43 protein-coding genes, 4 tRNA genes and 1 pseudogene are annotated in these 45,592 nt (G+C 49.4%); 32 read left to right on the forward strand and 16 right to left on the reverse strand.

The features are described from left to right. Positions 1–142 precede the first annotated feature (142 nt). From ACJMM9_RS02725 to ACJMM9_RS02735, 3 genes are all read right to left on the reverse strand, one after another. The gene (locus ACJMM9_RS02725; protein ID WP_405323650.1) at positions 143–862 is read right to left on the reverse strand and encodes a hypothetical protein; all 720 of its coding nucleotides are present in this window, start codon (positions 860–862) and stop codon (positions 143–145) included. A gap of 86 nt (positions 863–948) precedes the next feature. After that, positions 949–1,938 (reverse strand): hypothetical protein, encoded by a 990-nt coding sequence (locus tag ACJMM9_RS02730; protein ID WP_405323652.1) that lies wholly within the window; start codon positions 1,936–1,938, stop codon positions 949–951. Between the two features lie 150 nt (positions 1,939–2,088). Next, positions 2,089–4,491, reverse strand: coding sequence for a DEAD/DEAH box helicase (locus tag ACJMM9_RS02735; RefSeq protein ID WP_405323654.1), 2,403 nt, complete (start codon positions 4,489–4,491; stop codon positions 2,089–2,091). A gap of 274 nt (positions 4,492–4,765) precedes the next feature. Between ACJMM9_RS02735 and ACJMM9_RS02740 the strand changes: the two genes are divergently transcribed. Continuing rightward, positions 4,766–4,850 (forward strand) — tRNA-Ser (locus ACJMM9_RS02740). Between the two features lie 696 nt (positions 4,851–5,546). On the opposite strand, the gene ACJMM9_RS02745 is transcribed toward ACJMM9_RS02740, so the two are convergent. After that, a tRNA-Glu gene (locus ACJMM9_RS02745) sits at positions 5,547–5,619 on the reverse strand. A gap of 136 nt (positions 5,620–5,755) precedes the next feature. Here ACJMM9_RS02745 and ACJMM9_RS02750 point away from each other — a divergent pair. The 5 genes from ACJMM9_RS02750 (at position 5,756) to rpmB (ending at position 10,273) form a co-directional block, all read left to right on the forward strand. Beyond that, complete coding sequence (locus ACJMM9_RS02750) at positions 5,756–7,261, forward strand: ATP-binding cassette domain-containing protein (protein WP_405323657.1); 1,506 nt, start codon at positions 5,756–5,758, stop codon at positions 7,259–7,261. Beyond that, positions 7,254–7,868, forward strand: a complete 615-nt coding sequence (locus ACJMM9_RS02755) for a methyltransferase family protein (RefSeq protein WP_405323659.1) — start codon at positions 7,254–7,256, stop codon at positions 7,866–7,868. The genes ACJMM9_RS02750 and ACJMM9_RS02755 overlap by 8 nt, the downstream gene beginning before the upstream one ends. Next, positions 7,861–9,039 (forward strand): glycosyltransferase N-terminal domain-containing protein, encoded by a 1,179-nt coding sequence (locus tag ACJMM9_RS02760; RefSeq protein WP_405323661.1) that lies wholly within the window; start codon positions 7,861–7,863, stop codon positions 9,037–9,039. Before ACJMM9_RS02755 ends, ACJMM9_RS02760 begins: the two co-directional genes overlap by 8 nt. A 12-nt stretch (positions 9,040–9,051) precedes the next feature. Beyond that, complete coding sequence (gene ispH / locus ACJMM9_RS02765) at positions 9,052–9,984, forward strand: 4-hydroxy-3-methylbut-2-enyl diphosphate reductase (RefSeq protein ID WP_405323663.1); 933 nt, start codon at positions 9,052–9,054, stop codon at positions 9,982–9,984. A gap of 67 nt (positions 9,985–10,051) precedes the next feature. After that, on the forward strand, positions 10,052–10,273 hold the full coding sequence (gene rpmB, locus ACJMM9_RS02770; protein ID WP_014546602.1) for a 50S ribosomal protein L28: 222 nt from the start codon (positions 10,052–10,054) through the stop codon (positions 10,271–10,273). 205 nt (positions 10,274–10,478) lie between these two features. Here the strand turns inward: rpmB and ACJMM9_RS02775 are convergent, their stop codons facing one another. Together ACJMM9_RS02775 and ACJMM9_RS02780 are read right to left on the reverse strand one after the other, a co-directional pair. After that, entirely contained in the window at positions 10,479–11,126 is a 648-nt protein-coding gene (locus ACJMM9_RS02775; RefSeq protein WP_088630805.1) for a PolC-type DNA polymerase III, read from the reverse strand. Beyond that, the gene (locus ACJMM9_RS02780) at positions 11,123–11,653 is read right to left on the reverse strand and encodes a lysophospholipid acyltransferase family protein (protein WP_405323668.1); all 531 of its coding nucleotides are present in this window, start codon (positions 11,651–11,653) and stop codon (positions 11,123–11,125) included. The genes ACJMM9_RS02775 and ACJMM9_RS02780 overlap by 4 nt, the downstream gene beginning before the upstream one ends. A 99-nt stretch (positions 11,654–11,752) precedes the next feature. On the opposite strand from ACJMM9_RS02780, the gene ACJMM9_RS02785 reads away from it, so the two are divergent. Then, positions 11,753–11,825 (forward strand) — tRNA-Cys (locus tag ACJMM9_RS02785). Positions 11,826–12,063: 238 nt separating this feature from the next. Here ACJMM9_RS02785 and ACJMM9_RS02790 read toward each other — a convergent pair. Next, complete coding sequence (locus tag ACJMM9_RS02790) at positions 12,064–12,708, reverse strand: hypothetical protein (RefSeq protein WP_405323671.1); 645 nt, start codon at positions 12,706–12,708, stop codon at positions 12,064–12,066. Positions 12,709–12,857: 149 nt separating this feature from the next. Here ACJMM9_RS02790 and ACJMM9_RS02795 point away from each other — a divergent pair, with 149 nt between their 5' ends. Further along, a complete protein-coding gene (locus ACJMM9_RS02795) occupies positions 12,858–13,520 on the forward strand; it encodes a DNA alkylation repair protein (RefSeq protein ID WP_072830045.1) in 663 nt (220 codons plus the stop codon). Positions 13,521–13,848: 328 nt separating this feature from the next. Here the strand turns inward: ACJMM9_RS02795 and ACJMM9_RS02800 are convergent, their stop codons facing one another. Continuing rightward, on the reverse strand, positions 13,849–14,883 hold the full coding sequence (locus ACJMM9_RS02800) for a radical SAM protein (RefSeq protein ID WP_405323674.1): 1,035 nt from the start codon (positions 14,881–14,883) through the stop codon (positions 13,849–13,851). 247 nt (positions 14,884–15,130) lie between these two features. Here ACJMM9_RS02800 and ACJMM9_RS02805 point away from each other — a divergent pair, with 247 nt between their 5' ends. The 13 genes from ACJMM9_RS02805 (at position 15,131) to ACJMM9_RS02865 (ending at position 26,958) form a co-directional block, all read left to right on the forward strand. Further along, positions 15,131–16,591, forward strand: a complete 1,461-nt coding sequence (locus tag ACJMM9_RS02805) for an esterase (RefSeq protein WP_405323676.1) — start codon at positions 15,131–15,133, stop codon at positions 16,589–16,591. A gap of 68 nt (positions 16,592–16,659) precedes the next feature. Continuing rightward, on the forward strand, positions 16,660–18,144 hold the full coding sequence (locus ACJMM9_RS02810) for an ATP-binding cassette domain-containing protein (protein ID WP_405323678.1): 1,485 nt from the start codon (positions 16,660–16,662) through the stop codon (positions 18,142–18,144). A 22-nt stretch (positions 18,145–18,166) separates the two neighbouring features. Beyond that, on the forward strand, positions 18,167–18,535 hold the full coding sequence (gene crcB / locus ACJMM9_RS02815; RefSeq protein WP_405323680.1) for a fluoride efflux transporter CrcB: 369 nt from the start codon (positions 18,167–18,169) through the stop codon (positions 18,533–18,535). Between the two features lie 154 nt (positions 18,536–18,689). Further along, positions 18,690–19,277 (forward strand): DJ-1/PfpI family protein, encoded by a 588-nt coding sequence (locus ACJMM9_RS02820; RefSeq protein ID WP_405323683.1) that lies wholly within the window; start codon positions 18,690–18,692, stop codon positions 19,275–19,277. A 264-nt stretch (positions 19,278–19,541) separates the two neighbouring features. Continuing rightward, positions 19,542–20,669 carry an Mrp/NBP35 family ATP-binding protein gene (locus tag ACJMM9_RS02825; protein WP_405323685.1) on the forward strand — a complete coding sequence of 376 codons (1,128 nt, stop codon included), beginning with the start codon at positions 19,542–19,544 and terminating at the stop codon, positions 20,667–20,669. Further along, positions 20,666–20,962 carry a DUF971 domain-containing protein gene (locus ACJMM9_RS02830; protein WP_405323688.1) on the forward strand — a complete coding sequence of 99 codons (297 nt, stop codon included), beginning with the start codon at positions 20,666–20,668 and terminating at the stop codon, positions 20,960–20,962. The genes ACJMM9_RS02825 and ACJMM9_RS02830 overlap by 4 nt, the downstream gene beginning before the upstream one ends. A gap of 56 nt (positions 20,963–21,018) precedes the next feature. Next, positions 21,019–21,867 carry an RNA polymerase sigma factor RpoD/SigA gene (locus ACJMM9_RS02835; RefSeq protein WP_072830344.1) on the forward strand — a complete coding sequence of 283 codons (849 nt, stop codon included), beginning with the start codon at positions 21,019–21,021 and terminating at the stop codon, positions 21,865–21,867. 11 nt (positions 21,868–21,878) lie between these two features. Next, a complete protein-coding gene (locus ACJMM9_RS02840; RefSeq protein ID WP_405323691.1) occupies positions 21,879–23,600 on the forward strand; it encodes a tetratricopeptide repeat protein in 1,722 nt (573 codons plus the stop codon). Between the two features lie 107 nt (positions 23,601–23,707). Further along, positions 23,708–25,543 carry a tetratricopeptide repeat protein gene (locus ACJMM9_RS02845; RefSeq protein ID WP_405323693.1) on the forward strand — a complete coding sequence of 612 codons (1,836 nt, stop codon included), beginning with the start codon at positions 23,708–23,710 and terminating at the stop codon, positions 25,541–25,543. 4 nt (positions 25,544–25,547) lie between these two features. After that, a complete protein-coding gene (locus ACJMM9_RS02850) occupies positions 25,548–25,973 on the forward strand; it encodes a septal ring lytic transglycosylase RlpA family protein (protein ID WP_405323695.1) in 426 nt (141 codons plus the stop codon). 100 nt (positions 25,974–26,073) lie between these two features. After that, positions 26,074–26,295 (forward strand): hypothetical protein, encoded by a 222-nt coding sequence (locus ACJMM9_RS02855; protein ID WP_405323697.1) that lies wholly within the window; start codon positions 26,074–26,076, stop codon positions 26,293–26,295. Positions 26,296–26,501: 206 nt separating this feature from the next. Next, positions 26,502–26,789, forward strand: a complete 288-nt coding sequence (locus ACJMM9_RS02860; protein ID WP_405323699.1) for a GIY-YIG nuclease family protein — start codon at positions 26,502–26,504, stop codon at positions 26,787–26,789. Positions 26,790–26,823: 34 nt separating this feature from the next. Beyond that, the gene (locus ACJMM9_RS02865) at positions 26,824–26,958 is read left to right on the forward strand and encodes a hypothetical protein (protein ID WP_405323701.1); all 135 of its coding nucleotides are present in this window, start codon (positions 26,824–26,826) and stop codon (positions 26,956–26,958) included. Positions 26,959–26,974: 16 nt separating this feature from the next. On the opposite strand, the gene ACJMM9_RS02870 is transcribed toward ACJMM9_RS02865, so the two are convergent. The 4 genes from ACJMM9_RS02870 to ACJMM9_RS02885 all read right to left on the reverse strand — a co-directional run bounded on the left by ACJMM9_RS02870 (position 26,975) and on the right by ACJMM9_RS02885 (position 30,844). Next, on the reverse strand, positions 26,975–27,997 hold the full coding sequence (locus tag ACJMM9_RS02870) for a N5-glutamine methyltransferase family protein (RefSeq protein ID WP_405323702.1): 1,023 nt from the start codon (positions 27,995–27,997) through the stop codon (positions 26,975–26,977). A gap of 23 nt (positions 27,998–28,020) precedes the next feature. Further along, positions 28,021–29,088: a peptide chain release factor 1 gene (prfA, locus tag ACJMM9_RS02875; RefSeq protein WP_088640838.1), complete on the reverse strand. Its 1,068-nt coding sequence runs from the start codon at positions 29,086–29,088 to the stop codon at positions 28,021–28,023. Between the two features lie 75 nt (positions 29,089–29,163). Further along, the gene (locus tag ACJMM9_RS02880; RefSeq protein WP_405323704.1) at positions 29,164–30,021 is read right to left on the reverse strand and encodes a hypothetical protein; all 858 of its coding nucleotides are present in this window, start codon (positions 30,019–30,021) and stop codon (positions 29,164–29,166) included. Beyond that, entirely contained in the window at positions 30,014–30,844 is an 831-nt protein-coding gene (locus tag ACJMM9_RS02885; protein WP_405323706.1) for a TIGR02147 family protein, read from the reverse strand. Before ACJMM9_RS02885 ends, ACJMM9_RS02880 begins: the two co-directional genes overlap by 8 nt. 204 nt (positions 30,845–31,048) lie before the next feature. On the opposite strand from ACJMM9_RS02885, the gene ACJMM9_RS02890 reads away from it, so the two are divergent. After that, positions 31,049–32,182: a GGDEF domain-containing protein gene (locus ACJMM9_RS02890; RefSeq protein WP_405323708.1), complete on the forward strand. Its 1,134-nt coding sequence runs from the start codon at positions 31,049–31,051 to the stop codon at positions 32,180–32,182. 12 nt (positions 32,183–32,194) lie between these two features. Here ACJMM9_RS02890 and ACJMM9_RS02895 read toward each other — a convergent pair whose 3' ends face one another. Further along, positions 32,195–33,385: an MFS transporter gene (locus ACJMM9_RS02895; RefSeq protein WP_405323710.1), complete on the reverse strand. Its 1,191-nt coding sequence runs from the start codon at positions 33,383–33,385 to the stop codon at positions 32,195–32,197. Positions 33,386–33,417: 32 nt separating this feature from the next. Between ACJMM9_RS02895 and ACJMM9_RS02900 the strand changes: the two genes are divergently transcribed. Then, on the forward strand, positions 33,418–36,207 hold the full coding sequence (locus tag ACJMM9_RS02900; protein WP_405323713.1) for a TIGR02171 family lipoprotein: 2,790 nt from the start codon (positions 33,418–33,420) through the stop codon (positions 36,205–36,207). Between the two features lie 11 nt (positions 36,208–36,218). On the opposite strand, the gene ACJMM9_RS02905 is transcribed toward ACJMM9_RS02900, so the two are convergent. After that, a complete protein-coding gene (locus ACJMM9_RS02905) occupies positions 36,219–37,379 on the reverse strand; it encodes a class I SAM-dependent RNA methyltransferase (protein WP_088640842.1) in 1,161 nt (386 codons plus the stop codon). A gap of 115 nt (positions 37,380–37,494) precedes the next feature. On the opposite strand from ACJMM9_RS02905, the gene ACJMM9_RS02910 reads away from it, so the two are divergent. The 5 genes from ACJMM9_RS02910 to ACJMM9_RS02930 all read left to right on the forward strand — a co-directional run bounded on the left by ACJMM9_RS02910 (position 37,495) and on the right by ACJMM9_RS02930 (position 40,066). After that, positions 37,495–38,043 (forward strand): TonB family protein, encoded by a 549-nt coding sequence (locus ACJMM9_RS02910; RefSeq protein WP_014545558.1) that lies wholly within the window; start codon positions 37,495–37,497, stop codon positions 38,041–38,043. A gap of 14 nt (positions 38,044–38,057) precedes the next feature. After that, the gene (locus ACJMM9_RS02915) at positions 38,058–38,465 is read left to right on the forward strand and encodes a hypothetical protein (protein WP_405323716.1); all 408 of its coding nucleotides are present in this window, start codon (positions 38,058–38,060) and stop codon (positions 38,463–38,465) included. Positions 38,466–38,506: 41 nt separating this feature from the next. Beyond that, positions 38,507–39,274 (forward strand): hypothetical protein, encoded by a 768-nt coding sequence (locus tag ACJMM9_RS02920; protein ID WP_405323718.1) that lies wholly within the window; start codon positions 38,507–38,509, stop codon positions 39,272–39,274. A 265-nt stretch (positions 39,275–39,539) separates the two neighbouring features. Next, positions 39,540–39,854 carry a BrnT family toxin gene (locus tag ACJMM9_RS02925; RefSeq protein ID WP_015731825.1) on the forward strand — a complete coding sequence of 105 codons (315 nt, stop codon included), beginning with the start codon at positions 39,540–39,542 and terminating at the stop codon, positions 39,852–39,854. Further along, positions 39,851–40,066, forward strand: a complete 216-nt coding sequence (locus ACJMM9_RS02930) for a CopG family antitoxin (RefSeq protein ID WP_015731824.1) — start codon at positions 39,851–39,853, stop codon at positions 40,064–40,066. The genes ACJMM9_RS02925 and ACJMM9_RS02930 overlap by 4 nt, the downstream gene beginning before the upstream one ends. Before the next feature lie 68 nt (positions 40,067–40,134). Here the strand turns inward: ACJMM9_RS02930 and ACJMM9_RS02935 are convergent. Continuing rightward, positions 40,135–40,206, reverse strand: a tRNA-Gly gene (locus ACJMM9_RS02935). Between the two features lie 155 nt (positions 40,207–40,361). Between ACJMM9_RS02935 and infC the strand changes: the two genes are divergently transcribed. Genes infC through rplT form a run of 3 tightly spaced genes read left to right on the forward strand, consistent with a single transcriptional unit; the run spans position 40,362 to position 41,527 of the window. Continuing rightward, entirely contained in the window at positions 40,362–40,946 is a 585-nt protein-coding gene (infC, locus tag ACJMM9_RS02940; protein ID WP_073443414.1) for a translation initiation factor IF-3, read from the forward strand. A 21-nt stretch (positions 40,947–40,967) separates the two neighbouring features. After that, positions 40,968–41,165 carry a 50S ribosomal protein L35 gene (gene rpmI, locus ACJMM9_RS02945; protein WP_014545553.1) on the forward strand — a complete coding sequence of 66 codons (198 nt, stop codon included), beginning with the start codon at positions 40,968–40,970 and terminating at the stop codon, positions 41,163–41,165. 11 nt (positions 41,166–41,176) lie between these two features. After that, complete coding sequence (rplT, locus tag ACJMM9_RS02950; RefSeq protein ID WP_014545552.1) at positions 41,177–41,527, forward strand: 50S ribosomal protein L20; 351 nt, start codon at positions 41,177–41,179, stop codon at positions 41,525–41,527. Positions 41,528–42,007: 480 nt separating this feature from the next. Here rplT and ACJMM9_RS02955 read toward each other — a convergent pair whose 3' ends face one another. Beyond that, positions 42,008–43,279 (reverse strand): M16 family metallopeptidase, encoded by a 1,272-nt coding sequence (locus ACJMM9_RS02955; protein ID WP_405323722.1) that lies wholly within the window; start codon positions 43,277–43,279, stop codon positions 42,008–42,010. Positions 43,280–43,446: 167 nt separating this feature from the next. Here ACJMM9_RS02955 and ACJMM9_RS02960 point away from each other — a divergent pair. Further along, a pseudogene (locus ACJMM9_RS02960) lies at positions 43,447–45,592 on the forward strand (NADP-dependent malic enzyme); the annotation flags it as partial.

A 45,592-nucleotide genomic window follows, 5' to 3' on the forward strand; every position in this document is an offset into this window, starting at 1 on the left:
GGCTCGGTCCCATCGTCGAGACGGTGTGGGGCGTTCTGCTCCTCGCACTGAGCGGCGTCCTGATTTTTATCGGTGCCTAGCTTCCCGTAAAAAGAAAGTCCGTCTGTGTTGGAGACGGACTTCTTTTTTTATCAATTTGGGTTTAATGTTTTATTTCGCTCCAGGCGCATTCGCTTGCAGGCGGAATATATCGGTTGTCGTAGTAAGCTGCGCAACCCGTGGGATTTGGTGCCTTTTCGCATGTTGTATCGCGAATTTCAACAAGCTTGTCATAGACGTCCCTATTTTTAACGGATCTGAATAGCAGTGAGTTCTGAAGGCATTCAAAACAGCATAATCTGTCATAGACATGCATTGTCTTTTCGATTTTCTCAATAATCTTCGTATCTCCAGTAGCAGAGAAATAGGCCCAGTGTGCATCGATATCTTCACCTTCGCATGTGACTGAGTCCATGAAAAATTCATTACTTTGAATAAACTTGCTTATGCTTTGTTTTGCAGGAAATCCTGTTGGGAAGACTCGCTGAAAATCTTTCTGATCTTTTTCATCGAGGTGAGACATAATCCAGTTCTCATCAAGGTAATTGCGGTTCTTTAAACTTATCAGGTTAATTAGAGTAGGGTAGTAAACTTTTGCGTTTTCCACATTGAGCGTATTAGCTCTAATTATGGCTACGATAAGTTCGTTTGTGTATTCGGGTTTCATCCTGTAGGCTTCACCGGTGAACAGATCTACTGAATCGGCTAGGGCTGGGCTTAAATCATCCCGCTTGAAATTTTCATTTATTTTGGGCTTGAAAAATGCACAGCTTGATAGGACTAGAATGGTTAGAATAAATGATATAAATAGTTTCTTTGTCATAAATAATCTCTAGTTTGGTTACAATATACATAAAAGTCCGTCTGTGTTGGAGACGGACTTCTTTTTTTAGGATACTTTATTGTTCGTTATTTTTTTGCCTTCTTTACAAGCTTTGTTTTAACCGGGGTGATTTTAATGCCTTCGGGAATAAGCTTTGCGATTGCTTTTGCAACTTGCTGTTGGCCTTTATCGATTGCTGTAAGGTATTTGACAATCGCCTTGGAAATGTTATTGCAGAATTTTTCAGGAATATTTTCTTGAAGCTTTTCAAGTGTATTGGCTTTTGCGTTTTTGAAATTGCCTGGAATTTGTGCATTGAAACCGGCTATCTCGACAGCTTGTTGTATTGTGAATCGGTTTTCTTGGACGGCTAATGCATAATTTCCTGCATAGAGGCTTGCTGCGGAAGCGACTTCATGGATGTTGCTGAACCAAGGCCCAATAGGTCCATTAGGGCCAATTGGATGTCTCCTCCAGGGAGTTCCGCATGGCCATGGTTCAAAATCGTCATAGTATCCGCTTGGTATATAACTAGTTATTATGCCATGTCCTATTGCTTGTCTGACAATATTGGTGGCTTCGAAGTCTTTATTCGGAGTGAGTTCAATACCATCGGGAATAAGCTTTTGGGCTTCCTTGATAATTTCATTCTGCCCTTTTTCGATTGCCTCTAAGTAACTGATTATAGCCTTGGCAACGTTGTTGCTAATTTTTGCAGGAATGTTTTCTCTTAGTTTTGCAATAGGATTTATTTTTGAAATCCTGAAGTTGGCAGCAATGCTTGCTTCCAGGCCTGCATTGTGGATAATATCCAGTATTACATCGCCATTTTGCAAAAAGACTTTTGGGAGTCTTACTGAATAATCTTTTACCTCAGCGATGAGTTCACTGACGTGATGGGGCCATGGTATTGGAAATCGCCACCAGGGTGTTCCACAAGGCCATGGTTCGTATGTGTCTTTTTTTGTTGAATAACAAGCAGCTATAGCTGTTACTGCTATTTTATTGAATAATATGTGGATTTCAGATTCTTGAATTGTTGCTGTAGAATCTTTTTCATTTGTTTTGTTAGCCATTTTTTTTTCTCCTTAGGGAATATATATAAGTGTATATATTAAGAAGATGAAAAAGGATTAACGTAAAGTATTTTATACAAATTTGAATTTTTAGTACAAAAAAAACGGAATTCGTTCTGAATTCCGTTCATTTATTTATTTTAATTTGGTTTAAACTCTTCCGAAGCGGCGTGTCTTGCGGAATGGCTTGTCGCCAAAACTGCGTTCGTCTCGGTCTTTGTGGAAGGGCTTGTCTTCGAACTTGCCGGGTTTGCGGTCGGCGAATTGGCGCTCACGGCGGGCCTTGCGGTTCTCGAACGGCTTGTCACCAAAGCTGCGTTCACCACGGTCTTTGCGGAATCCACCACGGCGTTCATCGTCTCGGAAGCCTCCCTTGCGGTCGCGATGGAAACTGCGGCGTTCTTCGCGGCTGGCATGCGGTCTCGTTCCCGGTGCAGGACCCTCGGGCGGTTCGTCGGTCATTACGCGGAAGCGGGCGTCGTTGCCGCGGATGGTCATTTCAGAGAGAATGTCGAGAACGTCTTGCGGGAGCGTGTTCGGAAGTTCAACGGTGCTGAACTTGTCAAAGAGCTTGATGCGGCCGATGTTGCTGCTGTTGATGTTTGCTTCGCCGGCAATTGCACCTACGATGTCGCGCGGAGTGACGTGGTCAATGCGGCCAACGCCGAGGTAGTAGCGCAAGAAACCTTCTTCGACGCCGTTCAGGCCTTCCTTGCGTTCTTTGCGCATACGCTTTTGTTCTTCGCTGTTGAGGCCGAAATCTTCGCCATTGCCGAGGAAGTCTCTGCCGCTGCGGACCTTTTCGCGACGTTCCTTCGGCGCTTCGAGCGGCGGAAGGTTCGGGAAGAGCGGCTGCTTTTTCTGGTACATCTTGATGACTGCGGCAGCGATGTCTTCGGCGGTCATTTCGTTGACGGTACCGTCTTCGAGGGCTACGCCGTCCTTCATGTTGCAGCCTTCTGCGGCGAGTGCGTGGACGAGTTCCTTGAACTGGTCGAGTTCACCGTAGCTTACGACGCTCTTGACTTTAGCCTTGAAAGTTTCGACGCGTTTTTTGCTGATCTGTTCGGAAGTCGGCATTTCCATCACATCAATCGGCTGGCGCGTTGCCTTTTCGATGGTCTTGAGCATGCGCTTTTCGCGCGGCGTGATGAACAAGATGGCGTTACCGCTGCGGCCTGCACGACCTGTACGGCCAATGCGGTGCACGTAGGATTCCGTGTCGTACGGAATGTCGTAGTTCACAACGAGCGAAATGCGGTCTACGTCAATGCCTCTTGCGGCGACATCTGTTGCGACGACGATATCGAGCTTGCCCATCTTGAGACGGTTGATGGTGCGTTCGCGCATGGACTGGGCGAGGTCGCCGTTGAGCGGTGCCACATTGAATCCGCGGCTTTCGAGTTTTTCGGCCACTTCGGTGGTGTTCTGCTTGGTGCGTACGAAAATAAGCACTCCGTCAAATTCTTCACCTTCGAGGACGCGGGCGAGCGCTTCGATCTTGTGTTCGTTTTTCACGAGCAAGTAGCGCTGGCAAATGTTTTCGACCGTGGTCGTCTTGCCTTCGATGCGGGCTTCTTCGTATTCGCCCAGGTGCTGGTCGATAATCTTTTTCACGCTGTCCGGCATGGTGGCGCTAAAGAGGGCGCGCTGGGCATCGGCGGGGATTTCCTTGAGGATGGTCTCCACGTCTTCCATAAAGCCCATGTCGAGCATTTCATCTGCTTCGTCCAGGACAATGGCCTTGACAGCTCCAAGCGAAATAGAACCGCGCTTGATATGGTCAATCAAACGGCCCGGGGTAGCGACAACAACGCTTGCCTTGCGCTTGAGGGCGCGCAACTGGATAGCGATGTCCTGACCGCCATAGACCGGAACAACGGTCACGTTCTGCATCTTGACGGCGTATTGCTGGATGGCATCCGAAACCTGGATGGCGAGTTCGCGTGTCGGCGTGAGCACGAGCATGGACGTTTCGCGTCCGTTGAAGTTGATGCGCGAAAGGAGCGGAAGCGAGAATGCTGCTGTCTTGCCGGTACCGGTCTGTGCTGTACCGAGAAGGTTTGCTCCTTGCAAAAGGGCCGGGATGGCCTTAGCCTGGATAGGCGAAGGCGTTTCGTAACCGGCGAGTTTGACTGCTTCGAGAACTTCCGGAGAGAGGCCGAGATCGTCGAATGTCACCAAAGATTCGTCGCCGACATCTTCTGCGTCTGTGGAGTCTTCATTTAAGGTTGCTGGGGTAGTTGCGGCGACTGTTGCGCCTTCTGCCTCAGCGGGCTTTTCCTGTTCGCTTGTCTCTTCATCATCGTCGATAAATTCGACTTTTTCGCCTTTCTTGATCTTGGAGTTTGCGCCGGATTCCAGAACTTCGCCGTTATCATCAACGACGATGCCGTCTGGATTTGTTGCAAAGAATGCGGCTTCATCAGCCTGGTCTTCGTCTGCTCCGCCTGCGATGGCGTTCAAGAACGCGTCCGCTTCGAGCTGCAATTTGGAGTTGTCGTTATTTTCCGGAACGTCGATTTCCGGGCCGCAAGAAAGATCTTCTGCCATAAGTCACCTTCGGGATCCGTAAACTTCATCTGCAGCACATGCCGCGTCATCACTTTGCTCAAAATGAGCATTCAATAAGCCCCGAAGTGCACTCGCACTTATAAACCTGAAGTCTGTTGGGTCCCCTTAATTTTGCGCCAAATGTAGAAAATAAAGGCTTGAAATCAAAGGTTTTTGAAAACGCTGGTGATGAAGTAATAAAAAAGAATGTTGCGGCTGTGCCGGAAATTTTCATAGACAGTTTAAATGAATTATACTATATTATGCAAACCTCGGAGAGATGCCAGAGTGGTCGAATGGGCCGGTCTCGAAATCCGGAGTCTGTCACAGGACCGAGGGTTCGAATCCCTCTCTCTCCTTTGAAACGAAAAGCGAAGCCGAAAGGCTTCGCTTTTTGTTTCAAGTGAAAAAATGGTGGATGAGAACCCTCGCAGAGGGTTCGATTGACCGCGCGAGAGCGAAGCGAACACAGCGCGGTCAAGGATTACGGCCTCCGGCCGTAACCCGGAGGGCGGCGAACGAAACGAAGTGAGTTCGGCGTCCAATCCCTCTCTCTCCTAGAGAGAGGGTGAAAGGGCTAGCGAAATGAAAAGAGCTAGTTGTCCCATCCCTCTCTCTCCTCCCTCAAATTGGTAATAATTTCCCTAAAATGGTAGTTTTTAGCATTTTTCTGGTCTAAAAATGAATTTTTGTAATAAAAATGTATTCTTTTGCGAAAATTATATTATATTTATTTACGTGAACGTATCAGAGGGGAGCTTTGATTTGTTTGCAATGGGTGCAAACGCTATTTAGCTTTTAAAAGAAATAAACAGCATAATAAGGAACCGTGAATACGGTTTTGGTGTATTTGGAGTTTATTCAAAAGTCTCTCATTCCAACTCGTAAAATACTGTCGCCCTCCAATCGAGGGCGACTTCCCGTTTTGCAAGTTTGGAACTAGTGCTTTGGCGTATGAGAAAGGATCGGCTTGATTGCCGGTCCTTTTTTATACCCTGTGATGCGGTTGGCTTGTGGGTACAAAAAAAGAACCAGCTTTTCAGCTGGTTCCTTTATACCCCCAAGCGGTTTCGAACCGCTGTTGCGGGAATGAAAATCCCGAGTCCTGGGCCACTAGACGATAGGGGCGTTTTGTGTGCGCCAAATATAGATGTTTATAGGAAATTGTCAAGGGTTTTTGTTTGAATTTTTTATTTTTTCTTCCGTGATTCTGAAAAAACGGCTAAAAAAGATACTTTGGCGAGGCATTTTTCGCTTTTTGCCTGTGGCTTTGCTTGCGAGTGCTGCCGATGCGGCCTTGCTTTGGGGTGTCCGCTCTTTCATGGAAATTCTCCAGGGCGAGGCGATTTTCTCACTTGTGCAGTGGCTTGTGCTGATGGTTGTTCTCACAGCGCTTCGCTTTGCCTTTTTTGCCTGGAAAATGAATATTTCCGAAAAATGGCTTTTCGGCGCTGGCTCTCTTGTGATGGCGTGGTTCCTGCATGCGCTCCGTTCTCTTTCGCCGCGGGTGTTCCATACGCCGGAAGGCGAAATGAAAGTCGAGGCTGCATACGAATCTGCTGTTGTTCTGCAATCGAATGGTGGCGTGTTTTTTCAGGCGGTCCAGGCGGTTCTTCAGCTGTTGGTCTTTTTGCCGGTGCTGTTTTACATATCCTGGCCGCTTACGTTGTTCCTCTTTGTTGTCGTTGTTCCGCTTGTGAGCTGGATGCAGCGCAGTCTGCATAAGATGGGGCCTGCCGAAGAAAACATTTTGACGGAGCGGTCGAGTTTTCGCAATTCGCTTTATCTTGCGCGAAAACTTTTTCGTCGCTGGAGTTCTGGCTTTGAACGTAGCGACGTCTCGAACGATTTGGTGTCTCAAGTGCGCGTGCTCCGTGATGACGGGGTGGCGGTATCCCTTCGCAAAGGCGTCCTTTCGCTTGTCGCGGAATCGGTCTCGGTCCTGGCGATGGTCTTTGTGCTTGCCTTTTGTGCGCTCCTGATTTCGAAGGGGTGGATGGACGGCACGGGGCTTGTGCTTTACTGCTCGGCGGTTCTCCTTTGTTATAAACCCGTGAAGGAGTGTGCCCGCGTGATGCCGCAGGCAAGGTCTGCGATGAGTGCGCTTCGCGTTTTGGAAAAGTTCGAAGCATTGCCTTCGAAAAAATCGGACTCCAGTTCGGTAGAAAAACTGTTCTCTACGGACTTGGATTGCTTACAGATTAAGCATGGCGATTTTTCTTACGAGGGTGCTTTTGCTACGCTTTTCAGCAATTTTTCGCTATGCTGGTGTACGAAAAAGCCGGTGCTTGTACGCGGACGCAATGGTGTTGGCAAATCGACTTTGTTACGCTTGATTGCAGGGCTTGAAGAATGGGATTACGGGAAAATTTCATGTTCCATTCCTTTGAAAAATAATGTGTTCTTTGTAGCCCAGGATTTGGAATTGCCTCCACTTCATTTGTTGAAAAAACTTTTAGCACAAGCGAAATTTGAGGCTGTTGCCGAATTTGCCCGCGCGGCCCGAGTGAATCAGATCATTGCTAAAGAGGGAATGTCGGGAGGTGAACGTGCGCGCGTGGCTTTGGCGTGGGCGCTTGCTTCGGATTGCTCGGTGGTCTTGCTGGATGAACCGTTTGCATCTGTGGCACTTGCTGACCGCGAATTGCTTTTGAGTGCATTCCTCGACACGGCGGAACTGCTCCATAAATGGGTTGTCCTCGTCAGCCATGATGTTCTTTCCCGCGAACAGGAACAAAGGTTTAATGTTGTGGAGATGGGAGATGCCTGATACAGAAAATAAATTTTCTGCGTTTCTGTATCGCTTTCGCGGATACATCCTGGGGGTGATCGCTGTAATTCTTGTATGTGCGCCTCCGGGCAATGAACCCACCGCCCCCCTAATTGCTGTTCTTCTATACATTTTGAGTGCTTTTTTACGAGTGCAGACTCGCCGGTTTATCGGCGAACATACTCGCGGCTACGAACATCAGGCGGACGCGCTTGTGACTTGCGGTCCGTACTCTCGCGTGAGGCATCCGCTTTACATTTCCAATACTGGTTTTGCTCTTGGAATTGCAATTTTTCATTTGGGTTTTTCTCTTTGGATTTTGCCGCTTATGCTTGTCGTGATTGCTTTCGAGATGGCGCTTTCGCGAATCGAGGATCGTTTCCTGGAACGGAAATTTGGCGATGTATGGCGCTTATGGGCGAGCGAAACTCCTGCGTTCTTTCCGCGTTTGAAAGCTTCGCATGGCGACTGTGCTGAAAAATTGCGGATGCTTCCTTTGCAAAGGACCTTCTGGCAGGCTTTTTTTGCGGATTCTTCCACTTGGCTGTGGCTCTTGTTTTGTAATTTATTACTGGTCGTAAGAAAAGTGGTGGTTTTCTATGTTTAAGGTTTTTGACATTGCGCGAGAGGCTTTAGGATCTGTAGCCAAAGTTGCTGCAAAAGTACCTGTTATAGAAAATAAGTACCATGTGAAATCGCGCCTGCGTGGTCCGTGGCCCAAGGGGCCGTTTCTTTGGATGCATGGCGCAAGTCTTGGCGAATGTAAGATGCTTTTGAATTTGGCGAAATTCCTCCAGGAGGATTTGCCGAATTGCCCGCGTCTTTTGGTGACGACGCAGAAAGTTGAAGTGGTTTCGTTTATCAAAGAATCGGGAGTGGATGTGACTGCGCACATTGCGCCTGTCGATGCTCCTGCAACGATGATGTCCTTTGTTTCGTCGGTCAAGCCGCTTGGGCTTATTCTTGCCGAAAATGAACTGTGGCCGGGGTATCTCTCCTCGATGCTGCGAATTTCGACTCGGCCGCCTGTGGCTGTTGTTTCGGGACGTTTCCATCATGCTGTTCCTGGAATGGACTATGCGGCGATTGGCTTTGTCAGCATGCAGACCGGGTCGGACTTGTCGCGCTTCTTCAGCGTTTCTGCGCGCTCGAACAGCTCGCGGATGATGATTGGCGGCGACTGGAAGCTTTTGCCTTGGGTCCGTTCGGGCAAGGTCGTTTTGCCTCCTGAAAATCCGACGGTCGATACGGTCTTTGTCTCGATGCACATCCAGGAAATGCCGAGTCTTGGTCGCATGATTTTGTCTTCGATCAAGCGCGGTGAATCCGTGGTGCTTATGCCGCGTCGCTTGTCGGAAGTGGATGAATTCCGTAAGGCGCTTTGCGGACTTGGGGTATCGGTTGTTGACTGGCCCTTGGTGCAGAGTGGCTCAGTCTCGATGGTTCTCGAGTTTGGCAAGACGAAAGATGTGTTTGCTGTTTCTAGATCGGCGGTTGTTGGCGGGTCGTTTGCACGTGGGCTTGGTGTTCATGATTTTTGGGAGCCGCTTCAAAGCGGTCTTGCGACTTGTGTAGGGCCTTATGCCGCAGGGCAGGAAGAGACTGTGATGACGCTTGTTCGTGAAGGCGTCCTTGCGCAGTTACGCTCGGCTGAGGACTTTTCTCAGCGCAATAAGCCGGAATCCCGTTTGGTGCAAACATTTCTTGCTCATGAAAGTGCTAAAATTAGTGACTCGTATCAGCAGTTGCTGGAATTTTTGAAAAACTTGTTAAAGTAGATTAGGTGAATTATGAAAAAAATCGTTCTGGCTACGCCCCGTGGATTCTGTGCTGGTGTTGACCGTGCAATCCATGTTGTCGAAAAGGCTATCGAAAAATTTGGTACGCCGATTTATGTGCGCCATGAAATTGTTCATAACAAGTTTGTTGTTGAAACGCTTAAGGACAAGGGCGTTGTCTTTGTCGATGAGCTGGATCAAGTGCCGGAAGGATCCGTGGTGATTTTCTCGGCACATGGCGTTGCAGAGCGTATTTATGAAGAGGCTAAAGCCCGTAATTTGCAGGTGCTTGATGCGAGCTGCCCGCTGGTGCTCAAGGTCCATTTCAGCGCTAAGCGGCATTACAACGCCGGCCGCCATATCATCTTGATTGGGCATGCCGGGCATGCCGAGGTCGAAGGTACGCTTGGACAGCTTCCGGAAGGCGCGATTACGCTTATCAGGAACGAGAAAGATGCGGAAACGGTTGATGTGCCTGCCGACAAGGAACTGGCCTACATCACGCAGACGACGCTTTCTGTGGCGGAAACGCGAAAGATTATCGAAGCGCTCAAGCGCCGCTTCCCGAATATCATCGGGCCGGATGCGGGTGATCTTTGCTATGCGACGGGGAACCGCCAGGCGGCAGTTCTCGAGCTGTGCTCCGAGGTGGACATGCTTTTGGTTGTCGGCGCCAAGAATTCCTCGAATTCGTCCCGCTTGATGGAGCTTGGGCTTGAACAGGGCCTCCCGAGCCACTTGATTGCGGACGTCAACGACCTTGATCCGGCGTGGTTTGATGGCATTGACACGGTTGGGCTGTCTAGCGGTGCGAGCGCACCGGAGGTGCTGGTCCAGGGCGTTGTCGATTGGCTGAAAGAAAAATTTGGCCCGATAGAAGTTGAAAATCTTGTAAAATTAGTGGAAAATACGAAGTTTAACTTGCCAAAAGCATTGCAAGATTAACTTTAGCCTTGACAGTTTTGAAATTTTTAGCTAAAATTGGTGCCTGTAAAAACAACGGAGTTTTAATATGAGCCGCATTTGTGAAGTCACCGGCAAAGCCGGTCTCGTGGGCAACATGGTTTCCCACTCTAACCGTAAGAAGTTGATGAAGCAGCTTCCGAACCTCCAGAAGAAGCGCTTCTACATTCCTGAAGAAGATCGCTGGGTGACGCTCCGCGTTAGCGCTGCTGGTCTCCGCACGATCAACAAGCTTGGCATCCAGGCTGTTGCTCAGGAACTCGGAATCTAATTTCTTAGATTGAAAGTTTGACGAAAGCCGCTATGCTCTGCATGGCGGTCTTTTGTGTATTTTGTTGAAACAAAAAGCTCGCCTACTAGCGAGCTTTTTAGTTCCGAGTTCTGAGTTACTAGTTACTGAGGCTGCTTCGCAGCAGTTATCAGTTCAAATCGCTAGTAACTACTAACTATTAACTAGTAACTGCGCCGAAGGCGCTCTACTTCCTGATGAACTGCGGGATGCCTTTGTATTTGGCCATGGCCTGCATGATGCTGCCCATTTCCCATTCCTTTTCCTTGAGGCGGCGGCGGAGCAGTGCTACGAACACTTCCATGAGCATTTCGCAGTCGTACACGGAACGGTGCATCTTTTCTTCGTCGATGGTCATCGAGATTTCACCGCGCTTCATGAACATGTTTGCCATGAAGCCGAGCTTGTGGTTTGCAAGTTCCGGCATGATGGTCTTGGAAATGGCGAGGCTATCGACGACGGGGTTACCCGGCGTGAACTGCGGGTTCTGTTCGTAGGCGGTGCGCAAGAAGCTGGCGTCGAAGTTTGCGTTGTGGGCAAGCAGGATGGATCCCGGGCCGCAGAATGCGGTGAACTGCTTGAGCGCTTCGCCGACTGGCGGTGCATTCTCGACCATCTTGTCGGTGATGTGGTTCACGTTCGTTGCTTCGGCGGGGATGAGCATGTTGGGCTTTACGAGCGTGTCAAATTCCGAGATGAGCTTTGGCACGACGCGTCCGTTTTTCACCTCTACAGTGAACTTTACGGCGCCAATTTCAATGATTTCGTCTTTGCGGTTGACAAGACCAGTCGTTTCTAAGTCGAATGCGACAAATTTTGGAGGTAATGCGATCACGGCTGTGTTTCCTTATTTTGAATATTTTCGGGCAAAAGATACTTAATTTCGATGTCAATAGCTGTCAAAGGGAGCGGAATAATGAAATTATCCCATCCGTTTAGGCGAAAATGCTTGCCATACTTGATGCAAAAAAGCCAAAGGGGGCGGCCGCTTGCCTTGGAAAGCCATAGAGATCCCGGTTTTACCTGAAGGGCGGGGCCGTGCGGACCATCGAGCGCCATGCCGACAAAACGGTCGTTTTTAAGCGATTTTAGCAGATGGCGGACGTTTGTGGCCCCGTGCGTGTCGGAACCGCGGGTGACTTCGTAATGGAGCTGCTTGGCCGCCTGGGCGAAAAATTCGCCGTCGCTTGATTCTGAGACGAGGATGTGGACGTTCTTGTCCTTGAAGGCGGCGGTGCTTGCGAGCAGGTCCTTGTGCCAGAGTCCAAGGATCCCCGGGCGGAAGTCGTCGGGAACGCGCAGGCGGATGCGGAGGCTCCTCATCCAGAGGGCGCCGAGCGTGGCGAGCAATTTTGTCTTCAATTGGGTGAAATTCACGGCTAAAAATTAAAAAATTTCACTTTTTTTGCGCGGACCCCTTGTAAGGGCGTCTTAAAATACTTATATTGCGTCTGCAATTATGGCGACGTACCCAAGTTGGTAAGGGGCGAGTCTGCAAAACTCTTATTCGGCGGTTCGAGTCCGCCCGTTGCCTCTCAAAAGACCTTTCGTGAAAGCGGAAGGTCTTTTTGTTTTCTCGAGGATTGCGGGAGGCGAGAATCGCGCAATCCATAAAAAAGCCCGCGCACTTGTTGTGGCGGGTTAATCTCTCGTCTGTAGCCGCGTAGCGGCGTTCTTTCGTCTTTGGACATTCGCTTCGCTTTTGTCCCAACCATTCGGCTCGAACATGCCCAACTTTGTTGGTCGCGTCACTCGCCTTGTGTGGTTGTCGTCTATTCTGCTGGCGGAAGCGGATTCTTGCGGGGACGGCCACGGGGGCGCTTGACCGGCATTTCTGCTGCGGCTTCCGGGTGAAGTGCCTTGTTCTTTGCCATGAGCGCTTCGCGGATTTTCTTTGCGCGTTCTTCGATGCGCTGGCGGGCGAGGTCGGCTGCAGACACGATGACGGTCTTCGGCTTGTCGCCTGGCTTTGCGCCGAACGAGCCTTTGAGGACGCGGCCTGAGGGCGGTTTGGGCGGTTCCGAGATGACGCTCGTGAGCACTCGCTTGGGCGCTGATGCGGGAACTGTCTTTTCGATAATCTTCTTGACTTCGGCGTCTTCGGCCTTCGGTGCGGCGTTCTTTGCGATTTTCTTCAGGATGCTGTTGATTTCGGCGTCGTTTTCTGCTTCACGCTGCTTTGCGCTTTCGGGCTTGATGTACTTGGCCACGAGCGAATTGAACTTGGCGTTTTCGCTTTGCTCTTTGTGCTTTTGGCGCTCGCGCTTGGACGGGCGCTTGGCCCCGTTGTGCTTTTTACCGATAAATTTTTTCTTTTTGCTTTCCGAGTTGCGAATGATTTCTTCGTCGGAAAGACCACGCAGTTCGGGCGGAACTTCAGTGACTTGAAGAGCCTCTTTTCTAGTGGAATCAGTCATGATTTCTGGGTCTTTAAGCGGTTTTTAGCTTTGTCAAGTTTTTTTTTGCACTTTTTTTGCAAAAAATCTGAGAAAAATTTAAAAAAATTTGAAAAAAATGCTTGTCAAGGTCTAGAAAAAAAATTCTTTATGGACTATTTTTGGTGTACATGCTTCGGTTTACACAAGAAATATCTCTCGCTCTGCGCTCTATCGCTAATGAAGAAGAGTCGCATGAAATGTCTAAGAAGGCTAGGGAGCAATTTGAATTTCTCGGAATCAGATTGGTTCCCCGTCGTGAAGTCACGTACCCGATTTTCGACAAGTACCCGCCAAAGGACGGGGACGAACTCGTATCGAGGGTTGAGGACATGTGGGCGCAGCCGTATAGGGAATTCCAGTACGCGGCTTGTGACTACCTGTTCCGCCATCGCGTTCTTCTCGGTGGCCAGCACCTGAATTTTTTGAAAAAGCTCATTAAGACCAGAGCTTGGCGTGACACTGTCGATACCCTCGCTTCTTGCGTTTTGGGTGATTTGGCGCTACGTCTTCCGGCTCTGCGCACAAAGATTGCTTCCTGGATCCGCGACCCGAACATCTGGGTCCGTCGCAGTGCGATTATCTTCCAGGTGCAGTACAAGGACCGCACCGACTGGCCGCTTTTGCGTCAGTTCTGCCTCACTTGTGCCAAGGACGACGACTACTACATTCGCAACGGCATTGGTCGCGCGCTTTCTGAATATGCACGCATCAATCCGACTGAAGTCCGCCGCTTTGTCCAGGACAATGCGTTTGCGGAACAGACTGCCCAGGAAATCCTGCGCCTCATCTAGTTCGGTTGTGGATCGCGCGAAGCCTCGGCTTTTAAAGACTCTCGAAAGGGGGTCTTTTTTATTTGCCTTTCTTTTCGGCTTTTGACTTTTCCTTTAGCGGAAAGCTGAAACGGCCCTGAAGGACGCAGCCTTTTGCCCCTGGGTCGCATTCCTGTTTGCGTTTCTCGCAAAATGTCTCGTTGAGGTATTTGCATTCCCAACTCATAAGAATCTCCTTCTTGAAAGAGGTGGTTGTGCTTGCGGCACTTTTATTAATCTAAACAAAAAGAGGGCAAATAAGCCTATAATTTTGAGCTGAAAATAGTCCAGGATGGCTGCGCTTCTCGCCTTAATCAAAGTTTAATGAACGGCGGTAGGGCGTGAAGCCTGCGTTTTTGATGAATGTTTCGGCCTGCTCGATGGTCGTGAGGCCGTGGTTTTTAAGCACGTTCTCTTCAATGACGATGCTGTTGATGTCATCGGCGCCGGCATGCAGCCCGAGTTCACCGAGCGAAAGTCCCATGCCGAGGAGCGAAACTTCGATGTGCGGGACGTTGTCGAGGTACAGGCGGCTGAGTCCGAGCAATTTGAGGTATTCGTCGCCGCGCACATGGCGGATCGGGAACTTGTCTGTCTGCGGCTGGAACGTCCACACGACAAAGCTCTTGAAACCGCCTGCGATGTCCTGCGTTTTACGGACGTATTCGAGGTGTTCGATGACTTCTTCGGCGGTTTCGGCACTGCCGATGACGATGTTTGCGCTGCCGGGGAGGCCCTTCTTGTGGCAGGCGGCAAGCGTATCGCACCATTGCTGTGCCGGGAGTTTTTTCGGGCTTAAGATTTGACGCATGCGGTCGGAGAGAATCTCGGCGCCTGCGCCCGGGACGGAACTGAGGCCTGCATCCTTGAAAATGTCGAGCAATTCGTCAAGCGTTATGTTGTTGAATTCCGCAATGCGGACAAGTTCAACTGGCGAGAACCCGCGCACCTTGACGCCCAATTCCTGCGTGAGCATCTTGAGAACGTCGGTGTAGTAAGAAAGTGGGATTTCCTTGTTGACGCCACCTTGCAGAAAGATCTGGTCGGCGCCCTTGGCTTTTGCCTCAAGCGTTTTTTGGCGGATTTCGTCCAAACTCAAGACGTACGCTTCGGGGTGTCTTGCTGCTCGGCAAAAACTGCAAAAGCTGCAAGTCACTTCGCACACGTTCGTGTAATTCACGATGCGGAATGCGGTATAGCCCACGCGGTTTCCGGGGAGCTTCGCTTGGCGTACGGTATCGGCCGCCTCGACGACTTCTGTCCAGGGAATGTTCTTCAAGATTTCGAGACCTTCCGCCGGCGTGAGGCGTTCTTGGGCAATTGCTTTATTTAACAAGGAATTCATCGCTGAAAAAATAGCAAAGTTGTTTATGGATTAATTGTCCACGAAACAACTATTGCGGCTTGTGATTTGGCTTACTGACGAGGATATATTACAGATGGGTTTAGTTAGGTAGAACACTGGTGTGTTCATGCTTGGTTTTGTGGAACCACGCAGTTGCGTGGCATATCTCCTTGCGTGTATCAAATCAGTTTGGAGGACTTGTCCTTTCGGGATGAAGAGTTAGGAATGATACAACAGGAGAACAGGTATGAAACACCTCAGTTTAAAGTGTGCAGCAATGGCGCTTGCTTTTGCTGCATCTGCACAGGCTTTTACCGTTACGGGTAAGGTCAACGATGAAAGCGGCAAGGCTATCGAAAAAGCTTCCGTAGAACTTCTTAAAAACGCACTCAAGACAACGACTGATTCCAAGGGCGAATTCAAGCTTTTCAAGGAAGAGGCCAATCCCGGTGATTCCTTGATTGGCATCCATTCCGTTCGTCCGAGACTCGGCTACGTGAGCGTGATGAACGGCGTTCTGTCTTATTCCCAGAGCACCAATGAACCGGTGCGCATCCAGGTTTTTGACGCTGTGGGTTCCCGCGTCTTGAACGAGACTGTTTATGGCACGGGTACTCTTGACATGCAGTCTGTCGTGAAATCTCAGGGTTCATATTTTGCCCGCGTGAGCGTCGGTAGCGCAAAGAGCAATTTCCGCTTTGCATCCAATGGCAATTACGGGGTTTCGTTTGGCGAAGCTGTAGCTCGTGGTCTCAAGAAAGAAGAAGCCGGCGATAGCCTCCGCGTGATTGCAACGGATTATGACACGCTTACGGTTGCGCTCAGTAACTTGGATACAAACGTTACGCTCAAGCTCAAAAAGACGGTCAAACAGCCGGAATACGCTTACGGTTGGGGCCTCAAGAACGATCCGGTGCCGACGCGTGGTTGCGGCAAGGATACAAAGCTCGACTACAAGTATCGTGGTGACAAGCCGTATATCGAATTCAAGTGGAGCAAGGGAACGCGTACCGTGCGTATTGACATCCCGAAGAACTACGACAAGAACAAACCGTACAAACTCATTTTCGGTATGCAGTGCATGGGCGGCTGGGCCGGTGGTGTGCAGGATGAAGGCTATTATGGCCTGAAACCGCTTGATACGGAAAATACGGCAATCTTTGTTGCTCCGGAAGGCAATGGAAATCAGGCCCCGTGGGATCAGAACGACTACATTCTCTTCGATGAACTTTTGGCTATGCTCGAAGGTAACTTCTGCATTGACTCTTCTCGCGTATTCTCGACAGGCTTCAGCTACGGCTCTATGTTCTCTAACGGTCTTTCCTGGAACCACCAGGACGTGCTCCGTGCTGTTGCCGTGTACGAAACAGCTGAACGCAACATTTGGCTCCCGCAGCGCAAGCAGATGGGCATTGGCTGGATGGGGGTGCTCGGCTTGCAGGACAACCTCTGCACTCCGGTCATGGGCCGCGCTGCTCGCGATATCATCTTGGAACTCAACTCCGAAGGTGGCAAGGCCAAGAATGAAAAGGCTCAGGAATACGGTGGCAACGGTCCGCACGTGTGCTATGACTACACGACTGTCGAAGAACGCTTCCCGGTTCGCTGGTGCACACAGAATGGCGGCCATATCTGGGACCACAAGGATCCGGGTTCGAACCAGTCCTGGGTACCGAAGACCACTTGGGATTTCTTCAATAAGTTCTAGTATTTAAGATTCTTTCCTCCTCACAAAGCTCCCGGTTTCGGCCGGGAGTTTTTGCGTAGGAGAAAAATTTGCCGTCTCGTTTGGCTTTTTCTATCTTTGGGCGCATGGAATTCAAGCGCTTTGAAGCTCTGATCGAGATGTTTCCGCAGGTGCAAATTTTCAGCACCGAGGGCGAAGATCTTGACCGAGTCATTACTCATTTTTTAAATCAACGTGAAAATGTCTCCACGATGTCGGAGGCTATGCAACGTAAAATCCAGCAGGCGTTGGCCCCGTTCTTCCAGCAGCGTTTTATCAGCTTGCATGATGCGGAAGCACCGTTGGTGCGAAACCTGCTTTTGGACAAGAAGTTCTTTTTGCAGACGGACCGCTACATTGATGATATGGCGTGGCCGTTGACCGACCCGGATAAGCTTGGCGAGGCGTTGAACATTGCAGACCTTGCCGAAGGGATTCTCGACCGCAAGCTGTTGAGCCTCTCGAACGGCGAACTGCGCCGAGTGCTCTTGGCTCGTATGTGGATGGAAAAACCGGAATGGGTTTATTTCAATGACTTGTTTGGCGGGCTCGATCCGGAGTACCGTGCTCATTTGGCGGGCTGCGTGGCTGACCTCGCGAAACGTCCGGGCTTGAAAGTCGTGGTGCGCCTCGCTCGTGAAGATGAACTGCTTCCGGAAATTCCGGCATTCGTTTATGCAGACAAGACGTTCACGCAGTACGCTGGCGAACTCCCGAAAGCCGCCGCAACCCCGAAGTTCAAAAAAGCCGAACTCAAGGATTACGAGATTGTTGATCTTAGACGAGAGACGAAAGACGAGAGACGAGAGGGCGCGAAGGGCAATAACAGTGTCATCCTGAGCGGAGCGAAGGATCCAGTCAATTCTAGTGCAGAGATTCTTTTTGACTTGAAGCATGTTAACGTTCGCTTTGGTGATACGGATGTGCTGAAGAATTTGAACTGGACGGTTCGCAAGGGTGAACATTGGGCGGTGATGGGCGAGAATGGTGCTGGCAAGAGCACTCTCCTCGGCATGCTTACCGCTGACCATCCGCAGATTTACAACAACGACATTACGCTTCTCGGGGAACGCCCGGGGCATGGCCTCAACATCTGGGATCACAAGGCAAAACTCGGGTTCTTCTCGCCGGAAATGGCGCTTCAGTACCGCGAAGACTTGAGCCTCTTGGATGTCCTTTGCACTGGATTCACGCCGAACCTCTGCCGCGCCGAGAACATCACGTGGGAAGAAAAGGCGAAGGCCCGCGAATGGCTTACGTACTTGGGCTTTGAAGATACGTCAATTTCTATCCGCAAGGTTTCGCCGATTGACAAGCGCTTGGTGCTGATGGCCCGTGCCGCCATTCGCCCGCCGAAAGTGCTGTTGCTCGACGAACCGACGCAAGGTCTCAAGGGCGAGTATCGCGAAAAGCTATTCCACCTGTTGCAACTGCTTTCAACGGAGACAACGCTCATCTTGGTCAGCCATTACGAAGAAGAATGGCCGCCTTGCATGACGCACCTCCTTAGAATGCCGAAATTCTCGCTGAACTAGACGAACTCTAAAAGGTCCCGAAATGAATTTCTTATTCGTTGCTCTCGGCGGTGCTCTCGGTAGCGTACTTCGCTACTTCCTTTCGCTTGTGATTCCGAAGGTCGCCGGATTTCCGTGGCCGACCTTTGTCGCAAACGTCCTGGGCTGCCTATGCATCGGAATTTTTTCGGGACTCTTCCTCAAGTGCGATGGCCTCTCGCCAAACCTCAAGCTCTTTTTGGTGACGGGCTTTTGCGGAGGCTTTACGACGTTCAGCACTTTCGCCAATGAAAACCTGGCGCTTTTGCAAAGCGGAAAATTCGGAATGTTCATAGCCTACGCACTCGCCAGTTTTGTACTTGGTGTTGCCGCCTGTTTTGCCGGACTTTACCTCATGGGTTACAATCGGTGAAACTAATGACTATTGACTAATAACCAATAGTCAATCACTTTGTTAAAAAAAGTAAATGTGCATACGCTCCGATAACTTTTGATGTATTTTCTTTTAACACTGACTTATGTTGGTTGTAAAAAAGAAAACAAGTTATATCTATCAGGAGTTAATAATGGCAAAAACTGCAAAAAAAGTTTTGCTTCTGTGTGGCGATTTTACCGAAGATTACGAAACGATGGTCCCGTTCCAGTCGATGTCCATGTTGGGTTACCAGGTGGATGCTGTGTGCCCTGACAAGAAGGCGGGCGAAACGGTTGCTACTGCAATCCATGATTTCTTGGGCGAGCAGACTTACGCTGAATCCCGTGGGCACAACTTTACCCTCACGGCAGACTTTGATGCTGTGCAGGTAAAGGATTACGAAGGCTTGTTCATTACGGGTGGCCGCGCTCCGGAATATATTCGCTTGAATGAACGCGTACTCAAAATCGTGAAGGAATTTTTCAAGGCTAAAAAGCCGGTGGCCGCCATTTGCCATGGTCCGCAGGTCCTTGCTGCAGCCGGCGTCTTGAAAGGCTATAAGGCTACGGCTTACCCTGCCGTTGGCCCGGATATCACTCTTGCTGGTGGTAAGTATGTGGCTGTGAACGTAGACGAAGCTGTGGTGGACCGCAACTTGGTTACGGCTCCGGCATGGCCTGGCGATACGGCTATTGTCCGTGAGTTCGTAAAGCTCATGGGTGCAAAAATCAAGATTTAATATTTGCACAATTTTGCATTTTTAAGTCTCTTAAAAAACTAGCTCTCTTCAAAAAGACATATACTTCGGTATCTGTCTTTTTTCTTTCTGGGTCCTTTAATGGGTGAAAAATCTAGCTGTAAAAAGTCCTGGATCTTTTGCGTTGCCCAGGATTGATGGACTGCGATTTGTTAAATTAAAACAAAAACTTTTTTTACCCCATACCTCAAAGCGAGCTTGCTAGCGACCCCATAGTCCAAAGGCTCGTAGAGCCGAGCTGTAAAAATGCAATTGAATGAGCAAAATATTTTAAGTGCCTTGCGCGCGGTCCAGGATCCGGACTTGCACAAGAATATTGTAGAACTAAACTTTGTTCAGAACCTGAAAATTGAAGGCACGAAGGTTTCCTTTGATTTGCGCCTCACGACTCCGGCATGCCCGATTCGCGACCGCTTCAAGGACCAGTGCATCACCATCGTGAAAAGCCTTGGTGCAACTGAAGTCGAAGTGACGCTCACTTCTTCGCAGGGCCGCGTGGGCGAAGACAATTCTGCTGCAAAGGCTCCGCAGAACTCGCACATTGGCGAGGTGGCGCATGTGGTTGCTGTGGCAAGTGGCAAGGGCGGTGTTGGCAAATCGACTGTGACGGCGAACCTTGCTATGGCGCTCAGCCTTTCTGGTGCTCGCGTGGGTATTCTCGATGCTGACATTTACGGCCCCTCTATGGGCCTCATGTTCGGGATCGATAAGGCGCCTGAAGTTTTCGAAGACAATACGATTGCGCCTGTCGAGGCGAAAGGTGGCATCAGCATCGTCTCGATGTGCATGTTTGCGGACTCCGACAAGGCGACCATCTGGCGTGGACCGATGGTCTCGCAGATGATCCAGCACTTCATCCATCATGTGCGCTGGGGCAAACTCGACTACCTCCTCGTGGACTTTCCTCCAGGAACGGGCGACATCCAGCTTACGCTCACGCAGAATTGCCCGATGGCAGGTGCGGTCGTCGTGACGACTCCGCAGCAGGTGGCTCTCGCTGACTGCCAGAAGGGAATTGCCATGTTCGATAACGTGGGCGTCCCGGTGATTGGTATTGTCGAGAACATGAGCTACTTCATTTGCGATGAGTGCGGCAAGCACCACAACATTTTCCCTGCCGGTGGCGGTCAGAAGATTGCCGAAAAGTGGGGTGTGCCGCTTATCGGTAAGGTCCCGATGGAACCTGCTGTTGCAGATTGCGGTGACTGTGGCACTCCGGCCGTGCTCCGCTACCCGAACTCCGAATCGGCGAAGGTCTTTATGGATGCCGCCGAAAAGATGGTCCGTACGCTTTCCGTGTTTGAATCCGAAGGCGATGGAGTCCTCAAAAACTTTAATTACGATTTCGAACAGCTGCCCGTGGAGGAAGTATGATCCAGCCAAAGAAAGTATTCAGGACAAAAGAGGGCAAGCTCGGTTTTGAATGGAATGATGGCAGTCGAGGCGCCTGCGATGCCCGTACGCTCCGCTTAGCTTGTCCGTGCGCACTTTGTGTGGACGAACATACAGGCGAAAAACTCCTCGATGAATCGACTGTTCCCTTGGATGTAACGCTTGAACACATCCAGTCGATTGGTCGTTATGCCGTGGGGCTATCTTTTAGCGATGGTCATCGTTCGGGAATTTACCCATACGATAAACTTAAGGAATTGACGAAATCCGCATAATAAACCATATTTGAAAGAGTCTAAGACAGTTTGTCCAAGGCAAAAGGTGTTGTTTTATGAGTGATTTTAACGAAGCTCTTTATTTTCGTGACTTGAATAGGTATCCTACGCTGACTCCGCAGGAGGAATCGGCGCTGTTGAAAATTATCAAGAACGGTGAAACCGAAGAAATTCGAAAGTCTGCCTTGCAGCGCCTTATCCGTGGCAACTTGCGATTTGTGGTGAGTGTCGCCCGCAAGTACCAGGGTCGCGGTCTTTCGCTTTTGGACCTCATCAATGAAGGTAACCTCGGTCTTTTCAAGGCGGCTAAGCGCTTTGACATGGACAAGGACGTGAAGTTCATCAGCTACGCCGTGTGGTGGATCCGTCAGTCTATCCAGAAGGCTTTGTTCGAACAGGTGGGCGCAGTCCGCATTCCGCCTAACAAGCTTGCCTTGGTGAACCGTTTCAAGCGCGCCTTGATGCAGAACGGCGGTGACTACGACAAGACCATCTCGATGGAAGAATTTGCCCCGTACGAACGCGATATCGTCGAAGTCATGGAAAAGATTGTCGATATCTCGCTCGACGCTCCGATTGGCGATGATGCCGGTGTCTCGAGCGCTGATTCCGTGAGTACGCTTATGGACGTGCTCGGCAGCGATGGCAACCAGGACGAGGACATGGAACGCGAAGAGCGCAAGAAGCTCATCCAGGAAACGCTTTCTTCACTCCCGCAGCGCGAAGAAGAAATCCTTCGCATGTTCTACGGCCTCGATACGGTCGAAGATACGACGCTCAAGGACATCGGCGAAGACCTCAAACTCAGCCGTGAACGCGTCCGCCAGATCAAGAACAAGACTTTGCGTCGCTTGCAGAAGAGCAAGGAACATAAAGAAAAATTGGCCGACTTCCTGGAAATCTAATTGGAACTCTAATGTCGAATCCTTCATCTGCGCCTCGTACTGCCGCGTACCTCTTTCTGATTTTTTTCTTTGGGGCGCTGCTTGCGTATGGCGGATTCAAGCTTTACAATAAGTACGGACCGTCGAAGACGGTCGTAGGGGAAATCCCGTTTGGGCTTGAGGCGGGCACTTCTGTGTTGAATGGCGATGCCCCGAATTTCAAGGCCGATGTCGAAAGTCTCCCGGTGCAGGCTCAGGCCGAATTCCGCCGTGCAGGCGAACTCTCGCGCAGCGGGGCGACCAAGGCTGCTTACGAAATTTACGATGCGCTTGTGCTCCTTTACCCGAATGTAGATGCTGCGGTCTGGGGCGAAGTCAATACTTTATTCCATATGGACTCCGTGTCGGAGTCGATGCGTGACCGCGCTGAACTCTTGATTGGGCGCCTCATGGCGCGTTACCCGAATACGGGCATCAGCTTTTACCTGGACAGCCGCAAGTCGCTCCTTGCGGGGAATTTGACGGTTGCCGTTGAACTTGCGAAGATGGCTAGCTCACGTGCTCCGTCCATTTATGAAATCAGACTTTGGTACGCAGAACTCCTGCACAAAAATTCCAATTTGCGGGACGCCGCAAATGAATGCCGGGCGGCAATTAGCCTTTCTGCGGGTGACTCGCAGCGCGCGTTTGAACTTTTGGCGAAAGTCTACCATGACGACGGAATTCTGGACAGTGCTGCGCTCGTCGTCGATTACGCCTTGACGCAGTTCCCGCTTTCTTCGGAACTGATGCTTTTGCGTGGTTACTTGGCCGAATACAATGGCAAGTTTGATGTTGCCGAAAAGACGTACCAGCGCATTCTCGCGTTCCGCCCGGATTTCGAAAAGGCTCGTCGCGCGATGGCGACGATTGGCGAAAAGACGGCGCCTGGCAAGAACGGCCATTATGCAGGCTCCTCCCGAGACCGTGCCCAGGTGGCATGCGACATCCTTGCACCGCTGGTCGAACGTTATCCTGAAAACTTGCCGCTCCGTGAAGCCATGGGCATTGCCTATACCAAGGCCCACATGTTTGACATGGCCCGCCGTGAGTTCAACTACATCCTCAAGAACGACCCGGATTACCCGGATATCAAGTCTCGTCTGAATGAACTCGAACAAGTGCGCAAGGCTGCCATCGAGGAATACAACAACGGTCTTACGGCAAACCTGAACCGCGCTGTGGATAGCCTCCGCGAATCCATGATGCCCGAACGCAAACACGACTTCTCGACAAAACTGGGCCATTATCTTGTTCGCTACGGAGCTTCTTCGCAGGAATTCTTTAAGAAGTATTCCGCCTCTAATTTTAAACAAGTGAAACGATTTGTCTGGCAAGAATCTTTCTATGAAAATCCCTACCATCACACCTATACGGTCGTCTTTGATTCGTTGAACCGCTTTAAGGAAGTCCATGTGGTCGTTTTTGATTCCGCTTCGAATTCGAACCATCTTGGTGTGGCGCCTGAGATCTTTACGCGTCTTCTCAAGCAAAATTCCAGAATTTCCGGCATTAGCAACAATACTGGCGAAACGGACTGTGGTGATGGCGTTGTCATGGATGCTGCCGTCTGGGAAACCCGCGATAACTTCGAAATCCTGGCCCGAATCGTCGGAAAGCCTGCCGAAGTGCGCATGGTTCGCCTCGATCGCAATAGATTGCCCCCGTCAGGCATGAAACTTTGCGATTATCTGCCGCTTCTTATGGAATTTTAGCTCGCAAATATCTATTTTATAGCTATATGTTCCGTGGTCGTTTTTTTGCTTTAATCGTTTTCGCTGCATTGTTGGATGGTTGCACGTGCTGTGCCTATTTGAATCACATGTTCAATGCAGAACGGCTTTATGACGAAGCGACCGAATTGCGTACGGCGCGTCTGGACAGCGTTCCTGACGAGACCCAGTCTTATCCCGGAAGCGAAGAATCGCAAAAGTACGAAAAGGTGATTGAAAAGGGTTCCCGTGTACTGGAACGTTTCCCCAAAAACAAGAAGCGCACTGCCGAAGCCGTCTTCCTCATCGCAGAGTCTTACAGGCACAAGGCCGACTGGCCGAAGGCTATAACCAAGTACGACGAATACGAACGCTACTTTGCCGATAACGATTCCATGCGCGCCGTGGAATACCAGCGAGCTTACTGCCTCTACCGCAACCAGGAATTCAATATCAGCCGTTTTGCGCTGGAACCAGTCGTTGCTGACAAGAACCACCCTTATTATTTCCAGGGACTCAATCTTCTCTCGCTTTTGGACGAAAAATCCGAAGCCCCGGAACAGGCCATTGCTGCCCTTGAAGCCGTGCTTGCCGATACGAGCGGAACCCCGTACATGAAGGGCAAGGCGCATTTCCGCTTGGCCGGTCTTTACTACAAGATGGAAAACTGGGACAAGGCCCACTTGCACTATAATGCCAAGGAAATCGAAAACCTGAACGATCGCGAACGCCAGACGGCGGGCGAGCAGTCGGCGGAATGCCTTGTAAATCTGAAGGAATATCTCAAGGCGGCAGATGAATTCAAGAAACTTTATAAAACAGAAGCTTACGAAAGACAGCGTCCGCTTTATTTAGTGCGCATTGGTGAAACGACGCTTTTGGCCGGCCGCAATGCCGATGCTTACGTGATTTTCAATAAGGTCAATTCGGAATACCCAAAGACGGAACATGCTGCCCGTAGCTATTTTAACATGGGCGATTACGAACAGTCCAAGACCTTGAATTATGAATTGGCCATGTCTTATTACGACAGCAGCTATATCGCAAGGGCAATCAGTGATTATGGCCAAAAGTCCCGTGATCGCCGCAATGCCTTGAAACGCCTGGTCTCGATGCGTGAAAAAAACAACGAGATCCTCCAAAGCAAGGATACGATCCCTGACATGAAATCGTTCTTTAGCAATGAATTCATGATCGCGGAATTGTTTTTGCTCAAGCTTTCTGAAGCGGACAGCGCTGTTGCCAGACTCACGAACGTAATCGAGAAGTCTGATGATACGGCAAGCGTCATGCGCGCTGCGTATGCGAGGGCTTTTATCTATGACGAATTCTTGCACGACCCTGACACGGCTGAAGATCTTTACAAGGAAATCATCGAAAAATTCCCGAATACGGAATACGCGAAGCAGGCGCAGGCGAATCTTGGCATGCGTGTCACGATGAAAACTCGTGAAGACGAAGCCCGTGACCGTTACATGGTTGCTGAAAGTCTGTGGACTGTGGCATCTGAAATTCCGGTAAGCAAGATGGATCAAGTGGATTCCGCTTACGCGACGGCCTTTAACGCTTTTGATGGCGTTTATAAGGACTACCCGCAGACGCAGTCGGGTATTCAGGCTCTTTACATGAAGGCCATTTATTTCCAGATGACGCCGGAACGCATTGATAGCGCCGTTGCTATTTATCGTAATTTACGTGATAATCATGGCCAGACGACCTGGGGAAAACGTGCCGCCTATGTACTGAACACGCGCCTGACAACGTCGGACGATGATATTGCAAGGCTCCGCAAACGTACTGCGCAGAATATTGAAAATATCGATAAAAAATCGGCCAAGTATTATGAGGAGCTGAAGGCGAAGCCTGAAGAAAAGAAGGCCGACATCATCAGCAAGGAAGACGAAATCCTCGAAAATACGTACAATAGCATGTACGACTTTGAGTAGGTCTATGCGTTCCCGTTTTTTGTTGGTTGTAGTTCTCGGCGTCTTGCTGGCTTGTTCGGGATGCGCGGGGTCTACACATCGCAAGGGTTATACCCGCGTTACGAAATCGTCTCGTGTTCAGAAAAAGGCTGAAATAGGCTATACCTTTACGGGAGATGCAAGTTATTACGGTAAGGGGTTTGATGGCAAGAAAACTGCAAGTGGTGAAATTTTTGACCGCAATGCCATGACTTGTGCGCATCGATCGCTTCCATTCGGGACAAAGCTCAAGGTTGTGCGCGTAAAGACGGGTGCTTCTGTCGTTGTACGCGTGAATGATCGCGGACCGTATGCGAAAAGGCGAGTGCTCGATTTGAGCGAAGCTGCGGGCAAAGTGCTTGGACTTGATAAAGCTGGCCATGCCGAAGTCAAAGCCGTTGTTGTAGAATAAATTTCAAAAAAGTTGAGCGACTTTGTAAAATGTCAGCTTCTGACATGTTGTGATTCTATATTAGTGCTCGTAAAGACACTAAACACCAAAAGGTGAATATATGAATCGCAAAGTAGTTAAAGTGAATAAGCATGTAGTCGAAATTCCGGAGCAGTCTCCGTGGGATTCCGGCTTTTCCATTTTCAAGCGCCGCATTGGGGAACTGATGCAGTTGAGTGGTAACGATGATAGCGTCATTGATGACGATGACTTGATCCCGTATTACCGCATGGGCGAAAGCGAAACATTTGTGCTCTCCGCCCTCGGCTGCTCCGTGTGCTAAAAACGCGGCAAACGCCGCGTCTATAGTCATCCTCCGTCAGGAGGAACCATACAGAACACAGTTCAGTCATCCTCCGCTAGGAGGATCCATACAGAATTCTGTCGCGGTTATCTATTCATTGGATGGATTAATGCAGAATCTCGTCGCTGTCATCCTCCGCTAGGAGGATCCATACAGTTTGTATTAAATTTTCAAAAAGAGTGTGTATGAAAAAGGGGTATGCATATATTTTATTCAGCCATCGTAAAGGAACATTGTATGTAGGCGTGACTTCTGATTTGAAAAAACGTGTGTCCGAACATAAAGAAAAGGAAAAACCTGGATTTACCGAAAAATATGGTGTTGATAAATTAGGTTATTACGAAGAATATCCTTCGATAAGGGAAGCGATAGAACGAGAAAAGAAATTAAAACATCTTTATCGTTCAGAAAAGTTGAAATTGATTGAGTCAAGCAATCCTAATTGGAAGGATTTGTTTTATAATCTGTTTTAGCTCAATATAAACATTATGGATTCTCCTTCGGAGAATGACGTATTTGCAAACATCCTTGAAGCAACTGGCAAGTGCCGCAGCTGCGGAAGGATCCATGCAGAATTCTGTCGCAGTAATCTACTCATCGGATAGATCCATACGGAATCTCGTCACTGTCATCCTCCGCTAGGAGGATCCATACAATTTTATTTTGCTTTGTAACTCACGAAGCGGACGTTGTTGCAGAAGTCCTTGTGGATTCCCGTGAATTCCAACCACGGATACTTCTCGGCTTCGGCCTTGAGCATTTCGCCTTGTTCCGACCCGATTTCGAGCAAAATAGATGCGCCCGGCTTGAGCTTGCCTTCGGTCTGCTGTAAAAGCTTGCGGACAAGGTCAAGACCGTCTGCGCCGCCGAACAAGGCAAGTGCTGGGTCGTACTTCGCAACTTCGGGCTGGAGCTTGTCTTTTTCGCTGTCGGGAATGTAGGGGAGGTTTGCGATTAGGCAGTCGATTTTAGGCAGGTCCGCTGAGGCTGCCGAAGCGCCGGTGGCGTTTGCGATAACGTCTGCGGTGACGGCATTCAGCAGGTCGCCCTGTGCGAAAGTCAAAGTGCTTGTCGGGGATGTCGCGCTTGCCGAAGCTTCTGCCGCGGAATTTGTGCTTTGTTCGCTGGCACTACCTGCGAGGTCGTTTGCTTCTGCATTTGTACGTGCTAGGGCAAGTGCGTCCTCGGAAACGTCTGTGGCCAAGACTTTGGCGCCTGCAATTTCTTTAGCGCAAGCGATCGAGATGGCGCCTGTGCCTGTGCCGATTTCGACGATGAACGGTTTTTCGATGCCCTTGAGGCAGTCAGCAGCCATGTCCACGAGCGATTCCGTTTCCGGGCGCGGGATAAGCGCACGGCGGTCACACTTGATAATGAATCCGCGGAAGCTTGTGTCGCCAATGATGTGCTGCAGCGGCTCACGCGTTGCACGGCGTGCAACCATCGTGCGAAGCACGTCCAGCTCCGCTGGCGTGAGCGGCTTTTCGAAGTTCAGGTACAAGTCCATGCGGTTCTTCATCTTGAGACCGTAGCTGATGATGTACTCGGCGTCGAGACGAGCATCAGGAATGCCCTTCTTTTCAAAGAAGACCTTGGTGCGGTTCAAAATTTCAAGAACGGTCATCTGCGGCTGTGGCATGGAACTTTCCTTATGGACGATGCGTTGTCCGTTGTTCGTCATGGCGGGCTTCGACCCGCCATCTATTAAGCGTTGAACTTTCCGAGCTTTTCCTGGGCGTTTGCCATCTGGAGACCGTTGATGATTTCATCAAGATCGCCTGTGACAACCTTGTCCAGGTTGTAAACGGTGAGGCCAATGCGGTGGTCCGTCACGCGGTTCTGCGGATAGTTGTAAGTACGGATCTTGGCAGAGCGGTCGCCGGTACCCACGAGAGCCTTACGGTTTGCCGCTTCTTCCTTTTCCTTCTTCGCAATGACGGCGTCAAGAATCTTGGATCGCAACATTTCCATGGCATGGAGTCTGTTCTGCAACTGGCTACGTTCCGTCTGGCAGCTCACGACCACGCCCGTCGGGATATGCGTCAAACGCACGGCGGAGTCCGTCTTGTTGATGTACTGACCGCCAGCACCCGAAGAACGGTAGGTGTCCATGTGGATGTCTGCTTCGCGGATTTCCACATCGACTTCTTCAGCTTCAGGGAGGATTGCGACTGTAGCTGCAGACGTATGCACACGGCCCTGCGTTTCCGTTTCCGGCACACGCTGTACGCGGTGAACGCCACTTTCGAACTTGAGCGTTCCATAGACGCTGTCGCCTTCGATGAACACGCGGATTTCCTTGTAGCCACCCACCGTGCCTTCGCTCAAGTCCTGGATGGTCATCTTCCAGCCCATCTTGTCGCAGTAACCGCGATACATGCGGAACAAGTCGCCCGCAAAGAGAGCCGATTCGTCACCGCCCGTACCGCCGCGAATTTCGAGCGTCGCATTGCGGTAATCCCACGGATCCTTCGGCACCATCAAAATCTGGAGTTCGTCCGTCACTTCGGGGAGCTTCTTTTCGATCTCCGAAATTTCGGCCTTGGCCATCGCGACCATTTCCGGGTCGGAATCGCCGAGAGCGATCTTGTATTCTTCAAGATCGTCCATCATCTGTAGGTATTCCTTGGCTTTCAAGACAGCCTTTTCGATACCCTTGTACTGCTTGTGAATCTTGTTGTAACGAGCCTGGTCACCGAGAACATCCGGATTGCCGAGTTCCGATTCCAGTTCTTCGTACTTTTCAATGAGTTTTTTAGCTTTATCTTTCATCGTGCCCAAATTTAGTAAATGGCGTCGTCCCTATTCATTACGGTTCCTTAATTACGGGGTCGAAGCGCTTGACTTTCACCATTTTGGGGTGAAACATTCTTCGTAGCTGATAGTCCCGCATTTCAAAGAATCCTTGCTTGAGTATGTTATGGTCACGTGTGGATTTTCTGAAAGCTCCCCGCAGTATGCGAACAGGAAGCCGACATGCATATCGAACGGCCTTGGCTCGTAACTACAGTTGTCGGTAACATCAGCAATAGAGATGGTGTCTTTTGAAATTTTGGTAAGGACGTGTACGGCTGGTGATGTGTCCTTGATGTTCAGCACGTATAGCGGGCAGCCATTAATTTCGTGTAATGTCCCCATTGCTTTTGCCGTTGCTGGGAACAGGTTACTTAAGTTGTTGTAATCCTCTTGTGTGGCCGCCTTGTGTAATCCCACTGTTCTTAACGACGCAATTTCAGGGCTTTCGAAACAGGTGCTATTTGTCTCGTCGCAGGAAACAAAAGTCTTGTTGTAGGCAATAACATTCTGGTCGAAAGCGATTTCGGTGATGTTGTATTTTAGGAGGTAGTCGTTAAGGGTACGGCTGGGAGATACGTCTGGATTGCCGATGGGGCCACCGCCTGGACCTCCGTCGTTCGAATTACTTGAAGAGGATGATGGCCTAGTCGGATGGTCTTCGCGACTCCCTTCGGAAGAAGAATAACGTGATGTCGAAGAAGCTTCTTTATTGCTGCTAGAAGACGTGGTAGTTTCTGGAGGTGTCGTGATTTCTTCAGACGAGGAGGATCCTTCATCCAGTGGCGGACGATTTGCGCTCTGGTTTGGTTCTTCAGCGGTTCCTGCGATTCTGTCTGAACAGGCAAACGAGCAAAGTACAGCGAGTGCCGCTGCATTTGTTGTCAAAAATTTTTTGAATAGCTTAGTCATTTCCGTTCTCCTTTGCCTTTCTTGTGAGTGGGAATAACTGTAAATTTAGTCTATAAACTTGGTCGATGTTCTTGTCGCCTGCGGCAATGCTCACGATTTTGCGGCGGCATTCGTCGAGTTCCTTGACGATTTGTTCGTAAGAGTCCTTGGAAATGCCCATGGTGATGCCGCTGAAGTTTCGTTCGGTGCGGGCAAGATCTAGTGAATTGGCGGCGATTTTTGCCATTTCTCTGTGCATTTCGCGGATGGCGAGTTTGGTTGCCTCGGGGGAACCTTTAATGGATGTTTCCGTCTGGATGTACGTGTTTTCGCCGTTTTTTTTGAGAAATCCCGCTTTTGTCAAGAAATCGAGAGTCTGCTTGATCTCGGTGGCCGATACATCAGTGTAGCACATTTTGGCAAGCTCTCCCGGGGTGGCGCCTGGCATGAGCGGGGCGAGTTCCCGCAGGACTGGGTTTCTCCAGCTTTCGTAGAATTCAAATAAGTCACCTTCGATAATCCGGACCTTGTGAATTTTTGCAATGGAAAGCATTTCTTCGTAGGCGGCTTTCTTTTTTGTCTCGTCCGTTTCTTGGCCGAAGTTGACCATGGCCCTGAAGTAATCCATTTCAAAGCCGACTAGCCCCATTGCCTGCCCGGTGCGTTCTATGCCAATGCGACTCAGGTTGCTTTTCCCGTCGCAGACGACCTTCATGTACGAAGACGAAGAAAATCCGGCGGCCTTGGAGAATTCTCGCCATGAAAATACATGGCGGAGCTTGCGTTCTTCGTAGAAGTCACGCATGTATTTCCTAAAGTCTGAGTATTCGATTATCGATTTCATTTGAGGATAAATATAAATTGAAACGGAATGGAAAAATCGTCTTTATGCAACGTAGTGTTGTAAAATTATATAAAAATGCAAATTTTTACTAAATACGGTATTTATTCTTACGTATATGCAACAACTTGTAAAGTTTTCGATACAAAAAGATTATTATAGGGATACTTCCTACTATTTTACGGTAAAAAATTTATCTTCTTCTTTATGAGTGTATATGGTTTCTATGCTGAGGTCAATATTGGGTGTGCATTGATTTTGATGCTCCTCCTTTACAGCATTAGGAATTTGCCGACTCCGCAAATCAAATATTCCCTTTTCAAGAACTTGGTGCAATGGCACATCGTCTATTTTTTGAGCGATGCTTTATGGTCTCTTGTTAGCGATGGCATTTTACCGAAGAACATATATATGGTTTTGCTGGTAAATTACCTCAATTCCATTCTTTTGCCGATTGTAGCCTATAGCTGTTTTGTGTTTTCTGAAATCACGACGCGGACTGAAATGACGCGTGAGCAAATTGAGTGGTTCCAGACAAAGCTCCGAATACCGATCTTTGTTGAAATGATTCTGCTGCCGATTTCCTATTGGCTGGATCCTGCTTTTTGGCTAGATGAAAATTTGGAGCCGAGGGGCTTGTATTATTTTGTTCTTCTTTTGATCCCTGCGTCCTATTTTATCATGGCGACGGTTCGTGGAGTCTTGCGAGGGCTTGCCTTAAAGGATCGACAGAACCTGAGAACCTACTTGGTCGTGGCCTGCTATACTCCTGGTGTTGTCATTGCAGGTGTCGCTCAGCTCTTTTTCTCCATGACTACGCCTATTTTCTGTTTCTGGTGTACTTTTATTATTTTGTTTGTGTACTTGCATTTGCAGAATCAGCTGATTTCGACAGATTCTCTGACGATGCTCAACAACCGCAACCGCCTGAACCATTTTTTGCACCAGCAACGTGAAGTGAAGAATACTTACGTATTCATGGTGGACGTGGACCATTTTAAGCAGATTAACGATACTTGTGGGCATTCCGTTGGTGACAAGGCCCTTGTCCTGGTGGCGCAAGCTCTGAAGAAATCCTGTGAGCATTTAAATGGATCGGTGTTTCTTTGCCGCTATGGCGGTGATGAATTTTTGCTCATGGCTCCGACAGAAAAGCCTAGCGCCGTGGTCGAGCAGATTAGGGAATGCTTGCGCGATGAAGCTGTGAAACGGGGCCGCTCGTGCTCTTTCACTATCGCCGTTAGCGTTGGCTATGCCTTGTGGGATGGATCTCCTGACACTTTTAAAGACTGCTTGGTCGAAGCCGACAAGAAAATGTACGAAGACAAACGACTGGCTTAGATAATTAGGAATTTATCCTTCTAATTTATTCTTTAGGTAATGCTTTGAAGTGTATGCAAAGTACATGATGTCGGCGATGACTAGTGCTATGCCGCAGACGAAGAATACTTGCTGGTGCATGCCGAAGTGATTGGCCATGGCGCCCCCCACAAGAATTCCTGTACCGATACCGATGTCCCAGCCGCTGAGGTATGTGCTGTTGGCTGTACCGCGCTGGTCGTGACGGGCGAGGTTCACGCACATGGTCTGGTAGCCAGGGAAGATAAGCCCGAGGCTTGTGCCGATGAGGAATGCGGATGTGAAGAACGCTATAGGACCGTGGCTAAAGGCAAGAAGAAAATAGGCGACAACATTTAAGGTCATGCCGGTGCCGACAAGGTGTATCAGGTAGCCTCGGTCAATCAGGCGGCCCGTCATGATGCGGTTCATGATAAGCCCTGTGGCGATAAGTGCATAAAACCAGCCTGAACCGCCGATGCCAAGCTCCTTTGCATAAATGGCGATGTAGTTTGTGACCGGGCCGTACGCGAATCCGACAAAGATGAAGTTTGCAAATTGCGGAACGGCGCGTGTGAGAAAGAAGCGGTCGAGCGAAAGCGGGGCGCAGATTTTCTTTTCGCGGGGCTTTACCTTGAGCGTCTGCACGAGCACAAGCCCGATAATGCAGAGGGCTATGGAAATCGCAAAAACGATTGTGTCGCCGAACGCTTCGTAAAGAAACATCCCGGTCATGGGACCGGTGGCGAAGGCCAAGTTTACGCTGATCCCGAAATATCCGATGCCTTCGCCTCGGCGACTTGCGGGCAGAGCGTCAATGGCTACGGTATTGCTTGCGGTACTGGAAATTCCGAAGAACAGCCCGTGGGCGAAACGCACGACGGCAAGGATCGGCAACAGTCCAACAATCTTGTAGCCTATAAAACAGAGCGAAAATGCGAAAAATGTCCAAAAGTATAGCGGCTTTCGGCTGAATGTATCGACGAGGAACCCTGCGAATGGGCGACAGGCAAGAGCGCCAATCGTGTAAAGCGAAATGATGAATCCGGCGGTCGCGTTGTCCGTCTGGAACTTGTCGAGAATGAACAACGGCAGAATCGGCAGCAGCTGGTAAAAACTGAAGAATAGCAGAAAATTGGCCGCAGCGACAGTGATGAATGTACGGCTCCAAAGTGTATTGTTTGTTGTATCGTTTCTTAATTCCATGGGGATAGCAAAAAAATAGTATATTTAACTCTATGAAACTTATGGAGTTAGCTGCTTTTTTGCTCTTTTTGGGCGTGATGGGCGTTGTATCTTGTACGGAGCCGAATCATTATTCGGATGTTTGTTCGGTGCCGAATGATTATTCAGATATTTTTGGAATGACGCCTGCGGATGTTGAAAGTGGAATCATCGAGGGGATGCTCCACGTAAAATCGACAGGAAAGAAGACCCTGGTCGGTACAAATGATGTTTCCGCTAAAGCCCTAGAACGCCCGCAAATGAAGGTTGAATTTACCTATGATTTCGATTTAGGGCGCCATGAAGTCATTTGTAAGGATTTTAATGAAATAATGAAGGATGTCTCGGGCTTGAAAGTCGATTGCCCCAAAGATTCACTTCCTGCTGCAAATGTAACATTTTATGATGCCGTTCTATATGCAAACGCGATGAGCAAAAAGCATGGGGCTGACACAGTTTATGAGTATTCCTCAAGAGAACTCGATGCCGAGAAGCACTGTGTGAAAATGAAAAATTTTAAGTTCAATCCAAAAGTGAAAGGTTTTAGGTTGCCAACGGAGGCTGAGTGGGTTTATGTGGCTTCTGCAAAATGGTCGCCAATGCATAGCTGGAATGCCTATAATTCAGATAATAAAGTCCATAAAGTTTGTTCGTTAATTGACAAGGCCACTTTCTGTGATATGGCTGGAAACATGCTGGAACTTGTAAATGACTGGTATGGGTCATTTAAAGATACTACAGTTGCCAATTTTGTGGGGTCAATGGATGGGGATGCTCTTGGCTCCTGCGTGGTAAAAGGCGGCAGCTATTATAGCGCTCCGACTTCGATGAACCTGTACAATAGGGGCGATACTTATCCGATTTTATCTTCAACTAGAGGGGATTATATCGGATTTCGTCTTGCTTATGGTTCTATCCCGGAAGCAACGTGGTTCCTGTATAGCGGAAATACGGTCACGGTTCCTGTCGTCCCCCAGATAGAATCTTCTGAAATAAAAAAGCTCACAAATTCATATCAGGCGAAGCTCGTCTTTCGGAATGATGAAACGGGTGGACTCGTTTATGTGAATTTTTCAAAAAATATGGGCTTGTATCTGATCGAAGACACTGTAAATGTGTACCATCCTGAAATTTCGCCAGATGGGAGGCATGTTGCGTTTTGCACGTCAATAGAAGGTTCTGAAAATGAATCTGTTGTTTATGTTCGTGATTTGAATGAGTCTGGAAGCAATTTGGTTATGTTGCCCGATGAACACGCTGCTATTCCGAGATGGCGTGTTAATCCTAATGGCGATACTGTCATTGTCTATGTGTCATCTGCGGGGAATAATAAGGGCGAACAGTTTATGCAGAAGAGCACATGGCAAGTCAAGTTTGCAAATGGAAAATTTGGTGTACCAGAAAAACTTTTTGACGGCGCGTATCATGGAGGGGTTTCAAAGGACAACCTCTTTGCCGTTTCTTCGTCGCCGTTGCTGCGAGCACGTTTCTCTGATGGACTGAGCAGCAATGATGTGATTTGGTATAATGGCGAACAGGCTTGCAATGCATCTTTGGCAAAAGATGGTACAAACCGTACGTTGTTCCTTGACTTTGGAGGCTCGGCCGGTCGAGAATTTGTTGGAAGTGGTTATGGCGTTCATGAAAGATTGCTTGTTGTCGATAGTACAGGACAAATTATTCAAACCGTAGTGGCGCCTGCTGGATATACGTTCGACCATACGGAATGGGTTGGAGGACTGTTGAAAGACTCGGCGAGTAATCTGGTTGTAGCGACGCTCACCGATGCTAATGGTTCGCACCATAAGGTGGCCCTAGTCAATTTGGACAATGGGAATGTTGTGCCTCTTGCGGAAGGCGAGGAATTGTGGCATCCTAGTTTGTGGATCTGGCAGGACGGTCCGAATGTTCCCAAGCCTGTTGTCGATTTTGACAGTGCTGGCCTTTATTTTGACAGCGATAATGAAGAAGTGATTGGGTCCTCTACAGGATTTATATCAGAGGAAATGGGGATGAGGATGCAGTCGTTTTGGAAAAATCATGACAAGGCGAGTGTTTTTACTTTTGGAAGTTCCATGATGCTGAATGCTGTCATCGAGGATTCGATAAAGTCTTATAAAACCGTGAATATGGGTGTGTCATTGACGGATATTCATTTGCATGATTATTTGATTAGGCATTATGTCCTGCCGTATGCGCCTCACGTCAAGTATATCGTTGTAGAATTGTCTCCTGGATTTCTTTATAGGCATATTTCGTTTTTATCTGCTCCTGTTCTTTTTACTTCACCAGGTATTGTATATGATAGTAAGCATCTGTCGCCTGAAACGAAAAATGAAATTGCGGAACAAAGCCAGTATCAGCAATTCCCGAAAGTTTTGCTAGGACAGCAGTATATTGAGGGAACATTTCTCTTGCCTTCTCTGGACTGGGGATATCCGAATGTTTTAGCGGATACCACGGGAATGGTGTTTGACGATCCGTCTTTGCAGAACAACTTAAATATTCTAAAGGCGCTAAAGCAAACCGCCGATTCTTGCGGTGTAAAGCTTATTGCTGCTATACCGCCACGCAATCCAGGGTTTAAGGACACGAAAGCTTTCGACCCGTATGGCCCGAGTTGGGAGGTGGCGCACCAGATTATCGATGCGGTTAAGGATATGGGCATCGTTGTTTTTGATGAATACAAAGATGGCCACCACGACTATACCGACGCGATGGCCTTTAATTCTAGCCATGTGAGTTATCTTGGAGCGGCTCAGTTCAGTGCAAGGCTAGAAGCCCTGCTGAAATCGCTGGAATAAGTCGCTAGTTGTTACTTCTTTTCAAGAGCGACGAGCGTTTCGAGGTGCGGTGTGCCGGGGAACAAGTCCATCGGCAACACTTCCTTGACGCGGTAGCCGTAACGTTCCCATTCGGCGAGGGCGCCTGGGATTTCGTCGGTGCCGCAGAAAATGTGGAGCACACGCACGGGCTTGCGCATCGCGAGAGCCCGGATGACGCCCGGTTCAGTGCCCTTGCGCGGCGGGTCCAACAAAATGCGTTCCGGTTCGCCAGGGATCGGCCGCGGAAGTCTCATTTGCACAAACGTCTCGTCAATCTTGCCGGCGATGAACTTGTAGTTCTTCTTCAAGAATCTAGCGGATGCCTTCGCGCAATCGATGGACGGACCTTCCCATTCCACACCGAGTACGGACTTGGCGGCTTCACCGAGCGCAAAGCTGAAGAGGCCGTAACCGCAGTAAAGGTCCAAGAAGTGGTCGCCCTTTTCGAGACCGAGCAAGCGGCTTGCGGACTTGATGAGGTTGTGAATCTGGCTTTCGTTGATCTGGCTAAATCCCGTTACCGGGTATTTGAGCCTAAAATGGCCGAGGTCGAGCGAGAGTTCGCGCGGGCCGTAAAGCTGCTTGAAGTTGAGCGTGTCAGTCGGGCGCTTGGCTTCGAGATAGTAGTTGGAACCGGTCGGGTCCACGTAAGCGTGTGCTGCGGTTACGTGGTACGGACTCTGCTGCAAGACTTCGGAAATCTGCTTGAGCTTGCGCACGATGCTTGCGTCCAGCTTCTTCACGTTGAAAATCACGACGCGGTACTTGTATGTGCCACGGATGATGAGCCAGTTGAGCGCATAGGCGAGTGGCTTGTATGCAGGCGTGATGAGCTTGTCGAACAGCAAACGGTAAATGGCGTTGTGTTCTTCGGGTTCCAAGATGCTATCGTATTCGTTAAAGCGGAGGTCGCCCGGCTTCATTTCGACTTGGCGCTTGGATGTGGTGCGGTAATTGCGCGGCATGGGGCTAGCCACAATCGGCTGCGGACCGCGGGCAAGGCGGTTGACTTCCCAAAATTCGCGGATGGCTTCGTTCTTGACCTTGAGTTCGTCCTTGTAATCGAGCGGAGCGAGGGTCTCGCCGTAAGCGGAATCCGATTCCTTCGTATAATTCGGGAGGTTATGGGCTATTGCTTGTTCAAAAAACATGAAATCCTCTTTTTCTACCCTCAAATTTAAAAAGTTCCCGGAAAGTTTAAAGTGGATATTTATATTATCTACTGGTAGCCCAAAAATTTTGGCATAAAATGAGTTGGAGAATCTTATGAAAACGCCTTTTTTCTTGAAATTTGCCGTAATTATTGTCGCTGGTATCCTTGCGGCTTGTGCCGGTAATTCGCAGCAACCAGTAAGTGAACCTGTACCAACGACTGCAACGCCGCATGATGAGTCTGCTTCTGAAAGTAAGGTGGCTGAAGCTCCAAAGGATACATCGAGTGCTCAAGGACGTTCCTCCGAAAAGATCATGGAGGTTGTCAGGGCTAATACCCCGAATCGTCTGAAACCTTTGTACAATAATTTCTTGCGGACAAATCCAGGTTTTGAAGGCAAGATTACGGTGAAGTTTAAAATACTCCCGGATGGCAATATAGAAACGGGAGAAATTGTCAGTGCAACCACGAATTTTCCTGAATTTGAAAAGGCCGTGCTGAATGATATTTTGCAGTGGAAATTTGATGCGGGGGATTATAAGAATTGTACCGTTACGATTCCGTTTACGTTTGCCGATGATGGAAAACCTGCGAAAAAAGGCCCTGCCAATCTGGGGCCGGCCGAAGATGCGTGGTATGGCGCTAGCCAGGGATGGTATTAATCAAAAGGAGTAGTATGAATTATTTTAGTTTGTCTGTTGTTTCTTTGGCGTTGGTCTTTGTAGCTTGCGATGATGGTAATTCTGCCACTCAGGCAGATGAACCTTCGCCGTCGCTAGAAACAGAGGGTGTTGTTAAAACTTGCATTGAACTGCCGGCTTGCGATGCTATGGTCAAGTCCGACGTGAGCACTTGGCACTTTGTGCGTAAGGACGCGTTCGGTGACGATGCCGAATACACCTACAAGGCTGATGGCCGAGATCTGATTGTGACCATCAAGGACGCTCATGGTTCAACCGATACCAAGACTTATTCCATGTACAATATGGAATCTGAAGTCGGAGTGGAGATGGCTTATAGTGCGGCGAAAGCCACCTGCAGGGACGGTGGTGGCAACAACAGAACGATGAAAGTGTGCTCTTGATGGTATTGCGAAAAATTTCAAAAGCCCTAATGGCGCTGGTCATGGCTTGTTCGACACTTTGTTGGGCGGACTGCCATACCCTTGATCTTTCTGTAATGATTGCAAAGGATTTTATGGTCGTTGGCGCTAAGGGCGGTTTTTCGCCTAATATTTTTTATACAACATTGTCTGACCGATATGGAAAGCGCTATGTGACGCTCCATCGCGAAAGCGCTGATGATCCTGGACGCATTATGTGGGCGTTGTACTCTGAAAAGAATGGTGTGCTTGATAGCGTAATCGTTGATAAGAACCATAAGATGTATAATGCTGTTGGGCTTGGAGAAGGTGGAATAATGCCGCCTCCATTGAAGAAAATGTTGAAACTCCGTAGCGACAATGTTGTTGTGGCTCCGTTGTCTGCTCTTGATGAAGTTGCCTGGAATTTGGTTGAATTGCGCAAGCAGGCCGAAGACCGCCCTGATACGAATGATATTCTTTTTGTGTTGGAACCAAATGGTAATCGTGAAGAATTCCTCCAGTGGCTTCGTTCTTATAAGCCGTTGGTGCAAGCGGCTAAAAATATTGGATTCTCGTTTTTCTCGTTTGGGTTGATGAACGACGCTGATTCTAGTTATGGCGATTGGGCGAATCTGTCCAAGGATATGTACGAAACCTTTGGCCTGGAAAAGCCTTCTCAAGACGAACTAAAAAAGCATAAGAGGTGTTCCTGCGTTCCTGGGGCGGCGCTGGAGGGGACTCCTGCAACACCATATTCAAGAGGAGTGCTTGAGATTTTGAAAGGTGTAGGAAACCCTCAAAACAAGTGACTTGCTAAAAATGCTGTTGGATTGAAAAACTCTGGCTTGTAAAGCTGGAGTTTTTTTTGTTGTGAAAAATTTTACAAAAAAATAGTGGGCCAAATAGCTCAAAAAAGCGTGTATATAATATGGTAGGGGTTTGATTCTCTGCTGCGTTACGGCGCGGTCCGTAAAAAGGAATCTTTCTAATGATTAAAGATGATACTTGTAATAAAGCTGGTGTTGCTTGTTTTAAATTTAATAATTATATTATAATTATGATGCGGAGTGCTGTATGCAAATAGAATTCGCGTGGGATGAAAAGAAAAATGCGATTAATCAAAAGAAACATGATGTTTCATTTGAGGAGGCTAAAACTTGCTTTGAAGATGAATATGCGAGGGTGTTCTTTGATGTGGAACATTCAGCACAGGAAGATAGGTCTATTCTTATAGGGCTGTCGTCTTGTTTAAGAACTCTAGTTGTCATCTTTACTGAATGGAATGGTTTGAATCCCAATGTTTTGGTTAATCGTATAATCAGTGCTCGGAAAGCTACAAAGAAGGAATTTCAATATTATTGGAACGCGAGAAAAGGAGAATGCTTATGAAGAAAGAATATGATTTTTCGAAAATGAAGGCGGTGAAGAACCCGTATGCCAAAGTTCTCAAGAAGCAAATTACAATCAGGCTGAATGTCGAAACTATCGACTATTTTAAGAATATGGCCGAGGAACTTGGCATTCCGTATCAGGTACTGATGGATTCTTATTTGACGGATTGCGCGAACGCCAAACGCAAGTTGAAAATCTCGTGGAAGTGAAAGGCCGCGTGTATGGCAACCCCGGCATCCCGTTGGATGAAAAAAGACCTCCCAAAGGGAGGTCTAAGAGCGGCGGACCGGGATCGAACCGGCAACCATTAGCTTGGAAGGCTAAGGCTCTACCATTGAGCTACCGCCGCGAGCATGGACAATTATACAAAAATATTGCGCTTTTTAAAGGGGTTCGCAAAAAAGTTGTTGGAAAAATATGAAAAAAATTCTAAATTTACGCTCGCATTAACAAACAATCATATCAGAGGTAGCATACTTGTTCCCTAATCCGCGCGATCGTCGCATGCCCAACCGTCCCAGCGATGGGACTCGTATCAACGAAGATATCCATATCTCTCCGATTCGTCTCGTGAAAGAAGATGGCGAAGCTGTCATTATCGAGACGAGCAAGGCATTGCAGATGGCGAAAGACGCCGGACTGGACCTTGTGGAAGTCTCCCCGAATGCTAAGCCGCCTGTTTGCCGCATCATCAACTACGGCAAGTACAAGTTCGAACAACTGAAGAAGGCAAAGGCCGCAAAGGCCAAGCAGCACGTGGTGAAGCTCAAGGAAATCAAGATGCACCCGAAGACTGCCGAGAATGACTACCAGTACCGCATCAAGCAGGCTGGCGAGTTCTTGCAGGACGGTATGAAGGTAAAGCTTATCATGCAGTTCCGTGGACGCGAAATGGCGCACATGGACTACGGCAAGCGCCTTATGGAACGCGCCAAGGAAGACTTGGCTCCGTTTGGCGATTTGGAAATGGATTCGCGGGTGGAAGGCAACACAATGCTTTCTATCTACGGTCCAAAACGTGGTGCCGGTAAGAAACAAGACCAGGCACCGAAGCCCGTAACCGAGCCAAAGGCAGCAGGTGAGGCTTAACTATTAACCTACGAGGTAAAAATGCCTAAGATGAAAACTCACAGCGGTGCTAAGAAGCGCTTCCGCGTGACTGGTTCCGGCCATGTCAAGTTCAAGCGCGCTGGTATGCGCCACATTCAAGCTAAGATGAACACTAAGCGTAAGCGTAACCTTCGTAAGGGCGCTCTCGTTAAGAAAGTCGATACCTATCATGTCAAGCGTCTGCTTGTCGTAGCATAAGGAGAGTAAGAATGCCACGCGCAAAAACTAGAGTTCCTTCCCGCGAACGCCGCAAAAAAATCCTCAAGGCCGCCAAGGGTTACTATGGCCGCCGCAAGTCGAACCTTCGCCTTGCTATTGACGCCGTTGCCCACGCTGGTCAGTATGCCTATGCACACCGCCGCGACAAGAAGGGTGATTTCCGCTCTCTGTGGATCACTCGCTTGAACGCTGCTGTTCGTGAATTCGGCATCAGCTATAGCCAGTTCATTTACAAGCTTTCCAAGGCTAATATCAACATGAACCGCAAGGTTCTCGCTGACTTGGCCGTCGCCGATCCGGCAGCTTTTGCCAAGGTCGTCGAAATTGTGAAGGCTGCCTAAGTTCTGACTTAGCGAAAACGCGAGAAATTCGCCCTGCTCCTTGCGAGTGGGGCGTTTTTACATTTAAGGCGATGGCCAAGTGTGAGCCGGAGCGGCTTGTATTAACAAGCCATGGAGGCGAGAGCATGCGAATAGCCGAAGTCTCGTTTTTGATGTAATGAGCATGCGGTCGTGTTCCGCCGTCGCCGATCCGGCAGCTTTTGCCAAGGTCGTGGAAATTGTGAAGGCTGCTTAATTTAGACGAAAGTTTAAGTTAACTTATAGCTAAACAAACGCGAGAAATTGTACCCCGCCCGAAAAGGCGGGGTACTTTTTTTACAAGATGGCGATGCCGTCCCCATACGCGGATCATGCTCACGTAAGTGCTGAAGCACTAAGTGAGCAAAGAGAACAGCGTCCGGCATGACAAGTGCTAGAAAAAAATGCGGGCATTCCTGTTACGTCATCCTGAACCCGTTAGGGTGAAGGATCCAGTGCATTTTAAAAGAAGTCCACGTCCAGCACAGTCTTCTTTTTGCTCTTGGGTTCCACGACGGCGATAGAATATTTTGCCGTGCTGAGTAGGCGGTTGACGGTCGCGAGGACTTCGTCTTCGGTGATGGCGTGGATTTTCTTTTCGACGTCTTCCATTGTGTGGAACTCGCCGAGGTGAAGCGTCTGTTCCGCCATGCGGAGTACTCGTTTCTCGGGGCTGTCTGCACCGAGATGCAGTCCGCCGAGGATGTTTGTCTTTGTGCGCTCGAATTCATCCTTGATGAATCCGTGACGCAGAAACTTCCTGACTTCGGCAATGGAAAGCGCAAGTGCCGTCTTGAGCTGGTGCGGTTCGGTCGCAAGGGCGACGCCCCAGTCCACGCAGTCCTTGTAAAGGTCGGCGGTGGAATACACAGAGTAGGCAAGGCCCTTGTCTTCGCGGATCTTCTGGAACAGGCGTGACGCCATGCCAGCGCCCATCGCCACGTTGAAAAGCGAGAATGCACAACGGTCGCGGTCGTTCATCAGCGAGCGGTCGAAACTGAGTCCCCAGAATAGGTTCGATTGTGTGATATCGCTTTTTTGAACAATCTTGACGCTCTGGTGAGATGTGTAAATATCTTCCGGAATTGTTCCGTTGATTTTCTTTTGTTTAAATTTTTCGGCACAAAGTTCTACAAGTTCTTCGTGATTGACTTTGCCTGAAGCGCAAACATAGAGCGGGATTTCGTCGGTGACTTGATGCCCGTACTTGAGCATCTGTTTGCGCGTGAGCGACTGGACTTGCTTCACGTTCCCGGTGATGGAATGCGCAATGCCGCAACCTTTAAAATGGATGGCGTTAAAAACGTCGCCTACAAGTTCCTCGGGAATGTCGTCGTAGCTGTGGACTTCCTCGATGATGACGTGGCGCTCCTTTTCCATTTCTTTCTTGTCAAAGCGCGGATGCATGAGCATGTCCGAAATCACGTCGATGGCAAGCGGCATGTCGCTGCTTTCGACTTGCGCGTAAAAGCCTGTCTCCTGGCGTGTCGTGTACGCTTCGAGATTCCCGCCGCGGTCTTCGATGGCGTGGGCAATTTCAAGTGCGGTGCGGTTTTCGGTTCCCTTGAAAACGAGATGCTCGTAAAAATGGCTGAGTCCGAATTCGTCGTGAGCTTCGTGGCGGCTCCCTCGCGGGACCCAGACGCCGACAGCTACAGAGTAGGCGTGCGGCATGTAATCCGTTAAAATGGTAATACCGTTTTCGAGGACAGTCTGTTTGATGTTTTGTTTCATTTTTTGTAATACGCGCGTCTTATGGGAGCAGTAAGTTGCGTTTGCGGCTTAACGATAGCAATTTTGGGTTAAAATGTAACAAAAAACACATTTTTGGCACCCTTTCATTGCTGTGTAAATTTTTCTAAATTCTGCAACGTAAAAAATTTGATTCACAGGAGAACGAAATGGGAAAAGACTTAAAGGAAATGGCTCTTCAGTACCATTCCATGGGCAAGCCGGGCAAGATCGAAATTGTGCCCACCAAGCCGCACAGCACTCAGACGGACTTGGGCCTTGCATACACGCCGGGTGTGGCTGCACCGTGTCTTGAAATTGAAAAAGACCAGAACCTCGCTTACGAATACACGGGCAAGGGTAACCTCGTCGCTGTGATCAGTAATGGTACGGCTGTGCTTGGCCTCGGCGATATTGGCGCACTTGCCGGTAAGCCGGTGATGGAAGGCAAGGCTTTGCTTTTCAAAATTTATGCGGGCATTGACGTGTTCGACATCGAAATCAACGAAAAGGATCCGAAGAAGTTTATCGAAATCGTGAAGGGCATTGCCCCGACGTTCGGCGGTATCAACCTTGAAGATATCAAGGCTCCGGAATGCTTTGAAATCGAAGACACGCTCAAGGCGGAACTCGATATTCCGGTGATGCACGATGACCAGCATGGTACGGCAATCATTTCTTCCGCTGGCCTCTTGAATGCTATCGAAGTTGCAGGCAAGAGCATTCGCAACGTGAAGATGGTTGTGAACGGCGCTGGCGCAGCCGCTTGCGCTTGCACGAGACTATATCTGTCTCTCGGTCTCAAGAAAGAAAATCTCGTGATGTGCGATAGCAAGGGCGTTATCCGCAAGGACCGCAAGGGCCTCACCGAAGCAAAGGCTTTCTTTGCAACGGAACGCACTGACATTGAAACGCTCGAAGACGCCATGAAGGGCGCTGACGTGTTCGTCGGCCTTTCCAAGGGTAACATCCTCACTCGCGAAATGGTCCGCAGCATGGCCGACCAGCCGATCGTTTTTGCTCTTGCAAACCCGACTCCGGAAATCAGCTACGAAGAAGCCATGGCAAGCCGTGGCGACCTCATCTTTGCAACGGGCCGTAGCGACTATCCGAACCAGGTGAACAACGTTATCGGTTTCCCGTACATCTTCCGTGGTGCTCTCGACGTTCGTGCAACGACGATTAACGAACACATGAAGCACGCTGCAGTCCGCGCGATTGCCGCTCTTGCTCACAAGCCGGTTCCGGATGTGGTGAACATTGCATACAACGCACAGCGCTTCACGTTCGGTAAGGAATACTTGATTCCGAAGCCGCTCGACCCGCGCCTCCTCACGGAAGTTTCTATCGCTGTGGCTAAGGCTGCTATTGAAAGTGGCGTGGCCCGCAAGCCAATTACCGATTGGGACGCTTACTACGATCGCCTCCGCGACATGATGGGTTATGATAACAAGCTCATCCGTCAGTTCAGCGATACCGCCCGCAGCAACCCGAAGCGCGTTGTGTTTGCCGAAAGCAACCTCAACATGCTCAAGGCCGCTGTCCAGGCTCAGGCCGAAGGCATTGCACACCCGATTATGCTTGGCAACCCGGAACGCATCCAGATGATCGCCCAGCGCGAACAGCTTGATCTCACGGGCATCAAGATTGTGAATCCGCGTTCTCCGGAAGAATTCGAACGCCGCCGCAACTACGCTGCAATTTACGCTGAAGAAAACGGCCGCAATGGCGTGACCTTCGAAGAAGCACGTGACGACATGTTTGAACCGAACCACTTTGGTATGATGATGGTGAAGGTCGGCGATGCCGATGCGCTTATTTCCGGTGGTTATTCCAAGTACTCCGAAACGATCGAACTCGCTAAGGAAATTATCGGTATCCGTCCGGAATACAAGCACTTCGGTGCTATGCATATCCTCAGCACTAAGAAGGGTACGTTCTTCCTCGCCGATACGCTCGTGAACCGCGATCCTGATGCCGAAACGCTCGTCGATATCGTGAAGCTCACGCACGACGCAGTCCGCTTCTTCGCTCACGAACCGGTGATGGCTATGCTCAGCTACGCAAACTTCGGTAGTGACAAGGAAGCCGCTCGTGGCACCGTGAACAAGGTCCGCGAAGCCGTGAAGACGATTCACGAACAGTATCCGGATTACGTTCTCGATGGTGAAATGCAGGTGAACGTAGCTCTCGACAAGGATCTTCGCGATACGACGTATCCGTTCAACTAGATCAAGGGCCAGACCGTGAACACGCTTATCTTCCCGTGCCTCTCTTCTGCAAATACCACTTGCAAGATGCTCTTGGAAATGGGCG

This window comes from Fibrobacter sp. (assembly GCF_045112255.1).
Lineage (GTDB): Bacteria > Fibrobacterota > Fibrobacteria > Fibrobacterales > Fibrobacteraceae > Fibrobacter.

Excerpts from the sequence above, each read along its gene's own strand:
- ACJMM9_RS02725 (WP_405323650.1), bottom strand. The coding sequence starts at position 862 with ATGACAAAGAAACTATTTATATCATTTATTCTAACCATTCTAGTCCTA.
- ACJMM9_RS02730 (WP_405323652.1), bottom strand. The coding sequence starts at position 1,938 with ATGGCTAACAAAACAAATGAAAAAGATTCTACAGCAACAATTCAAGAA.
- ACJMM9_RS02735 (WP_405323654.1), bottom strand. The coding sequence starts at position 4,491 with ATGGCAGAAGATCTTTCTTGCGGCCCGGAAATCGACGTTCCGGAAAAT.
- ACJMM9_RS02755 (WP_405323659.1), top strand. The coding sequence starts at position 7,254 with ATGCCTGATACAGAAAATAAATTTTCTGCGTTTCTGTATCGCTTTCGC.
- ACJMM9_RS02760 (WP_405323661.1), top strand. The coding sequence starts at position 7,861 with ATGTTTAAGGTTTTTGACATTGCGCGAGAGGCTTTAGGATCTGTAGCC.
- ispH (WP_405323663.1), top strand. The coding sequence starts at position 9,052 with ATGAAAAAAATCGTTCTGGCTACGCCCCGTGGATTCTGTGCTGGTGTT.
- rpmB (WP_014546602.1), top strand. The coding sequence starts at position 10,052 with ATGAGCCGCATTTGTGAAGTCACCGGCAAAGCCGGTCTCGTGGGCAAC.
- ACJMM9_RS02790 (WP_405323671.1), bottom strand. The coding sequence starts at position 12,708 with ATGACTGATTCCACTAGAAAAGAGGCTCTTCAAGTCACTGAAGTTCCG.
- ACJMM9_RS02795 (WP_072830045.1), top strand. The coding sequence starts at position 12,858 with ATGCTTCGGTTTACACAAGAAATATCTCTCGCTCTGCGCTCTATCGCT.
- ACJMM9_RS02800 (WP_405323674.1), bottom strand. The coding sequence starts at position 14,883 with ATGAATTCCTTGTTAAATAAAGCAATTGCCCAAGAACGCCTCACGCCG.
- ACJMM9_RS02805 (WP_405323676.1), top strand. The coding sequence starts at position 15,131 with ATGAAACACCTCAGTTTAAAGTGTGCAGCAATGGCGCTTGCTTTTGCT.
- crcB (WP_405323680.1), top strand. The coding sequence starts at position 18,167 with ATGAATTTCTTATTCGTTGCTCTCGGCGGTGCTCTCGGTAGCGTACTT.
- ACJMM9_RS02820 (WP_405323683.1), top strand. The coding sequence starts at position 18,690 with ATGGCAAAAACTGCAAAAAAAGTTTTGCTTCTGTGTGGCGATTTTACC.
- ACJMM9_RS02825 (WP_405323685.1), top strand. The coding sequence starts at position 19,542 with ATGCAATTGAATGAGCAAAATATTTTAAGTGCCTTGCGCGCGGTCCAG.
- ACJMM9_RS02830 (WP_405323688.1), top strand. The coding sequence starts at position 20,666 with ATGATCCAGCCAAAGAAAGTATTCAGGACAAAAGAGGGCAAGCTCGGT.
- ACJMM9_RS02835 (WP_072830344.1), top strand. The coding sequence starts at position 21,019 with ATGAGTGATTTTAACGAAGCTCTTTATTTTCGTGACTTGAATAGGTAT.
- ACJMM9_RS02840 (WP_405323691.1), top strand. The coding sequence starts at position 21,879 with ATGTCGAATCCTTCATCTGCGCCTCGTACTGCCGCGTACCTCTTTCTG.
- ACJMM9_RS02845 (WP_405323693.1), top strand. The coding sequence starts at position 23,708 with ATGTTCAATGCAGAACGGCTTTATGACGAAGCGACCGAATTGCGTACG.
- ACJMM9_RS02850 (WP_405323695.1), top strand. The coding sequence starts at position 25,548 with ATGCGTTCCCGTTTTTTGTTGGTTGTAGTTCTCGGCGTCTTGCTGGCT.
- ACJMM9_RS02855 (WP_405323697.1), top strand. The coding sequence starts at position 26,074 with ATGAATCGCAAAGTAGTTAAAGTGAATAAGCATGTAGTCGAAATTCCG.
- ACJMM9_RS02860 (WP_405323699.1), top strand. The coding sequence starts at position 26,502 with ATGAAAAAGGGGTATGCATATATTTTATTCAGCCATCGTAAAGGAACA.
- ACJMM9_RS02865 (WP_405323701.1), top strand. The coding sequence starts at position 26,824 with ATGACGTATTTGCAAACATCCTTGAAGCAACTGGCAAGTGCCGCAGCT.
- ACJMM9_RS02870 (WP_405323702.1), bottom strand. The coding sequence starts at position 27,997 with ATGACGAACAACGGACAACGCATCGTCCATAAGGAAAGTTCCATGCCA.
- prfA (WP_088640838.1), bottom strand. The coding sequence starts at position 29,088 with ATGAAAGATAAAGCTAAAAAACTCATTGAAAAGTACGAAGAACTGGAA.
- ACJMM9_RS02880 (WP_405323704.1), bottom strand. The coding sequence starts at position 30,021 with ATGACTAAGCTATTCAAAAAATTTTTGACAACAAATGCAGCGGCACTC.
- ACJMM9_RS02885 (WP_405323706.1), bottom strand. The coding sequence starts at position 30,844 with ATGAAATCGATAATCGAATACTCAGACTTTAGGAAATACATGCGTGAC.
- ACJMM9_RS02890 (WP_405323708.1), top strand. The coding sequence starts at position 31,049 with ATGAGTGTATATGGTTTCTATGCTGAGGTCAATATTGGGTGTGCATTG.
- ACJMM9_RS02895 (WP_405323710.1), bottom strand. The coding sequence starts at position 33,385 with ATGGAATTAAGAAACGATACAACAAACAATACACTTTGGAGCCGTACA.
- ACJMM9_RS02900 (WP_405323713.1), top strand. The coding sequence starts at position 33,418 with ATGAAACTTATGGAGTTAGCTGCTTTTTTGCTCTTTTTGGGCGTGATG.
- ACJMM9_RS02905 (WP_088640842.1), bottom strand. The coding sequence starts at position 37,379 with ATGTTTTTTGAACAAGCAATAGCCCATAACCTCCCGAATTATACGAAG.
- ACJMM9_RS02910 (WP_014545558.1), top strand. The coding sequence starts at position 37,495 with ATGAAAACGCCTTTTTTCTTGAAATTTGCCGTAATTATTGTCGCTGGT.
- ACJMM9_RS02915 (WP_405323716.1), top strand. The coding sequence starts at position 38,058 with ATGAATTATTTTAGTTTGTCTGTTGTTTCTTTGGCGTTGGTCTTTGTA.
- ACJMM9_RS02920 (WP_405323718.1), top strand. The coding sequence starts at position 38,507 with ATGGCTTGTTCGACACTTTGTTGGGCGGACTGCCATACCCTTGATCTT.
- ACJMM9_RS02925 (WP_015731825.1), top strand. The coding sequence starts at position 39,540 with ATGCAAATAGAATTCGCGTGGGATGAAAAGAAAAATGCGATTAATCAA.
- ACJMM9_RS02930 (WP_015731824.1), top strand. The coding sequence starts at position 39,851 with ATGAAGAAAGAATATGATTTTTCGAAAATGAAGGCGGTGAAGAACCCG.
- infC (WP_073443414.1), top strand. The coding sequence starts at position 40,362 with ATGCCCAACCGTCCCAGCGATGGGACTCGTATCAACGAAGATATCCAT.
- rpmI (WP_014545553.1), top strand. The coding sequence starts at position 40,968 with ATGCCTAAGATGAAAACTCACAGCGGTGCTAAGAAGCGCTTCCGCGTG.
- rplT (WP_014545552.1), top strand. The coding sequence starts at position 41,177 with ATGCCACGCGCAAAAACTAGAGTTCCTTCCCGCGAACGCCGCAAAAAA.
- ACJMM9_RS02955 (WP_405323722.1), bottom strand. The coding sequence starts at position 43,279 with ATGAAACAAAACATCAAACAGACTGTCCTCGAAAACGGTATTACCATT.